We start from the raw sequence: 57,671 nt of genomic DNA on the forward strand, positions 1-57,671 counted from the left end.
TGCTGCGCCAGCAGATTACGCATCAACACCCAGGCGACAGGCAGGGTGACGGCCGTGATCAGCGCCATCAGCGTATATTTTGCCAGATTCCCCGCCAGTTCAGGATGCCATTGCGGACGCAGCCAGCTCAGCGGCAGCGGCACGCGGCGTTTCAGCATCATCAGCGCCGGCAGCAGCAGTAAGGCCGGAACCAGCGCCAGCCCGATCAGTGCGCCCTGATAGTCACCGGCCCACCAGCAGACCAGATAGCCTGCCACACCGATCAGACTGCCGAAGATCAGCGCCAGCGCATTGCCGCGCGCATCGCGATACCCCTTCAGCAGCGCCAGGGTAAAGTTGGCCCAGGCGATGCCGAGCTGCAGAAAGGCCACCACGCGGATGACCCCCTGATAGCGGTCGTGACCAAACAGCGCGGTGCTGATGGGGCCCGCCGCCAGCAGAAACAGCAGCGCCAGCACCCCGGAAAAGCCCATCACCAGGGTCGATGCCGTTCCCACCATCGCCCGCAGCCGGTCGGGCTGCTGCTGATACTGCGCGACATAGGTGGTGACGCCGTTGAAGATACCCGCGCCCGCCAGCACGCCCAGCACGGTAATCAGCTGACGGAAGTTCCCCGCCTGGCCGACGCCCTCCGGTCCGAAGCTGACCGCCAGCAGTTTAACGACCAGCAGACCGGCCACAATTTTTACCAGCGTGGACGACGCGGTCCACACTGAGGCTCTGGCAAGTGACATCAGGAGAAGAAGCTCAGCAGCGAGCTGATGACAGTGCTCTGGTTGTTATCTGACAGGTTATAGAACAGCGGCAGGCGCAGCAGGCGTTCACTTTCGCGGGTGGTGAAGCGATCGTCGCCGGCAAAGTGCGAGAATCGCGCACCGGCAGGCGAACTGTGCAGCGGAATATAGTGGAATACCGTCAGAATCTCGGCCTCTTTCATCCAGTTGATCAGCGCCTGACGATCGTCCTGATCGCGCAGTTTGATATAGAACATATGCGCATTGTGCTCACAGCTGGCCGGGATGACCGGCAGGCTGATGCGGCCCTGAGCCGCCAGCGGCTGGAGGGCGTCGTAATAGCGCTGCCAGACACGCAACCGCTGCTGATTAATTCGCTCAGCGGCCTCCAGCTGCGCCCAGAGCCAGGCGGCCTGCAGGTCGGACATCAGATAGCTTGAGCCCATATCGCGCCAGGTATATTTATCGACCTGTCCGCGAAAGAACTGGCTGCGGTTGGTGCCTTTTTCGCGCACGATTTCGGCGCGCTCAATCAGGCTGGCGTCGTTGATCAGCGTCGCCCCACCCTCGCCACCGGCGGTGTAATTTTTCGTTTCATGGAAGCTGAAGCAGCCGATATGGCCGATGGTGCCCAGCGCGCGGCCTTTGTAGCGTGACATCACGCCCTGCGCCGCATCTTCAATCACAAACAGCTTATGTTTTGCCGCCAGCGCCATGATGGTGTCCATCTCACAGGCCACGCCCGCATAATGCACCGGCACAATGGCGCGGGTTTTTTCCGTGATGGCCGCTTCGATCAGCGTTTCATCGATGTTCATGGTGTCCGGGCGCACATCGACAAACACAATCCGCGCACCGCGCAGCACAAACGCGTTGGCGGTAGAGACGAAGGTGTAGCTCGGCATGATCACTTCATCGCCAGGCTGCACATCGATCAGCAGCGCCGCCATCTCCAGTGATGCGGTGCAGGAAGGCGTCAGCAGCACTTTTTTGCTGTCAAAACGCTGCTCCATCCACTGCTGACAGCGACGGGTAAATCCGCCGTCGCCGCAGAGCTTGCCGCTGTTTATTGCCGACTGCATATACTCGATTTCGGTGCCCACAACCGGAGGCGCATTAAATGGAATCATGACCTTTCCTGTAAAACCAGTAGGCGGTGCTGTCGAGCCGGGCACCGCTGCGTAAATAGAGGCGCATTGCCGTGAGATTGCTGAGCTGGGTGGCAATCCGCAGCTGATTCAGCTGCCGTACCCGCGCCCAGTCAGCCGCCGCCAGCAGCAGCCGCTGACCCAGCCCCTGGCCCTGCGCAGCAGGCAGCACGCCCAGCAGGCCCACTCGGGCATCGCCGTCGACCGCGCGGAGCGAAACAAAGCCCTGAAGCTGCCCTGCGGCATCGCTCGCCACCAGGCACTGATCGTCAAACGAGCCGCGCACCGCATTTTCAATCCACTGCGCGTAAAAGCGACCGCTGGCGTCCGGCGCGTACCAGGGCGCACGGAAACGGCTCTGGCTGAACAGCGCAGACGCCGCCTCACGCAACAGCGGGATCTGCGACTCGCGGGCAATACGAATGTCCGGCTGTCGTTCCGTCTGCGTGACCGCCAGCGTCAGATCCGCCTCCCCTTCTGCCAGCTGAAACTGATGCTGCTGCAGCGTGTCGATCAGCGCGGTTTCGCTGGCCGCCACTTTCATCTGCATCAGCGCACAGGGATGACGCAGCGCCTCTTCCAGTGGGATCTCACCTTCCGCTTCCAGCCGCACGGTCTCAACACCGAAGAACGCGCTCTCCCAGCTAAGGGGATGAATATTGACGTGGACGGGCATGTAATAAATCCAGCAGATATTGGCCGTAGCCGGTTTTTGTCAGCGCTTCGCCTGCGGCGCGTAGCTGCTCGTCGCTCAGCCAGTGATTACGCCAGGCGATCTCTTCCAGGCAGGCAATTTTAAAACCCTGCCGCTTTTCTACCGTCTGCACAAACATGCTGGCTTCGACAAGACTGTCATGGGTGCCGGTATCCAGCCAGGCAAAGCCACGACCCAGCAGTTCAACCGTCAGCTCACCACGGTCAAGATACATCTGGTTGATAGCGGTGATTTCCAGTTCGCCACGCGACGAAGGCTTTACCTGTTTCGCGAATTCGATAACCTGATTGTCATAAAAATAGAGACCGGTTACTGCCCAGCGCGATTTCGGCTGCTGTGGCTTCTCTTCAATTGAGATCGCTCTGAAGTTGTCGTCAAACTCCACCACGCCAAAACGCTCAGGATCCATGACCTGATAGCCGAATACTGTTGCGCCGCGATGCTGCTCGACCACTTTACGCAGCTTAGGGCTGAAGCCCTGGCCAAAGTAGAGATTGTCACCCAGCACCAGGCAGCAGCTGTCATCACCGATAAACGACTCACCGATGATAAAGGCCTGCGCCAGTCCATCGGGACTGGGCTGCGTCGCGTAGCTCAGGCGTATTCCAAATTCACGGCCATCGCCTAAGAGACGTTCGAACTGTGCCTGATCTTCCGGCGTGGTGATCAACAGAATGTCTCGAATACCCGCCAGCATGAGTACTGAGAGCGGATAGTAGATCATCGGTTTGTCGTAGACAGGCAGAAGCTGCTTCGAGACTGCACGGGTTATCGGGTGTAACCGCGTACCCGAGCCGCCCGCTAAAATAATGCCTTTCATCGCTGTTCCTTACGCAGGGTTATTGCGATAAGCCGAGGCGTTCGCCCTGATAGCGACCATCCAGAATGGCCTGCCACCAGGCAGGATTGGCCAGATACCATGCCACCGTTTTCCGCAGGCCACTTTCAAAGGTTTCCTGCGGCACCCAACCCAGTTCCTGCGCAATTTTACTGGCATCAATGGCATAGCGCTGATCGTGACCGGGGCGGTCCGTGACATAGGTAATCAGGTCGCGATAATGTGCCAGCCCGGCAGGTTTCTGCTCTGATGCCAGCTCCTCAAGCAGAGTACAGATAGTTTCGACCACCTCAATATTACGGCGCTCGTTATGACCGCCAATATTATAGGTTTCACCCGCTCGGCCATGGCTGACCACCTGATAAAGCGCGCGGGCATGATCTTCAACGTAAAGCCAGTCACGAATCTGCTGACCGTTGCCATATACCGGTAAGGCTCTGCCAGCCAGCGCGTTGATGATGGTCAGCGGGATTAACTTTTCCGGAAAGTGGCATGGGCCATAATTGTTTGAACAGTTGGTGACCAGCGTGGGTAGCCCGTAGGTGCGCAGCCAGGCACGCACCAGATGGTCGCTGCTGGCTTTACTGGCCGCATAGGGGCTACTTGGCGCATAAGGGGTTGTCTCTGTGAAGTAAGCATTGCTGTCATGCAGATCGCCAAAGACTTCATCGGTTGAGATATGGTGGAAAAGGAAAGCGGATTTGCGCGCATCCTGCAGCTTTTGCCAGTAAAAGCGCGCTGATTCCAGCAGCTGATAGGTACCGACAATATTGGTCTCGATAAAAGCCGCGGGTCCGTCAATTGAACGATCCACATGACTTTCAGCGGCGAGATGCATCACACAATCGGGCTGATAGCGGGCAAAAACCTGATCGATCGCCGGGCGATCACAGATGTCGATCCGTTCAAAATGCAGACGTGACGAGTCGGCAACACTGGCGAGGGAGGCCAGATTGCCGGCATAGCTGAGTTTATCGACGACGACGACCTGATGTTCGGTTTCTGCGATCAAAAAGCGCACCAGCGCCGAACCGATAAAACCGGCACCGCCGGTGATCAGAAAGCACTTCATCGCCAGACACCTTTGGTGTCGACAATCCAGTTCTGCTGCACGCTGGCGGCGTCGATGGCGCGGAAGGCGCGATGGTCGACCAGCATCACCAGAATATCGGCCTGCGCCAGCGCCTGCTCAGCCGACACCAGTTCCGCATGACCGGCGAGTGCGTCTGTCAGCTGCGCAATGTGGGGTTCAACCACCCAGGTTGTGCCACTGTGCCACTCGGCGATGTTCTGCGCCACGCCAATAGCCGGGCTTTCGCGCAGGTCGTCAATATTGGGTTTAAAGGCCAGGCCAAAACAGGCGATGGTGATATCGCTGGCGCGCTTGCCGGTCTGCGTCAGGCAGTCTGCCAGCGCCGTTTTTACCTGGTCCAGCACCCACTGCGGCTTGGCGTCATTGACCTCACGCGCGGTGCGGATCAGACGGGCCAGTTCAGGATTCTGCGCCACGATAAACCAGGGATCGACCGCGATACAGTGGCCGCCGACGCCCGGCCCCGGCTGCAGAATGTTAACGCGCGGATGGCGATTCGCCAGCGCAATCAGCTCCCAGACGTTAATGCCCTGATCGGCGCAAATCAGCGATAGCTCATTGGCAAAGGCGATATTCACGTCACGGAAGCTGTTTTCAGTCAGTTTGCACATCTCGGCGGTGCGGGCGTTGGTCTCCACGCATTCGCCTTTTAAAAACAGCCGGTAGAGTTCGCTGGCACGGGCGGAACAGGCGGGCGTCATGCCGCCGATAACCCGGTCGTTGTTAATCAGCTCAACCATAACCTGACCCGGCAGCACCCGCTCCGGGCAGTAGGCAACAAATACGTCAGGCGCTTCGCCCTGTTGAGGAAAGCACAGATCGGGCCGTGCCGCAGCCAGCCAGTCGGCCATCTGTTCGGTACTGCCAACCGGCGACGTCGATTCCAGAATCACCAGATCGCCTTTTTTCAGTACCGGCGCAATCGACTCTGCCGCCGCTTTCACAAAGCGCAGGTCGGGCTGATATCCATCTTTAAAGGGTGTCGGTACGGCAATCAGAAAGGCGTCGGCGGCTTCCGGCTGAGTGGTGGCACGCAGATCGCCGCGTGTGACGGCGGCATGGACGACCTGATCCAGATCGGGCTCCACGATGTGGATCGCGCCACGGTTGATGGTTTCTACGGCACGGGCGTTGATATCCACCCCCACCACTTTTTTTCCCTTTGAAGCAAAAACGGCTGCCGTCGGCAGCCCAATGTATCCCAGTCCAATCACGGAGATGGTTTCAAAACTCATAATTCGGCTCGGTTATCTTTTAAGGCTTGTAAAATACGACCACAGGCTTTGCCATCGCCATAGGGATTATGAGCGTGGCTCATCGCCTGCCAGGCCTCGTCGTCGCGCAGTAATTCACCGACACTCGCCACGATTCTGGCGATATCGGTTCCCACCAGTCTGACCGTCCCCGCGTCGACCGCTTCGGGGCGTTCGGTGGTATCACGCATCACCAGGACCGGTTTACCCAGCGAAGGCGCCTCCTCCTGGATACCGCCGGAGTCAGTGAGGATCAGCCAGGCACGGTTCATCAGCCAGACAAACGGCAGATACTCCTGGGGTTCGATCAGGATGATATTCTCAATGCCGCTGAGGATGCGGTTCACCGGCTCGCTGACATTGGGATTGAGATGCACCGGATAGACGATCTGCGCCTGCGGATGCTGACGGGCGATCTGCGCCAGCGCGCTGCAGATACGTTCAAAACCGCCGCCAAAACTTTCACGCCGATGGCCCGTGACCAGCACCAGTTTCTTAGCGGGATCGAGGAACGGATAGCGCGCTGCCAGCTCCGCATTCAGGCTGGTGTCATCCAGCACCCGATCGCGCACCCACAGCAGCGCATCAATGACCGTGTTGCCGGTCACGATAATTCGCGCATCCGGCAGATTCTCCTGCAGCAGATTCTGACGCGATCGGGCAGTAGGCGTGAAGTGCAGACGGGCAAGATGGCCGGTGAGTTTGCGGTTCCCCTCTTCCGGCCACGGCGACGCGAGATCGCCGGTGCGCAGCCCCGCCTCCACATGGCCGACAGGGATCTGCTGATAAAAAGCCGCCAGGCTCGCCGCCAGCGTGGTGGTGGTATCACCATGTACCAGCACGATGTCCGGCTTAAAGTCGAGCAGGACGGTTTTCATCCCCTCCAGAATACGGCAGGTGATCTCGGTCAGTCCCTGCTCGGGACGCATGATATTGAGGTCGTAGTCCGGCTGCAGCCTGAACAGGCGCAGCACCTGGTCAAGCATTTCGCGATGCTGCGCCGTGACGCAGAGCCGCGACTCAAACGCAGGATCCTGCGCCAGCGCCTGAACCAGCGGGGCCATTTTAATGGCTTCCGGACGAGTACCAAATACGGTCAGAACTTTCACACTGTTTCTCTCAATCATGCGTGTCTGACATCAGACGCGGACGACGTGCCAGCGCCACACCGGCGCCTGTTAATGCGCCAACCGCACCCCACAGAATCATCATGAACAGACGTCGCGGGCTGTCACGGGAAACCGGCTCTTCCGGCGTACGCAGATAACGATAGGTCTGGAACTGGCTGTTCAGTTTTGGCCCGGCCTGCAGCGTTGCCAGCATTGCCCTGTTTTGATCATAGCTGATATCAAACGCCGGGCCGGTCGCGCGCAGGGTATCCAGTTGCCCCTGTAAAACCGGCTGCCCCAGCAGGAAGAGATCGCTGTCCGCCAGGTTTTCACCCGCTTCGCGCGTCTGTTTCTGACTGATGCCCTGCTGGCTGGCGATCTTCAGCGCCTGCTCAAGCCGATGCTGCTGGCGCTGGAAGACGGCATTCGCCACATCTTCCTGACGTTTTACCTGCGCCTGCAGCTGATTCGTGCGTGCCTGCCAGGCCCCTTTCAGCTCATCGTTCAGGTGACGCGCGGCGCGCTCACTGGCGTAGGCGATGTACTGACGCAGCAGATTATTGGCGTCGCCCGCAGTTTCGGCTTTAAGTCTGACGTTGTCGGGCAGATTATGCGCCGCGTCGGCGGGGGTGAAGAGAATATTGCCGATCATATCGTCGAGCAGGGCGGCATCGTTGTGCGCATTGCCCGTTTTCCGGCTTTTGTAGTAGTCGGTCTGCTGCCAGAACTCACGACGCGTATCCCAGGAGGCGAGCTGCATCGTGAACTCCTGATAGACCTCATCCATCACGGTCGGTGACGGTGCCGCCAGGGTCAAGGCGTTGTTGCGCGCATCCAGGTTGGTCAGGAACTGCTGTTGCGCATAGTACGATCCCAGCATGTTGACCGTGGGTCGATCGGTGATCGCCGTGGTGCTCCAGACCTGTTTCATCAGCAGCGTGGCGAGCCAGGCGACCAGCGCAAACAGCAGCGCCAGCCCGACAATCCAGCGCTTACCGCGCCATAAACGGCAGCCAAAGCTGCGTATATCCAGTTCGTTGTCCACAACGTCAGAAGGCATGCCAGCGTTATCCTTTATCAGCATCGGGTTCATTTATTTTTGGCTTCGCGGTAATGGCTCAGACGACGCTTGATGCGCCGCACACGTCGCGCCACACGCCACGCATGTTTCAGGCAGTAGCCGTAAACCATAAAAGCGCCCAGGAACAGCAGCAGCATTACCCATTCCGGGATGAACGCCAGATATTCACCCAGCACACCGATACCGGCCAGGATCGCCGCTGCCACGGTAATCAGTACAAAGGCCTGACGCGAGCTGAAACCGGCTCGCATAATCAGATGGTGGATGTGCTGGCGGTCAGCCGAAAACGGACTCATGCCTTTACGCAGGCGACGATACATAATCGCCACCATGTCCATCAGGGGAATGGCAATCAGCCACAGCGCGGTCACAGGGGTAATGGGATGGCTCAGACCCTGGGTGGTTTCCAGCAGAATCCAGATAATGGTGAAACCGATCATGGTGCTGCCGGCATCGCCCATAAAGACCTTGAAGCGGCGTCCCAGGAAGCCGAGATTCAGCAGGATATAGGGCAGCGTGGCGGCGATCATCGCAAAACACCACATCGCGAGGCTGGTCTGGCCGTCGAAGTAGAGGATGATCCCCATCGCGGCAAATGTCACCGACGAGAGTCCGCCCAGCAGACCGTCAATGCCGTCTACCATGTTAAAGGCGTTAATTGCGGCCCAGACGGCAAACAGCGTCAGCACATAGCCGAAGGGCCCGACGATCAGCTCGATTGGCCCAACGATAAATCCCAGGCTGAGCAGGTAGAGCTTGGCACCAAACATCATCACCAGCGCGACAATGGCCTGCACGACCGCACGGATTTTAACGCTGATGTCGAAACGGTCATCCAGCGCCCCGACCAGCACCAGCACACCGGCACAGCCCAGATAGAGCAGCGCGTGGGGCAGATAGTAGTTGGTAATGGCGAACGTGAAGCAGATACCTGCGAACACAGAAATGCCGCCGACCAACGGAATCGCGCCATGGTGGCGTTTACGTGAGTTAGGCTTATCCACTAAACCAATTTTTTTAGCTGCTTTTCGAGCAAAAAAGAGGAAAGCCAAAGAAAAGAGAAAAATTAATCCAAGCTCAGTACTCATAGTGAGTAAATTCACGTTAAACGCTCTCAGCTAACATCCCGCACAACAATACGCGAAAAAGCTCGCCTGTCGCTGTGTCGGATTCCGAATTCTGCGTAAAGAGACAGACGAACGATTAAACCTTCGCCATCGCTACCACAGTCATTATAAATGCTCCTGCCAGTGTTCAATCCTATAGCTCATAAATGAAAAACGCCACGTTGAGACGTGGCGTCAGGTCGATTTTCTGCGCATCCGGACTAAAAAAGCCGAATCAAAGGTTCGGCCTGGCAGTTTCGGATTAAGAACGCTTCATCATGTCGAAGAATTCATCGTTGGTTTTGGTCATCGCCAGCTTGTTGATGAGGAACTCCATCGCGTCGATTTCGCCCATCGGGTGAATAATCTTGCGCAGGATCCACATCTTCTGCAGCTCTTCCTGAGAAGTCAGCAGCTCTTCTTTACGGGTACCGGAACGGTTGTAATCGATCGCCGGGAAGACACGTTTTTCAGCAATTTTACGCGCAAGGTGCAGTTCCATGTTACCTGTACCTTTAAACTCTTCGTAAATCACTTCATCCATCTTCGAACCGGTATCAACCAGCGCCGTTGCAATGATGGTCAGGCTGCCGCCCTCTTCCACGTTACGTGCCGCACCAAAGAAGCGCTTTGGACGATGCAGGGCGTTGGCATCCACACCACCTGTCAGAACTTTACCTGAAGCCGGTACGACGGTGTTGTAGGCGCGCGCCAGACGGGTAATGGAGTCAAGCAGGATGATAACGTCTTTCTTGTGCTCAACCAGACGCTTGGCCTTCTCGATCACCATTTCAGCAACCTGAACGTGGCGTGATGCAGGCTCATCAAAGGTCGAGGCGATGACTTCGCCTTTAACCAGACGCTGCATCTCGGTCACTTCTTCCGGACGTTCGTCAATCAGCAGCACCATCAGCACGCAGTCCGGGTAGTTGTACGCCAGGCTCTGCGCAATGTTCTGCAGCAGCATGGTTTTACCGGCTTTCGGCGGTGCCACGATCAGACCGCGCTGACCACGACCGATTGGCGAAGCCAGATCCAGTACGCGGGCGGTTAAATCTTCCGTTGAGCCATTACCCCGCTCCATACGCAGACGCTTGTTGGCGTGCAGCGGTGTGAGGTTTTCGAACAGAATCTTATTACGCGCATTCTCCGGCTTGTCATAGTTAACTTCGTTAACTTTCAGCAGTGCAAAATAACGCTCACCTTCTTTCGGTGGACGGATTTTGCCAGAGATGGTGTCACCAGTGCGGAGGTTGAAGCGGCGGATTTGGCTGGGGGAAACGTAGATATCATCAGGGCCGGCGAGGTAGGAGCTGTCTCCTGAACGGAGGAATCCAAATCCATCCTGAAGGATCTCCAGCACGCCATCACCGAAGATGTCTTCGCCGCTTTTCGCGTGCTGCTTCAGGATTGAAAAGATAATGTCCTGCTTGCGCATGCGAGCCTGATTTTCCAGCCCCATATTTTCGCCGAGAGTAATCAGCTCAGCAACCGGCGTATTCTTTAATTCGGTAAGATTCATAGTGATGGGTTCTTAAACTCGGGGTAATACTCGGAATGTTTGTCGTGAATGGTATGGCAATTAATCCATGCCGTTAATGGCTCTTTTCGGCGCTTCCCGACGATCATCGTATGAAATGGCGATCGGTATGCAGAAAGATGTCCGAATGTGATGCCAGAGTTGGAGCTAACCGTAAGATTGCTGAACCGTTCTCTCTTTAAAAGGTACAGTGCGACAGGGTTCAACAAGGGAAAACTTTTAGATGCTAACTACAGGGTAAGTGCGTAATGCAGTATGGGTAAATTAGCACGCCTGAAAGCGAACGTCCAGCAGCAGGAGATAAATTCACCACTGCCAGACGTTCAGCCCTGAATTACGCCAGATTAGCGTTCAGGAACTCTTTCAGCTGGCCTTTAGACAGCGCGCCCACTTTGGTCGCGGCGACTTCGCCATTTTTGAACAGCAGCAGCGTCGGGATACCACGAATGCCATACTTCGGTGCCGTGCCTGGGTTATCGTCAATATTCAGCTTAGCGATGGTCAGCTTGCCATCATACTCTTCTGCAACTTCATCAAGGATTGGCGCGATCATTTTGCAAGGACCACACCATTCAGCCCAGAAATCTACCAGTGTAACGCCGTCGGCTTTCAGCACGTCGGTGTCGAAACTGTCATCGGTCAGATGAACGATTTTATCGCTGCTCATGTTTTACTCCACAAGATTATGCCTGGCGAATTGGCGTAATATATACCAATGTAGGTTGACTTTATTTCATCGGATACGCTTTCGTAAAGCGATAGTAAGCTGATATTCTACCACACTATGAGCAAAACACACTTAACTGAACAGAAGTTTTCCGACTTCGCCCTGCACCCGAAAGTGGTGGAAGCCCTTGATAGTAAAGGCTTTCAGTACTGCACGCCGATTCAGGCGTTAGCTCTGCCTTTTACGCTTTCAGGGCGTGATGTCGCAGGCCAGGCGCAAACCGGTACCGGCAAAACGATGGCGTTTCTGACGTCAACGTTTCATCATCTTCTTTCTCATCCTGCGGCTGAAGGCCGGCAGGTAAACCAGCCACGGGCATTAATTCTTGCGCCGACGCGTGAACTTGCTGTGCAGATTCATGCGGATGCCGAACCCCTCACCGCCTCAACCGGCCTGAAACTGGGTCTCGCCTATGGCGGAGACGGTTACGACAAACAGCTGAAAGTGCTGGAACAGGGCGTTGATATTCTGGTCGCCACCACCGGTCGCCTGATCGATTATGCGAAGCAGAATCACGTCAATCTCAGCGCCATTCAGGTCATGGTGCTGGATGAAGCCGACCGCATGTTCGATCTCGGCTTTATCAAAGATATCCGCTGGCTGTTCCGTCGCATGCCGCCGGCCACTCAGCGTCTGAGCATGCTCTTCTCAGCTACGCTCTCTTATCGCGTCCGTGAGCTGGCATTCGAGCACATGAACAGTGCGGAATATGTGGAAGTGGAACCGGAGCAAAAAACCGGTCATCGCATTCAGGAAGAGCTTTTCTATCCGTCTAACGAAGAGAAAATGCGCCTGCTGCAGACGCTGCTCGAAGAAGAGTGGCCCGACCGTGCCATTGTTTTTGCTAACACCAAACACCGCTGTGAAGATATCTGGGGCCATCTGGCCGCCGATGGACATCGTGTTGGCCTGCTGACCGGCGACGTGGCTCAGAAGAAGCGTCTGCGCATTCTGGATGACTTCACCAAAGGTGATGTGGATATTCTGGTTGCCACCGACGTGGCTGCCCGTGGTCTGCACATTCCGGCGGTGACGCACGTCTTTAACTACGACCTGCCTGACGACTGTGAAGATTACGTTCACCGCATTGGCCGTACGGGTCGTGCCGGTGCCAGCGGACACTCAATTAGCCTGGCCTGTGAAGAGTACGCGCTGAATCTGCCGTCGATCGAAGAGTATATCGGTCACAGTATTCCGGTCAGCAAGTACAGCAGCGAAGCGCTGTTAACCGATTTACCGCCGCCTAAACGTCTGCAACGCAGCCGTTCCGGTAATGGCCCGCGTCGCGGGGGCAACAACGGCAATCGTCGCGGTGCACCACGCAACAACAACCGTAAACGTTCAGGTTAGGCCATCATGCTAAGCGCGTCGTCACTCTATGCAGCGATTGATTTAGGATCTAACAGCTTTCATATGTTGGTGGTGCGCGAGGTCTCTGGCAGTATCCAGACCGTTGCGAAAATTAAGCGCAAGGTTCGCCTTGCAGCCGGACTGGATAAAAATAACCTGTTGTCAGCCGAGGCGATGTCGCGCGGCTGGCAGTGCCTGAGACTCTTCTCTGAACAACTGCAGGATATTCCCCTCGATCAGATTCGCGTGGTGGCGACCGCCACGCTGCGTCTGGCGGCCAACGCGCAGACGTTCCTCGACACGGCTCAGCAGATCCTCGGCTGCCCCATCAACGTCATCAGCGGTGAGGAAGAGGCGCGCCTGATTTATCAGGGTGTGGCCCACACCACTGGCGGTTCCGATCAGCGTTTAGTGGTCGACATCGGCGGCGGCAGCACCGAGCTGGCGACCGGCGACGGCTCCCATGCTTCGGTGCTGTTCAGTCTGCCGATGGGCTGCGTCACCTGGCTGGAACGCTTCTTCAGCGACCGCCATCTGGCAAAAGAGAACTTTGATCAGGCAGAGCGCGCCGCACGGGCGATGATCCAGCCCATTGCCGCCCAATTGCGTGAGCAGGGCTGGCAGGCGTGCGTCGGTGCCTCCGGCACGGTTCAGGCGCTGCAGGAGATCATGGTCGCTCAGGGCATGGATGAGCGCATCACGCTGAATAAACTTCAGCAGCTGAAACAGCGCGCCATTCAGTGCGGCAAACTGGAAGAGCTGGAAATCGAAGGGCTGACGCTGGAGCGGGCACTGGTGTTCCCCAGCGGTCTGTCGATTCTGATCGCCATCTTCCAGGAGCTGAGTATCGACAGCATGACGCTGGCGGGCGGCGCCCTGCGCGAAGGGCTGGTCTACGGCATGCTGCATCTGCCCATCGATCGCGATATTCGCACCCGCACCCTGCACAACGTCCAGCGCCGTTTCAGCATTGATGTTGAACAGGCCGATCGCGTGCGTCAGCTGGCAGAGAGCTTTTTCCGCCAGGTTTCCACGCCGTGGAAGCTGGATCAACGCTGTCGTGAGCTGCTGATCAGCGCCTGCACGATCCACGAAATCGGCCTGAGCGTCGATTTCCGCCATGCACCACAGCATGCGGCCTACCTGGTGCGTCATCTCGACCTGCCCGGCTTCACCCCGGCGCAGAAGAAGCTGCTGGCCTGTTTACTGCAGAATCAGAGCGGCAGCATCGATCTGGCGCTGCTGACCCAGCAGAACGCCCTGCCGCCGCGCCTGGCGGAACGGATGTGCCGTCTGCTGCGGCTGGCGATCATCTTCTCCACGCGTCGTCGCGATGACACCCTGCCTGCGGTCCGGCTTCAGGCGGACGATGATGCCCTGCATCTGACCCTGCCTGCGGGCTGGCTGGAGGCGCATCCGCTGCGCAGTGAACTGCTTGAGCAGGAAAGCCATTATCAGTCTTATGTCCACTGGCTGTTAACGCTGTCGTAAGTCCGGCCCGGTGAGGCGAATGTCTATCGCCTCCCCGTTTTCCCGCCTTACCCCTTCTTCGCCTTATCCAGCATTGCTCTCAGCCCGGCGACCCGGCTCTGACCGGTTTTCATCCGCTCCTCGGCACTGACCACCTTGCGCTCGGTCTCCCACTGCAGATCGTCCTGCGGCAGCTCCAGCAGAAAACGGCTCGGTTCAGGCCGGACCAGCTCGCCATACTGCCGGCGTTCGCGGCACAGGGTAAAGGTCAGCTCTTTCTGCGCCCGGGTGATGCCCACGTAAGCCAGACGGCGCTCCTCTTCGATGTTGTTCTCATCGATGCTGCTCTGATGCGGCAGCAGCCCCTCTTCCATCCCGACGAGGAACACATAGGGGAACTCCAGCCCTTTTGAGGCGTGCAGCGTCATCAGCTGCACCTGATCCAGCTCCTCATCGCTTTCGCCGCGCTCCATCATGTCGCGCAGGGTAAAGCGGGTGACGACCTGCGCCAGCGTCATCGGCTCGTCGATATCGCTGCCCTCCAGCATTTCGGTCATCCACTGAAACAGCGTATTGACGTTCTTCATCCGCATCTCGGCGGCTTTCGGACTGCCGGAGGTTTCGAACAGCCAGCTCTCGTAGTCGATGCCGCGGATCAGATCGCGGACGGCATTGACCGGTTCGCGTTCGGCCAGCTGGATAATCTCATTCAGCCAGTGGGTAAACCGCTGCAGGTGCTCCAGACCGCGCCCGGTAAGCGTCTGCCCCAGCCCGACATCAAAGCTGGCGTTAAACAGGCTTTTACTGCGCAGGCTGGCCCACTCACCGAGCTTCTGCAGCGTGGCCGGGCCAATCTCGCGGCGCGGCGTGTTCACGATGCGCAGAAACGCGCTGTCATCCTCGGGATTGGTCAGCACGCGCAGATAGGCGAGCAGATCTTTGATCTCCGGTCGTGAGAAGAACGAGGTACCGCCCGAGATGCGATAGGGGATGCGGTTCTGCATCAGGAACTTTTCAAAGGTTCGCGACTGATGATTGCCCCGGTAAAGGATCGCGTAATCTTTATACTGCGTCCGGTTGATAAAGTGGTGCGCGATCAGTTCGCCGGTCACCCGTTCGGCTTCGTGCTCCTCGCTGTTGGCGGTCAGCACCTTGAGTTCGCTGCCCTGCCCCAGCTCCGAAAAGAGACGCTTTTCAAAGACGTGCGGATTATTGGCGATCAGGATGTTTGCCGCTTTCAGAATGCGCTGCGATGAGCGGTAGTTCTGCTCCAGCTTCACCACCTCCAGCGCCGGGAAATCCTGACTCAGCAGCACCAGATTCTGCGGCCGTGCGCCGCGCCAGGAGTAGATCGACTGGTCATCGTCGCCCACCACCGTGAAGCGGGCCCGCGCGCCGACCAGCAGCTTTACCAGCTCATACTGGCTGGTGTTGGTATCCTGATACTCATCCACCAGCAGGTAACGGATACGCTGCTGCCAGCGTTCACGCACCTCCGGATTACGCTGCAGCAGCAGCGTTGGCAGCAGAATCAGGTCGTCAAAGTCCAGCACGTTGCACGATTTGAGATGCTGGCTGTAGAGGGCGTAACAGTGGGCAAAGATATGATCCTGCTGCGATCGCGCCTGCGCGGTGGCGGTTGGCGGATCGACCAGATCGTTCTTCCAGTTTGAGATGGTGGAGATCAGCTGCTGTAACAGCGTCTTATCCTCTTCCAGCCACTCTTTCGTCAGCTCTTTCAGCAGCGCGAGCTGATCCTGATCGTCGAACAGCGAGAAGTTGGACTTCATGCCCAGCGCCGCCGTTTCGCGCTTGATGATCTCAAGACCCAGCGTATGGAACGTCGAGATCAGCAGGCCGCGCGCCTCTTTGCGGCCCAGGGTCTGCGCCACACGCTCTTTCATTTCGCGCGACGCCTTGTTGGTAAAGGTCACCGCCGCGATATGGCGCGCCTGATAGCCGCACTCACGAATCAGATGGGCAATTTTATTGGTAATCACGCGGGTTTTACCTGACCCCGCGCCCGCCAGCACCAGACAGGGACCGGTAACAAATTCGACGGCACGTTGTTGGCTGGGGTTTAAACGCATAGAAGAAATCGCCTGATTGAATCAAAAGAAAGGGGTTTATACTGGGCGGCAATTATACACAACCGAGATAACAACATGGCGAAAACCGCGGCGGCTTTACACATCCTGGTCAAAGAGGAAGCGCTGGCAAAAGAGATTCTGGCGAAACTGGCGAAAGGCGGCAATTTCCAGCAGCTGGCAAAGAAACACTCAACCTGCCCTTCCGGCCGCAAAGGGGGCGATCTGGGGGAGTTCCGTCAGGGACAGATGGTTCCGGCCTTTGATAAAGCGGTCTTTACCTGCCCGCTGCTGACGCCTTACGGGCCGGTAAAAACCAGCTTTGGTTACCACATTATCAAAGTGCTCTACCGCAACTGATCACTTCTTCTGCTTCATCTGCTGCAGTACGGTGCTGCACTGGTTATCTTCGTTGTCGCTGGGGGAGATCAGTGCCAGCAGCGCGGCGGCCGGACCGACCACTGCGCCCAGCGCCACGGCTGCGGCACCGCGCGCCAGCAGCGGCCCCGTTTTAACGCCCGCGTCAGGATTTTTAAACGTGCCGCGCACATAGAGCGGCGAACGCAGCGTCACGATACGGATGCCTTTACTCTCGGGATTGACCGAGAGATCCAGCCGCTCACTGGCAAAGTTCGCGTTGCCTGACACGTTGATGATCGCGTTCTCGGTATCGAACACAAACAGGCTGGGCGTCGCCAGACCGTTCTGCAGCCGGATATCTGTGGCGGCGCAGTTGATACGCACCTGATCATCGCCAAACAGTTTGCCCACCAGATAGTTACCGACGTTCAGGCCGGCGATCTCCATCAGGCTGCGGCTGATCAGGCCATCGTTCATCAGCAGCTTAAGCTGGCCGTTGCTGGTCGCCAGCAGGTCGGCTACCGAGTTCCCTGTGCCGGTGAAGCTGGCGTCGCCATTAAGCTGGCCGAGGCTGTTCTGCATCGCCTGCACATCCGGGAACATCTGACGCAGGCGCAGCTTACGCGCATGCAGATCCACGCGCCCGCGCATCGGTGAGCGACTGCCCTCAAGACGGATAGTGCTGTTCAGGTTGCCGCCTGCCACGCCAAAGCGCAGCGGATCCAGCAGCAGGTCACCGTTTTTCATCTGCAGATGGGTATAGAGATCGCTTAACGGCAGCGAATTGCTGTGTTCGATACGTTTGCCGCTGAACTTCACGTCGGCATCCATCACGTCCCAGCTTTTAGTCTCAAACTTATCGTGCGGCAGTACGCGGTCGGCAGGCTGATTCGATTTCTCACCGCGCCGGGCCTTTGCCTGCGCCGTTTTCTCGCTGCCTTTGCCAGAGTCCACACCAATCAACGGCCCCAGATCGGCTATCCGCAGCTGCTCAGAGGTCAGCTCGCCACTGAGGGTCGGGCGGGGTTTGACCTGACTGTAGACCAGCGAACCGTGAATATCGCTGTCACCAATGTGGCCGTTGAATTTTTCATAACGGTAGACCGCGCCCTTTTTGCCGTTGAATTTTGCGATCAGATGACCATCGGTTTCATACGGCGGGGTGTCCGGCAACAGCACGCCGGTCAGACCGTACAGGTTCGCCAGCGTATCGCCAGAGAAACGCAGCCGCACGTTCAGGCCGCCGAGGTTCATCGGATCCTGCAGGCCACCGGTCACCTGAACGCGGGTGGTGCCATTGCGGACATCGGCCTGAATCGGGAACGGGGTGTTCTGGCTGCGCAGCGACAGCATGCCGCCGATCTTCCCTTCGCCACTGAGCTTCTCGTTGTTGTAGCTGCCACTGGCCTTCCAGCCAAAGACGAAGTCGCCCGCGCCTTTTTGCTGATCATCGCCGCCGGCAATCTGCGCGTAAGGCACCGGTTTACCCAGCGGATTGATCTGAACGGTGACGTCCGCGCGGTTAACTGCATCGCGATAGCGAATCTGCCCCTGGTCAAACAGAATGTTATCCAGGCGGAATGACCAGGCGGAGGGCGGTTTCGCCTTCTCATCGCTGTCACTGCTGGCGAGGTCGAACGTCCAGTTGTTCTTCTTATCGGCCGTCTGGATCAGCCGGGCATCAGGCCGCTGCAGTTTAATCCAGGGGATAAACAGCTCTTTGTGCAGCAACGACAGCGGGGCCAGCGTCGCATCGGCCCGCTGCAGATGCACCATGGTCACGTCAGGAATGCCGGGCGGGTTGCCCAGCATGATATCTTCCGCATGCAGCTGCGGCCACGGCACCCAGCGCCGCCAGCCTGACTCGTCACGATGACGCACCCAGTCGACACCCAGATCTCCGCGAATCGCAAAGGGCCGGTTTAACTCGGTCGAGACTTTCTGATTGATAGTGGGTTTCAGGCGGTTCCAGTCAAAGGTGGCGATGATGACGATGATCACCACAATCAACAGCACCAGAATTCCCACGACCCAGCTGACTATTTTCCCGGTACGCGACATTACGCTTTCTCCTTGCACATTCACGGTCTGGGTTAAAGATAGTCGAGACCACGGCTAACGGCATCAGGGAAGCTGGAGAGTAAGGTAATTCAGTTCGGGAAATGGAACCGGCCGCGAAAAGTAGTAGCCCTGCGCCGCAATCGCTGACGAGGCTTTAACCTGCTGCCACTGCGCTTCAGTTTCGACACCCTCCACGATGACACCATTGCAGTAGCGATTGATCAGCGCCAGCAGCATCGGATACATGCCCCGCCCTTCATCACTGCTGTCCAGCAGCATAAACAGGTCGCGCGATAACTTAATGTAATCATACTGCAGCTCCGTCAGCGCCGAAAAATTGGCCATCCCCGAGCCAAAATCATCCAGCCACAGCGGGCCCAGCTCCGTAATCTTCGCCACTTTTTCCGGCTGCGGCAGCGCCTGATGCTCGGTCAGCTCAAAGCGCAGCCAGGGCAGGCGGGCGATCAGGCGGCGAATCGCGGGTCGGTGCTGAATGGCGAGCAGAGAAGGCCCGTCGATGTTGACCGAGGCCATCACCGCATGGCGCTCAAAAAAGGATGACCACTGCGTGAGCAGATCCAGCTGCTCATGCACCACGTTCAGGCGCTGCGCGACATCGAGCCCGGCAAACCAGGCTTCGGGAGAGAGCGGCTGGTCCGGCGCGGCGGGATGAGCCACGGCGGTCAGCAGCTCAATGGCGAGCAACCTGCCGCTTACCCGGTAGATAGGCTGAAAGCGATAGTGCCGCTGACATTGTTGCCAGAAGAGCGGGCTTCCGGGGCAGTGATTGAGGTCAGTTGAAGACGGCAGCCTCTGAAGAATACTCTCCATTACCATTTTTTTTCCTGGTGGGTAACTGGTCCCCAAAACGGGTGACGCTGCCGCGATTATCGGGGTTGCCTGTGATAATGCGATGAACAGCCCGGCCACATTAAACCGGGAGTTTATCAGCCATTTCGTTAAGATAATCGGCAAAACAGGCCGGAATTAGCCGCGCTTATCTGCCAGATCGGCACTATTCAGCACCTTAAGCTAAATTAAAACGCTGTTTTAAAAACGTTGACGTCTGCCATACCAGACGCGAGACTAGCGTGATATTTCACTGGGGGTTCCGAGCCATGACGCAAAAGAAAATCGCCATCATCGGCGAATGCATGATTGAGTTGTCTGAAAAGGGTGAGAACATTAAACGCGGTTTCGGCGGCGATACGCTTAACACCGCCGTCTATCTCGCCCGCCAGGTTGATACGCAGCAGCTGCGGGTCGATTATGTTACCGCACTGGGAACCGATTCGTTCAGCGACCAGATGATCGCCGCCTGGCAGCAGGAGCAGATCAACACCGACCTGATCCAGCGTCTCAGCAACAAAATGCCGGGACTCTATGTCATTGAAACGGATGCCGACGGTGAACGCACATTCTGGTACTGGCGCAGCGATGCGGCAGCGCGTTACTGGCTCGACAGCCCGCAGTCGGCGGCGATCGCCGAACAGCTTACCCACTACGATTACCTCTATCTCAGCGGCATCAGCCTGGCGATTCTGCCGTCAGCGAGTCGTGACCGGCTGATGGCGCTGCTGGCGCGCTGCCGGGCAAACGGCGGTCAGGTGATTTTCGATAACAACTACCGCCCGCGGCTCTGGACCGATCGGACCCACGCGCAGGCCGCCTATCGCGCAATGCTCAGTCACACCGATATCGCCTTCCTGACGCTGGATGATGAACATCTGCTGTGGGGCGAACAGCCGCTGGATGAGGTTATCGCCCGGACGCGCCAGGCGGGTGTCCGCGAGATCGTGATTAAGCGGGGCGCAGACGCCTGCCTGGTGGCGCTTGATGATGCGCCGCTGATCGAAGTTCCTGCGCTCCGCCTGGCGAAGGAGAAGGTAATCGACACCACCGCAGCCGGTGATTCGTTCAGCGCCGGTTATCTGGCGCGCCGTCTGACCGGTGCCGCCGCAGACGCCGCCGCACAGCGCGGACACCAGCTTGCCAGCACCGTAATTCAGCATCGCGGGGCGATTATCCCGGCGGAGGCGATGCCTGACTGACAGGCGGGCAGCCAGCGTTGTTGCACGAGGCTGGGACAGCCGCTATGCCAGAAAGATGCGCCTCCGGGCGCATTTTCGGGCTGACTGACGGGCTGTCAGAATCGGTTAAGGCACAGAGAGGTTTTACGCACAGCGCGGCTGACTGAACTGCATCTGATAGAGCCGCGCATACGCGCCGTTCTTCTGCAGTAGCTGCTGATGCGAGCCACGCTCAACGATCTCGCCCTCTTCAACCAGCAGGATCTCGTCGGCCTTTTCGATGGTGGAAAGCCGGTGAGCGATAATCAGCGTGGTCCGGTTCTGCTGCAGCGTCTCCAGTGCTGACTGGATCGCGCGTTCAGATTCGGTATCCAGAGCGGAGGTCGCCTCATCGAGGATCAGAATCGGACTGTCGCGCAGCAGCGCACGGGCAATGGCAATACGCTGACGCTGCCCACCCGACAGCAGGACACCATTTTCCCCGATCACGGTATCCAGTCCGTTCTCCATTTTATTGATGAACTCAAGAGCATGTGCCATCTGCGCCGCTTTCTCAATCGCCTCACGGCTGAAGACGTCCGTGCGGGCGTAGGCGATATTGTTGGCGACGGTGTCATTAAACAGGTGAACATGCTGAGAGACCAGCGCCACCTGCTCACGCAGTGAAGCCAGAGTGTACTCACGCAGATCGTGGCCATCCAGTAGAATCGCGCCGCTGTCGATGTCGTAAAACCGCGTCAGCAGGCTGGCAAGCGTGGATTTACCCGAACCGGATCGCCCCACCAGCGCCACGGTTTTACCGGCAGGCAGCGTCAGATTAATATGCCGCAGCGCCGCTCTTTCCGCGCCTGGGTAGGTAAAGGTGACATCCCTGAATTCAATCGAGCCGCTGGCGCGTTTAACGACCCGGCGGCCCTCATCTTTCTCCTGTTCAGTATCCAGAATGGTGAACAGGGTCTGACAGGCGGCCATGCCACGCTGAAACTGAGCGTTAACGTTGGTCAGCGACTTTAACGGCCGCATCAGCATCAGCATGGCGGAAAAGACTGCGCTGATGGTGCCCGCCGTCAGCGTAGCCATCACCGACGGAAAACTGGCTGCATAGAGCACAAAGGCGAGCGCCGACGAGGCGAGCAGCTGAATAATGGGATCGGAGAGCGAAGTCGCTGACACCATCTTCATTCCCTGACGACGCATGGTGTTGCTGACCTGTTCGAAGCGGGCGGTTTCAGCCTGCTGACCGCCAAACATCAGCACCTCTTTATGCCCTTTCAGCATCTGCTCGGCATGGGTGGTCACCTGCCCCATCGTGTTCTGCATGTTTTTGCTGATGCGACGAAAACGCCTGGAGACGATGCGGATCGCCAGCGACACGACAGGTGCCAGCACCAGCAGGATCAGTGAAAGCTGCCAGCTATAGTAGAACATCATCACAAACAGGCCGATGATTGAAGCGCCTTCACGCACCACCGTCACCAGCGAGCTGGACGATGAAGAGGCAACCTGTTCGCAATCGTAGCTGATGCGGGAAAGCAGCGTACCGGTCGACTGCTGATCAAAAAAGGAGACCGGCATTCCCATCATATGGCTGAAGAGGCGGCGACGCAGCGTCATCACCACTTTGCCCGACACCCAGGCAATACAGTAACTGGAAATATAACCGCTGACACCGCGGATCAGGATAAGCCCGATAATCACCAGCGGCATCCAGAGCAGAACGGTGTGGTTATTTTTGCCAATCACGTCGTCCAGCAGCGTCTTCAGTAAAGTCAGCATAAACGGATCGATGGCGGCGTTGATAATCAGGGCAACACCCGCGACCAGCAGTCCGGCTTTGAAAGGAGAAATCGTCGGCCACAGGCGACAAAAGGTTTGTCGGGTAGAGAGATCGCTATCAGACATGATATGTATCTTACCGTTGTGAATGAACGGACGATCTTATGTTAAACCGTATCAACCAACAGGAAACTGCACGGGGGGTAAATGAGGCCAATCAGTCCCAAATGAGACTGGTACGTTAGCCTCTGCAGCGTGATCCAGATGACGCTGCTGCCGGAATCATAACCTCGCCTTCATCGCTGGCAGTGTGATATCTGGTTAATTTCGGCTAATAAAGCAACCTCTGCCAGCCATTTAGATTAGGCAGAAAAATTGTGATTTAAATCGGCTTCTGTGCGCACAACTGCTTAAACCCCTCTTATAATTTATCCATTAATATTAATCAGTTAACCGAATAAATCCGCCACCAGGCATAGTCCGAATCTGGTCCGTTTCGCCCTTTTCGGATGGACGACTGCCTGAAAAAAGACCATCTTTTAATCAAAAGACAGCAGGACGCTGTTCTCTCCGGCCGCGAACAACAATTAAAAGACTCTCCGCATCAGGATCTATTTATGCACACAGAAATCATTAATATCTGGCCACACGGTGATGCACCTGGCGCCAGCGATTCACGCGCACAGCCGCAGATTTTCGATATGGCAAAAGAGTATGAACCTTACGATCGCGCGGCCACTGGCGTGCGCTGCCCCGAGATCGCACTCTGGCATCCGGTCGAATCCAATGGTATCACCCTGCTGGTCGCACCGGGCGGGGGCTATCAGCGGGTAATGATCGATCGTGAAGGCAGCGCCCTGGCAACCTTCTTTACTTCGATGGGTTACACCCTGGCGGTCATGACCTATCGCCTGCCCTACGATGGTCATCATGAAGGCCCGGATGCGCCGCTGGCGGATGCGCAGCGCGCCGTGCGCGTCCTGCGTGAACGGGCGCAGCGCGGTCTTAATGGCAAATATATCGTTATGATGGGCTTTTCAGCGGGCGGGCATGTAGCCGCCAGTCTGGGTACGCGCTTTGCGGAGAAACTCTATCCGGTACAGGATGGGGCAGAAAACTTCTCGCCGCGCCCGGATGCCATGATCCTGGTCTATCCGGTGATCAGTATGCGTGACGGCATCGCGCATGAAGGTGCGCGAACCCGTCTGCTGGGTGCGTGGCCCGATCAGAAGACGATTGAAGCCTACTCACTGGAAACCCGCGTTCATCCACTGGTGCCGCCGACGCTGCTTATTCACGCTGCCGACGATGAAGCCGTGTCGGTGAACCACAGCATGGCGTTTTTTGGCGCACTGCGTGAACACAAGGTGCCGGCAGAGGTGCATTTTTATCAGAAAGGCGGACACGGCTTCGGAATCCGTGGCGTGGCCGATTTGCCCCTCGCCAGCTGGCCAATGTTAGTGACCGAGTGGCTCAGGGCTAAGACCTGACGTTACGCGGCAGGCGGAACGTCTTTGACGTTACTATCCGGCGAACTGGCTTCATTGCCGGTCGCCGGTGCTGCTGACGGCGCCATCACTTTATCCCAGCTGTTCTGCAGGCTCTTCACGTTAGTTTCCGCTTCGCCTTCCGGCTGGATCAGCACCATCATCAGTTCCTGCGTCAGCTGCTGGCGCAGCTCCTGGTTTAACTGCTCGCGGGTCAGGCCGGCCAGGAACGTCTGACGCAGCTTCTGATACTGCTCAGGGGCGATATCGACCACGGCGTTCTGCTGGGAACGCAGGCGCTGGCTCATCAGCACATCGGTGTCGGTGCGGGCGTAGGTGGTAAACAGCTTGTTCAGCTCCAGCAGCTTCTGCGCCATCAGCGCATCAAACTCCTCCTGCGGTAAGCCCTTATCGCGCACGTTTGCCAGCTCACGCGCCACCAGACTCATATTCTGCGCCAGACTCTCGTTGCGACCATCCATGTTGATAGAGCACTGCGCACGCTGATACAGCACGCGACAGTCGAAGCCTACCTGAATGCCCTGGGCCTTGCTGTCACTGAGAGCACGCTGGACGTGCCAGAACAGGGCTTCACGGGCCAGATCGCCCTGCCAGTAACGCTGCAGATTCTGGGAGTCGCGGATCGGCTGCCACGGCGTATCCCATACCAGCGAGAGGCGATCCTGCGTCATGTTGCCGCTGACCAGATTCACTGGCTCGTGCGGCAGCGGCGACAGGGTGGGCAGAGGCGCAGGCGTTTCACGTTTGCCGGTTAATGGCGAGAAGGTTTTATTGATCTGCTCAGAGAGGCTACGGCTGTCAACATTGCCAACCACATAGAGCGTCATCGCATCCGGGGTGTACCACTGATGATAAAATTCGTTGAGCTGCGTTAAATCCACCGGCGCACGCGGTTGTGCGGCGGGATCGTGGGCCAGCAGCGCAGAGCCTTTCAGGCGATAACGCCACCAGACATCCTGCGGATCTTTCGGCCAGGTGACGACCGGATCGGAGGCGCTGAGCGCGGTGTTAACGACGGCATCAGTGATAGCCATATTGCCCGCCGTGGCCGCCAGCCAGTTGAGGGCCTCTTTCAGCAGTTCGGGACGGTTGTTGGGCAGGCTCAGGTTATATTGCGTGTAATCATAGGAGGCGATCGCGGGTGGCAGCGGATGCTGAGGATCCATCGCCTGTTGCCATAGCGCGCGCTGCTGCTGCGTATCGAGCGCGGTGTTGTGCACCATCGCCAGACGCGGCAGCAGATGGCTGAAGCCGGTCTGTTGCGCACTTTCCACCAGCGACCCGGTGTTCACCACCAGCCGCAGTTCGATGCGATCGCTGGGGCGTTGCGGTGTGGCCAGTAACTGCCAGTTAAATCCATTATCCAGCTTGCCTTCCTGCCAGGCCGGATCCGGTTGCAGCGTTTCTGCCTGGAGACCATAGCTGGTCGCAGCCAGCATTAATCCACCAACCAAAAGCCGAATTCTGGTGCCCTGCATGTGAACCCCTACTCAAATAATTCAAATATTGTTATCACTGGCGCGTAGTGCCGCTGTTATTAACGAATCGGCGGGCGCCGAATCGCGCTGTTATCCAATAACAATGTGTTTGACCACAGGAAATTCAGGATGTCGCGCAGCGAAGTGAAAAACGTCAAAAAAACAAGTGGGGTTCATTATGCAAATGCCCGCTGTCAGGGCAAGCGACAGCGGGCATTTGTGGAGATTTAAATGAAATTCAATGATTAAATTGAAGATTCAGACGCTTTATTCTCCTTATTCCGCCCTGCCAGGGTGTCGTCGAGCTGTTTGTGGTCCAGCTGATCGACCCACTTCGCCACTACCACTGTCGCCACACCGTTACCGATCAGGTTCGTCAGGGCACGCGCTTCCGACATAAAGCGGTCAATCCCCAGGATCAGCGCCAGACCCGCCACCGGCAGATGGCCTACCGCCGAGAGCGTCGCCGCCAGCACGATAAAGCCGCTTCCGGTCACCCCGGCTGCCCCTTTGGAGGAGAGCAGCAGCACCACCAGCAGCGTAATCTGATGGAAGATGTCCATGTGCGCGTTGGTGGCCTGCGCGATAAACACTGCGGCCATGGTCAGGTAGATTGAGGTGCCATCCAGGTTAAAAGAGTAACCCGTAGGAATAACCAGCCCCACCACCGACTTCTTACAGCCCAGCCTTTCCATCTTATCCAGCATGCGCGGCAGCGCAGACTCCGACGAGGAGGTGCCCAGCACGATCAGCAGCTCTTCTTTGATATAGGCGATGAACTTAAAGATGCTGAAGCCGGCGAACAGGCGGGCAATCAGCCCCAGCACAATCACGACAAACAGCACACAGGTGATATAGAAGCAGATAATCAGCTGACCGAGCTGCACCAGCGATCCCACGCCATATTTGCCGATGGTAAAGGCCATCGCACCGAATGCCCCTATCGGTGCCAGACGCATGATCATGTTGATGATGCCGAAAATCACCTTAGAGAAGCTTTCGATCACGTTGAAAATCAGCGTGCCGGTGTTACCCAGACGATGCAGGGCAAAACCAAACAGAATGGCGAACAGCAATACCTGCAGAATGTTGCCGCTGGCAAAGGCACCAATCACGCTGTTAGGGATCACATCCAGCAGGAAAGCGACGATGCCCTGCTGCTCGGCCTGCTGCGCGTAAACCGCCACGGCTTTGGCATCCAGCGTGGCCGGATCGACGTTCATCCCGGCACCCGGCTGCACCACGTTAACCACAATCAGGCCGATAATCAGCGCAATGGTACTGACGATTTCAAAATAGAGCAGCGCAACCGCGCCGGTCCGGCCAACCGCTTTCATGCTTTCCATGCCCGCGATGCCGGTCACCACGGTACAGAAAATAACCGGGGCGATAATCATCTTGATTAATTTAACAAAGCCATCTCCCAGAGGCTTCATCTGGGTCCCTAACTCCGGGTAAAAATGGCCTAACAAAACGCCGATGCCAATCGCCATCAGCACCTGGAAATAAAGGCTTTTAAAAAGTGAGGTTTTCATAAACAGGTGTCCACTAACGCCATGAGGTGATGTTGTCGGATTTGTTATTGTGACTGCCGGGCAACAGAGGTGGCGCCTGACAGTAACCCGAAAATAACACTCTGTTTACGTGATTAATACAGGGTGACAAAGCCCCAGGAAACCCTGGGGTCGTATTTCTGAACTGAAACGCTTCAGCAAGGGGTTTTGTAACTAAAATTCTCGCAAAATCAATGAATCAGGCCGTTATTGCGCCGGTGAGGATTTTTCAATCCAGAGCGCGTTAAAGCGGCTGACCGGCAGGGCTTCCGCGTAAAAATAGCCCTGTCCGATGGCGATACCGCGTGCCAGCAGCCAGTCACGCTGCTCGGCGGTTTCCACGCCTTCGGCAATGACCTCAAGATGAATAATCTCGGCAATGGCCGCTACGATGCAGACCATCGTGTCATCATCCGGCAGCGCCGCCACGAAGCTGCGGTCCATCTTCAGCTTATTAACAGGCAACGCTTTCAGCTGATGCAGATAGTTAAGGTTGGAATAGCCCATACCGAAATCGTCCAGGGCTACCGCCACCCCGGTCTGCTGCAGCATACGCAGCATCGACATCGACTGCTGCGCATCTTCCAGCTGCGCCGTTTCTGTCACTTCCAGGACCAGCGTGCCGGGAGCAATACGGTGACGCGCCAGCAGCGACTGCAGATGAGAGACCACAGCGGTATCCCGCAGCTGCACCGCAGAGATATTGACGCTCAGCGGCAGCATGATGCCCTGTCGCTGCCAGCCTGCCAGAATGCGGCACGCCTCTTCAAATACCCAGCGGCCAATCGCGCTGATCACCCCAATCTCTTCGGCGCTGGCGATAAACTCTTCGCTCAGGCCGTAGCTGCCATCCGGCTGGCGCATCCGCAGCAGCGCCTCCGCGCCGGTTAAGGTGCCGGTACGCATATCAACCTGAGGCTGCAGATAGAGGGCGAACTGCTCATCGTGCAGCCCCTGCAGAATGTCATGCTCCTGGGTCAGGCGCTTCTGCGCGCGTTCGGTCAGCGCAGCGTCGAAGAACAGGATCTGATTTTTGCCCTGATGGCGGGCCGACATCATCGCCGAGGTGGCGCGATCGAGCAGCTCATTCGCGCTCAGCGGCTGATCGTCGCGCAGCGCCAGGCCGATGCTGACGTTGGGACGCAGCTGCAGCTGATGCAGATTGACCGGCTGATTCAGGCGGATCATCAGATTGCGGGCCAGACGCAGCGCACGGAACGGATTACTGGCGCGCTTCATCAACAGGACAAAATCGCTGACGCCGGTCTGCGCCAGCAGGGTATGGTCATCCAGCGTATGGCGGATCTTCTCCACCAGCGTCAGCATCAGGGTATCGCGCTGCTCGTCGCTCAGGACGCCGTTGGCTTCCTGCAGGGTTTCGATGCGGATCACCATCAGGCCCAGCGACCGTTCAGGATTGCACATAAACTGCTCGACCAGCGCCAGAAACAGCGTGCGGTTGGGCAGATCGGTGACGGCAAAATGGGTGGTCAGCCGGCTCATCTCATCGTGTATCGACTCCAGCACCTGCTGATTGCGGTTGTAACTGCGGATCAGCATGCCGATTTCGTCATCGCGGTGGCTCGGCGGCAGGGCGAGTTTATGCGTCAGAATCGACTGCGGGGGCAGCTCCTGCAGCTCGCGCGCGAGATTACGCAGCGGATGCACCACCAGGCGATTGATACACCAGCTGATCGACACCGACAGGATCAGCGCCAGCAGCAGATAGGTGATAATCATGGTCGAGAGCGTACTGAGGATAAACTGGTAGACGCGCGTGGAGTTCGCCTGCAGCACCAGGTAAGCCAGCGGTTTCGGCATGCCGGTATTCTCTACCGAGTAGAGCGGCAGGGTGATCTGCACCGGCAGTTCAAACAGCCGGGCCACCAGCCGCGGCACCGGTTTTTCCGTCTCGAAGTCGGCGTGCAGCGCCTGAAACGCATTCGGCAGCACCACATCGGCACGCGATAAAATCCCGGCCGGTTTCAGGGAGTGAAGAATGCGTTCGGCCTGCGGGATATCCGCGCGCAGCACCGCTTCCGACAGCGGCTGACGAACAGTATGGGCGATGTTCTCCATCTGCTGGGCGTAGTCAATCCTGCGCTGCTGCACAAAATGAAACAGTTGGATGACGATAAAGATACTGATGGCAATAACCGCAACCAGCGAAACTGTCGCCATCTGCTTTATCGTAAGTGACCGGCTTACGCGCAAAAATTCTCTCCCGAGGATGAAAAAGCCCAGATAGCAGACAGGTGAATGCGGGTCAGTATATCCCATAAACTGACTTTTTTACCGTCTGAAAAGTCCGGCTTTTTCCCGGCCGGGATTATTTAAAATCCGCGTAAGGGATCAGGGGCTGCGGCGGCATATCAAGATCCCCTTCCCAGCCTCCGGCCGCGTAGCGCACATAGATCAGGCCGTGGCTCGGCGTGTAATCCTTCGCCTGCTGGATGTCGACACCCGCGCCGATAAACCAGTCTGACGTCAGCCGCCGCTCCACGACCGCCTGCAGCGTATAGCCGACACCGCCGCCGGTGCTGCTGGCAGACGAGGGATTGCTGGCCAGAGCGAAGCCCGGATTGACCGGATAACGCTGCTGCGCATGGGTGGCGGAATGCGACCAGGAGAGTGAGCCGCCAAGATCAAACGACCAGTTCTCCGTTCGCTGCCGCCAGGTCACCGGCACAGAAAACGAGAGATACTGCTGCGGGCTGTAGTAGCCGCCCTGACCGAACGTGTAGTCGCTGAGATCCTTCTGATAGTGCCAGAGCATCGTGTTCAGTCCGACGGTGGCGCGGCGGTTATCGCTGTTGATCAGTTTGTAGTAGTAGCCCCCCATCAGGCGCTCGCGGCTGTTATCGGCGACGTTTTTGCCGCTGATCTGATGCGCGCTGATGTCACCCCAGACGCCGTGCGCGCCGCCCTGATCGTAACTCAGTCCGATACTGCCGCCGGTGGCCACCACGCCGCCCCAGCGTTTGCCGCCGCTGGCGGCCAGATCGCGCGTGCCGGCATAGGCCAGCAGTGAGCTGGTGATGGGCCGGCGTGAGGCAGTCAGCGTCACACCGAGATCGCGGATATCCGTTTTCCAGCTCAGGCCGCCGGTCCAGTTCGTGACCTCAAAACCCAGCGGCGTGGTGCCCAGGTCGGCCGACCAGACACCATTGTGCCAGCCTGCGCCCAGCGCCGTGCCGCTGTCGCGCTGGTGCGTCGGACCACGACATCCACCCGAACTGGCGTCGTCGCAGCTGCCAAAGCGTTCATCGATGCTGCCGTTGCGGGTGGCAAAAGTGCCGGCAGAGAGGTCCACCCGATCCACGCGCAGAAAGCCGCGCCCGTCGGCCAGCGGGCGCTCTGCCTGCAGCATCGTGGTGTGTGCCGTGAAATCTGAGATGCCGCCGGTGCCGCTGTTGCGTGAGTAGTCCTGCTGCAGCGTCAGCGTGGTCTGCTGCTGACGATAGAGATCGGCGGTGTCGCTGCGAAGGCCGCGCTCCAGCCACGTATCCCGGGGATCGTTGCGCGTGGCGCGACTGAGGTTGCCCCCACTATTAATACCGCTGGCCGTCATCGCCTCACGATAATCTGCCAGCGCCTGTTCGGGCTGCTGCTGAGCGCGTTCCAGCCGGGCCGCATCCCGGAACAGCAGCGCCTTAGCCTGGGAAGGTGGCAGCGACGCGGCACGCTGTTTCAGCCCGGCGAACAGCTCAGCGGCCCGCGCGGTCTCGCCCACTGCCTGCCACGCCAGCGCAACGCGGCGCGCCACATTCAGCCCCGGCGCTGCCGGCCGCAGCTGCGCCAGCGCCTGGCGTGCCTCAGCGTTGCGCTGCAGGGCAACCAGCGCCTCGATGCGTCCCAGCGCCGCATCACCATCCTCCGGCTGGCGCGACAGCACCTGCTGATAGCCCGTCAGCGCCTGTTGTGCGTCACCGCGCGCCAGCGCCCAGTCGGCCAGCGTCAGATCGCGTCGGCCGGAAACCGGCTGCTGTTCAAGCAGCGCGATGGCCGCCTGTTCATTGCCTGCGGCCCGCAGCCTGTCGGCCTGGGCAAAGATCTGGTTCTGCTTCAGGCGTTCAGCGAGCTGGCGCATATCACCGCTCCACTGCGACCCGGGCAGGCGCTGGAGCGTAGCCAGTGCCGTGCGCTCATCGTCGTTGCCTGAGAACCAGAGCGCGGTGGCGTAAAGCGCAGTGGGATCCTGCGGATGCTGCTGTGCCACGGCGCGCATGACCGCATTTGCCTGCTGCACGTCACCGCGATTGCGCAGCGCGCCAGCCAGCCGATAGCTGAGCCAGACATCATCCGGCGCCAGCGCCAGCGCCTCGCGATATTTTTCCGCCGCCTGCGGCCAGCGGGCCTGCTGCGCCAGGGTGTCGGCCTCCGCACGCAGGCTGTCGCTGCGCAGTGCGCGCAGCGTGTCGGCCAGAGCCCGCTGCTGCGCGGCCGGTAGTGAATTGATAAACGCCATTTCGCGGGCGGGTGAAACGGCCTGATAGAGTGCCGCCAGCCGACGTACCGCGGTAATGTTCGAGCCGTCCAGCTGGCGCGCACGCTGCCAGAGCTGCTCAGCACCGGCGCTGTTGTTGCGCGCCATCGCCACATCACCCAGCCCAATCAGGGCATAGCTGTCGCTGCTGTCGAACGTCTGAGCCGTGCGATAGTGCTGCTCGGCACTCTTAATATCGTGCTGCGCCAGCGCCTTATCGCCCTGCTCTATCGCCAGCCAGTAGCGGTTGGTCTGCAGCAGCGACTGCCATTTGCCGACCAGCGTACTCTGCTGACCCGCTTTAATGGCACGCTCCAGCCACAGAATGGCGACAGCGCGATGGCCCGCGCGGGCCTGCGTCTGCCCCATCGCGCCCATCAGTTCGGCATCATCAGGATTTGCCTTCAGCGCGCGATTCAGGGTGCTCATCGCCTGATTCACGTTGCCTGCTTCCACCAGCGCCAGCGCCCGCATCCGTTCACGGTAGGCGGGATCGGCCAGGGTCTTCTGCTGCCTGCTCAGCGCCTCCATGCCCTGCTGATGCGCATCGCCATCGGTGAACACCGCCAGATACGCTTTCAGCTGCGCCACGCTGCTGTCACTGATCGTCTGATCGTTGATGTGCTGCAGCCAGAGGTCAGCCGCGGCATCGCGGCCGCCGCTGCTCTCCGCCAGCCGCTTCAGCTGCGCGGTAGCCAGCTCCGGCTGCTGGCGATCAAATGCCATGCGGGCAATCTGCAATCCGACCCCGACATTGCCGGGATAACGCTGCTCCAGCTGCTGCAGCTGCTGCCAGGCCCGATCCTGCTGTCCGGGCAGTCGCGCCAGCAGCCGCCAGTACTCCAGCGCGATGTTCGGGTCGGGGAATACCCCGCTGAACAGCGCATCATAGGCATCTTTCGCCTCCGCCAGACGGCCCGAGGTGGCCAGCAGTCGTGCCTGCTGCAACTGCTGCCGTCCGTCAGGAGACATCATGCGCAGTCCTGCTGCCGACTCACGCGCTGCCGCCGAGCCGGGCGCCTGCCGGTTGAGCTGATCCAGCAGCGTCTGCGCCGCCGTGAGATCGCCCTGATGCAGCGCCAGCCGCAGACGCGCCGCCAGCACCTGAGGGTTATCCGGGTCTATCTTCTCCAGACGGTAGAGCGACTGCTGCACCAGCTCATATTTATTGGTTGATTCACCAATACGTACCTGGGTCAGCAGCCAGTCGACCGGTGAAACCTGAGGCCCGGCGACCGGCGCAGCCTGTCCCGACAGCGCACCCAGCACGCCGATCAGGACACCTGCCCGCAGCAGAGGCGCCTTATTCATCTTCATCGTCAAGCAGGCGGCGGTGCGCGACAAGACGCATCAGACGCCAGACCAGCAGGGCGAACAGCACCACAACCAGCACGGCGCACAGCGCCAGCCAGAACGGATGGTTCGCAAGCGTGGCCCAGAGCCGTTCCCACCACGGCAGATGGCCCACAAAGTAGGTCTCTCCCACGCGAAGGCTGTTGACGCCCGATTCGCGGATAATTGCGGTGGAGCCGGAGATCGCGCTGCGCTTGCCGCTGTCTTCCAGAGCTTCATCAAGCAGCTGCCAGCTTCGCGGACTGCCATCGGCCAGCAGCGCCACCACACTGCGCTGATCGTAGAAAGGAGACTGGAAACCGATTACGGTCGCCAGCGGCCCTCGGGAACCTATCGCGGTACGGCTTTCTGCCGTTCGTTCCGCCGCGCTGAGCGACTGCGTCTGCTGAGCGGTCTGGCGCACCGGTTTTTTCAGCCAGCTGGCGGTAGCCTTCACCAGCGCGCTGATCCGCTGGTCATCCTGAAGATCGGCAGGGATGCCGCCGATCATCAGCAGATCCGCATCCTGTTTTTTCGCGCTGCTCCAGTCATCGGTGAGCTGCACGCGCAGCGCCGGATAGCCGGTCTGCGCGCCGATATTACCCAGCGCGTTCAGCAGCGTGCTGACCTGCTGTGCATCCGGATCGGGCTGAACCAGCACCAGCGTCTGAGAGAGATCGGCCAGGCGGCTGAAGGGGAAACCGGCATTGGCCCAGGTCTGCAGCGACGGCATTTCGATGTAGTGGCGATAGCCGGAGAAGTCGATGCTGGAACTCTCATCCAGCACCACATGATGGCCGACCGGTGTGACGGTTTCACAGCGGCCGTCAGCCGTGCCGCCGACAAAGGTGTTGGCATAGTCAAAATCGAAGCGCAGCTGATTGACCACACCCAGACGTAACGCGGGGATGCGCAGTTCACGATTCTTATCCAGCATGCCCTGAATCAGCGGAATATGCAGCAGCTGCTGCCCGGCAGTATTTTTAGGCATCAGCGGGTAGTCCTGAATAAACTGGTTATTCAGGTTCACGGCCAGCCGCGAGCCATCCTGCTGGGGCGGCGAGGTGTAGCGATAGCTCAGATCCATATCAATTCCGCGCGCCCGCACCAGGAAGAGATCGGGCGGCAGATTCAGCGTCAGGCTGATCGGATTGGGCTGCAGACCGTCAGACTGCAGCTGGTTCTCATACTGCGACAGCTCGGCAAAGGTAGTGCGGCGATCGGTGCGCACCCAGTTGGGCGCATCGTAGGGCTGACGCGGGGCCAGTTGCGTAACCTGATCGATGGTGGAGGTATCACCGCGCAACAGCAACTCACCCTGTGCAATCCCCTGCACCGCCGTCAGCAGGTCATCGTCATTGCGTCCCAGGATCAGCAGCATCTTCTCATAGGGATTGTCAGGCTGACTGATTATCTCTACGGTCGGTTTCATCACCGGAGGCAGATCTTTCAGGAACGTCGGGCGGGTATCGTTGGTGGCAAAGACCACCGCATGTTGCTGCTGAGGCAACTGATCGTAGAGCACCGGAAAACGCTGTCCACGCCAGGCGGCCTTGCTGCCGAACCAGGAGGCAAGGATGGCGGCGGCACGCTGCTGCTTAATGTCCGGTTCGGCGGCAAACACCATCGGCAGCATTAATGGCCGCTTATCACGCGCGTCAAAGAAAGGCTCGGGGAAGTGGGAGAGATCGTTTTTCAGCGGCAGCTTCTGCAGCGTCAGATCCAGTCCGCTCTCTTTACCTATATCGAGCCAGATGGTGCTGTTAGCCGGATTTTCGCAGATGTTTGCGTAGTGCCCCACCAGCTCAAAGCGCAGGCGGTTAAAGTCGCTGATAAACCGGGGATCGATCGCCAGCTGCATCTGATTCTCTTTGCCCATCTGCTCCGGCGTCAGGGTAATCAGGCTCACCAGCTCATCATTGAGGTAGACTTTCAGCTGCGACAGCGTGGGCAGCAGCGCGGGCGACGGGCGGAAGCTGAGGTTGAGCAGCGCACGCGTCACCACCTCATCACTGCGCACCCCGAATTCGATCTGGCCAGTGCTGCGCGTCCCGCTCAGCGTCATGCTGCCTGGCGGCGGCGCCAGCGTCACAAAATTTAGCTGACTGCTGCGCAGCGGCGCACCCGCCTCCGGCGGCATCGTTTGCTGCGCGGGTTCCGCAGCGGCAGTGACCGGCGCCGTCTCCTGCGCCAGTGCGCAGCTTAGTGTTGCGGAGCCCAGCAGCAGCGCAGCGACCCACCTGTTTACTTTCGTTGTCGTCATATCATCAACTCAATGCAGAATTTTAAGCAGGCGCGCGACCGATGCCCTGCGGCAACAGCGAAGCCAGCCAGCTTACCCCAGCGGTAAGCAGGTTAAACAACCGACGTAACTGCGGCGGACCATATTCCGCCAGGCGCAGATACCCTTTGAAGCCGAGAATCGTAATATCGGCCAGGCTCTGCACCGGTTTATCCTCAGGAAAACCGTCCTGCCACAGCGCCCAGGTATCGGCGCGGGCGAAGGTGCACTGGATAAAATCGATATGCTGGCGGGTAGTCAGGGCGTCGAGACGCACGCCTGCCCGCAGGCCAAAGACGCGCTGCACCCTGCAGGGGAAACTGAACTCCTGCTGGCCGCGGCGCAGCAGCAACCAGACCTTCTCATCCTCCAGCAGCGCATCCGGCTCACGCAGTTCCAGGCCGACCCCGCCATCCGAATAGTCACGCAGCGTGCAGGGCAGCATGTGGCCGTTTTCGCGCGAAATCGCCGCAGGCATTGCAATTTCTACCCGATGCGCTTCGCGGATCTGTCGGGCTTCTACCGACACCGCCACCGCGCCCCCCAGAATCACCATGTTGTAGATCACCCAGACCAGGCTGACCCACACCGTTAACACTTCATTGGCCGGGCCGTGCTGCAGCCGCCAGAAGGCCATCACCACGCCCGCCAGATTGAGCAGAACCAGCATCATATAAGGGCGGGTGATCACCCAGTCCAGATGCCGCTTCTCGACCAGTCCGCCCTTGGCGGTCACGTTGAATTTGCCCTTGTGCGGGTTGATCAGCGCGACGGTTGTCGGCAGGGCGATATACCACGCCAGCACCGTCTCGTAGACTTCGCTCCAGAACGAGTGTCGCCAGCGTCCCTGAATGCGCGAGTTGGTCAGGCTGGTGTGCAGCATATGCGGCAGCACATAGACGGCGATCGCCAGCGCGGGTGCATAGATGATGTAGGCATGACAGAGCAGAAACGCCAGCGGCGCCAGCAGGAACACCAGCCGCGGGATCCCGGAAAGAAAGTGGAGCATGGCATTGGCATAACAGAGGCGCTGCACCCACTTCAGCCCTTTGCCGAACAGTGGATTATCAAGACGGAAAATCTGCACCATGCCGCGCGCCCAGCGGATACGCTGGCCGATATGGGCTGACAGGCTCTCTGTCGCCAGCCCGGCCGCCTGGGGAATGCGGATGTAGGCGGAGGTGTAACCGAGGCGATGCAGGCGCAGCGAGGTATGCGCATCTTCTGTCACGGTCTCAACGGCGATACCGCCAATCTTCTCCAGCGCGTCACGGCGCAGAATGGCGCAGGAGCCGCAGAAAAAGGTGGCATCCCAGGTGTCGTTGCCATCCTGAACCAGCCCGTAAAACAGCGAGCCCTCATTTGGCGTGCGGCGAAAACGCCCCAGGTTGCGCTCAAACGGATCGGGTGAGAAAAAGTGATGCGGCGTCTGCAGCATCGCCAGTCGGGGATCTTTGATAAACCAGCCCATCGTCATCTGCAGAAAGGCGCGCGTCGGCACATGGTCGCAGTCAAAGATCGCCACGAAGTCGCTGCGGCAGTGCGTTTTCAGCGCGTGATTGATGTTGCCCGCCTTGGCGTGTGCATTATCCGGCCGGACCACATAGTGAATGCCAATGCTTTCGGCAAACTCACGAAATTCCGGGCGCTTACCGTCGTCGAGCAGATAGATGTTCAGGCGATCTTTCGGCCAGTCGACACCCAGCGCGGCGTAGAGCGTCGGCCTGACCACGCTCAGCGGTTCGTTGTAGGTGGGCACCAGCAGGTCCACCGAGGGCCATGTCGCGCGGTCGTCTGGCATCGACACCGGCTGCCGGTTAAGCGGCCACAGGGTCTGGAAATAGCCCAGCACCAGCACCACCCAGGCGTAGGTTTCTGCGGCAATCAGCAGCAGGCCCAGTACCAGGCTCACCGGATCGTCCCAGTTCAGCGTCGAGGTATAGCGCCACCAGAGATAACGGCAGGATACGGTCAGCGACAGCACAATCAGCATCATGGTGGATAAACGGCCGGGTACCCGCCTTATGCCCATCGCCAGCGCCCAGAGCAGCAGCACAAAGATAAACTGCGTCGTCAGATCGAAGGGCTGGCTGATGCAGAGCAGCGCCAGCAGCGAGGCGAAGAGCCCCATCCCGATAAAAAGCGCATAACGCAGCAGCGGCGGAAGACGCTTCAGCCGCTGTTCGGCGCGCGCACCGAGCGGGTTCGATTCGGCTCGTTTTGCGCGCCGTTCCAGCCAGCGGTAGACCTGCTGCCGCCAGCGAATCAGCGCAGCGAAGCCATTTGCCCGGCGGCGGGGCGCCTCTGCTGGCAGGACAATCACCAGCCAGAGCGTCTGAATCAGATAGCGCAGAAAATCGAGCGGCCGGGGGCGCTCTGGCGAAATATGCGGATAGAGACGGCGGCGCTGCCGGAGAATGCGCTGCCAGCCGGGTGTTTCGACGCGGAACAGCATCACCACCAGCCCGCACCAGAACAGATTAAAGGCGCTGGCGAAGCGCGAGGCGCCATGACGACGTGCGTCCGCATAGCGCCGTTGTACCCCCTGCCAGGCCGGGGCGGTCAGCAGCCAGCGTAACGGGTTCACGCGTGGTTCCCCTTCAGATGCAGCAGCAGCCAGTTAGCCAGGGTGGAGATCTCTTCGCTGACCAGCGCATGTGGCCGATATTCCCCGACCGGCTGCTTCATCATCAGGGCTTCGGCCAGCGCCTCATCGCGGTGGATCAGCAGCGGGATCAGCGGATTCAGCGATGCCATCCAGAGCTGATGCAGATCCTGCTGCAGGCGGCTGTTGGCATTAAACTGATTAATCAGAAACCGGGTCATTGCAGGAAACCGTCGCTGGCTCAGACGCAGATGGCAGTTGGCGTCCGGCGTGGTAATGCAGAGCAGACCATCCAGCTGCGGGAGAAGTCCCTCGTGCCACGGCGCGCTGTCGGCAGGCAGGTCGAAAAGAATCCAGCCGTAACGCCTGCGCAGCGCCGGAAGTGCGTCGAGAAGCGGCGCGGCGACAGACCTGTCCTGTGCCGGGTCAGAGGAGGAAAGCAGACCATACGGCAGCAGGTCTGGTCCCTGCGGGTAGCGCTGCGCACACTGCTGCCAGTCACCGCCGTCACACAGCGCCTGCATCCAGCCCTGCGTAACCTGTACGGGCAGATTAAAGTGCGCACCCAGCTGACTGACCGGCGAACCATCAATCAGCAGAACCCGCTCGCCCAGCGCGGTCAGCGCCCAGCCGAGAGCCGCGCAGAGCGAGGTGGTGCCGACGCCGCCCCGGATGCCCTGAAGCGCAATCTGCGGCATCAGCGGGTGGCCCCCGGCAGCGCAGACAGGGTTTCCGATAAAAGCGGCCAGCGAGCCACAATCTCTTTCAGCCGCTCTTCACGCGCAATATCGACATAACGAAACGCATGCAGAGAAAAAGCGTCGCGCAGCGCGCTGATATCATCCTGAGGTTCATGCTGAGCGGCGGCCAGCGTATAAACATTTGGGTTTTTCATTATTTCTCGCCACGAATAAAATGTCTGCAACAGGACAGTTACATTTGCCCTCAATCTGGAAAGTGGTTTCCAGAATCGGTACGATGGCCGGAAAGGGTAAATGATCGGTAATCAGTTATTTTTAATTAGTCAGGTTACAACCTATGCTGTCTATAATAAACTAGCCGGGGCTGGAAAAATAACGAATTCAATATGAAAAATTCTTTTTCGCTGGGGCTGCAACAGGTTCAGCCCGAAGTGTCGGCATTGCAAACGCCTGGCTGTTACTGGGTAAGCTGCACACGCCCGCAGGACGCCCATACTTTTATTCGTCAGGTTATATCGCATCAGCAGTCTGTCACACTCATTAGTGCCGGCCAGCCGCCTCAGGCGCTGCTGACGCCGGATCCTGTGGGTGGCCCCGATCGTATCCCGCTGTTTTCATTACCCGAAAATAAAAAAAGCCTGCTGCAGCTGGAGCGGGATTTTGCCCGCACGCTGGGCAGTAAAAATGGGCTGATAATCTTTAGCAGCTCGGCTGCGCAGTGGGATAAGTTAAATGCAGCGGAATTAAGCGACTGGATAATGCGCATGCGCAGGCTGCTGCATAAAAGAAAGATGACGCTTCTCATTGTCACGTCCGGAATCACGCAATTTAATCAGAGTAACAATCTGCAGCGTTATTTTCGTTATATGGACGGCTTGGCTTATTTAACCTTTCAGCAGGGTGGCTGGCAATATCAAATAAGCTGGTGGTACGCCGGTGAACGACTGCTGGCCGATCGCACGCTGCGTCTGGGCTGTGAAGATGAACATTTCTTTGCGTTAAAAGAAACGCTGGAACCACTGAGCCTGAATGATGAACAGCATTATCTGGCCGATAAAAGCGTGCTTGAAGGCGCACCACCGCTTTCACGTCAGTGGCGGCTGTTTGAAGATAATCAGCAGGTATGGGAAGAGGCACAGCAGGCTAATGCCGCCACCGTTATTTTCAGTCTGACGCACAGCGAACAGATCCGCGAACTGGCAAAAATGGTGCACAGTCTGCGCCGCGCCCGGGGCAACGGGCTGAAGATCGTGGTGCGTGAGATGGGCGTCAGCCTGCGTTACAGCGATGAGCGTCTGCTGCAGGCGTGCGGTGTGAACAGCATCGTGCCTACAACGGCCGCGATGTCGCAGTTCCTTACTCTGCTGGAAGGGATTCAGGGGCAGCGGTTCAGCCGTCTGGTGCCCGCCAGTCTGGACGCGCTGATCGCCTCGCTGCAGCCGCTGCATGAAAAGGGCTATCTGCCTCCTGAGGCATTCTGTCAGGCGGTCGGCCAGCTTATCAGTAATCCGCTGCTGCCGGAAAATGACAAAGGTCTGCTGGTCGCCCTGCGCCCGGTGCCGCAGCTTAGCCCGCAGCAAATCCTGACGCTCTGCAAGCCGCGTCGCTTTGGGGACCTGGTCACGGTGCTGGAGGATCGCGTTATCCTGTTTCTCTCCTCCTGCCGCTATAACGACCTGGATAAAGCCCTGACATTTATCTTTTCACTGCCGCACGACGAACTCTTTGCCAACCGGATTATCTGGTTTGAGGATAACCAGATTCAGGCCGAGATCGGCAATATCAAAAAAAGGAGACCGGTGGCGCTGCAGGCGCTGTCAGCGGAGACCGGACCGGCGCGCGACGCCCTCCCACGGCCCGCAGAAAAGCCTGAACGCGCGACACCGCAGCCCATTACTTTACTGCCGGAGAATGAGCCCCGATGAACCTGATGGACTGGGTACAGATTGCCCTGCTGGCGACAGGGATCGTGTTGCTTCTGAAACCGGTGTGGCAGCAGTGGCTGCCGCGTCGCTGGTATGGTCTGCTGAATCGCCTGTTACCTGCTCGTGCGCTGAAGTCTGAAGGGCACTGGCAGCGTCACTCTTCAAAAACGGATGCAAAAGTTAATGAAAAATGATCAACCCACTGCGGGTCATGCCGCCCGGCTGTGGTCCGGCTGGCGTGGATTAGGCGGCTGGAACTTCTACTTTTTAGTCAAGTTCGCTCTGCTGTGGTACGGCTATCTCAATTTTCACGCCCTGAGCAACCTGGTGTTTCTGGCCTGGCTGCTTTTCCCGCTGCCGTCGGTGCGTCTACATCGCCTGCGTCACTGGGTTTCCATTCCGATGGGTTTCGGGCTGTTCTGGCATGATACCTGGCTGCCCGGCATCAACAGCATTCTCAGTCAGGGCGATCAACTGATGGGATTCTCCGTTGATTATCTGCTCGATCTGGCTGACCGTTTCATTAACTGGCAGATGCTGGGGGCGCTGTTTGTGCTGCTGGTGCTCTACCTGTTTATCTCTCCGTGGATCCGCCTTACCGTGCTGGTGTCACTGATGCTGATCTGGCTCAACGTGCTGACTATCGCGGGTCCGGCGATGTCGCTGCTGCCGACACGCGCTGCCACGCCGCAGGTTGTCCTGAATCAGACGCCCGCCGCAACCCCGGCAGCAGCCGTACCGGATGGGCTCGATCAGTCGGCCGCGCCCACCAGCGCCAGCCTGACCGCCTGGCTCAGCCGTTTTTATGAGAGTGAGCGCAAGCGCGTCACCCACTTCCCGGAGAGCCTGCCAGCGGATTCACAGCCGTTCGACATCCTGGTGATCAACATCTGTTCGCTCGCCTGGTCCGATATGGATGCGGTCCAGCTGCGCAATCATCCACTGTGGCAGCACTTCGACATCATGCTGACCAACTACAACTCGGCCACCAGCTACAGCGGCCCGGCGGGGATTCGCCTGCTGCGCGCCAGCTGCGGTCAGACCTCGCACAGCGATCTCTACAAACCGGCCGATGCGCGCTGCTATCTGTTCGACAACCTGGCGAAGCTGGGCTTCAAAGAGCAGCTGATGATGGACCACACCGGCGTGTTTGGTAACTATCTCAAGGAGCTGCGCGAATCGGGCGACATTCAGGCTCCGCTAATGTCGCAGGCGGGCATCGCGCCAGAGCTGACCTCCTTCGACAGCTCACCGGTGTTTAATGATGCTCAGCTGATGCAGCGCTGGCTCGACGATCGTAATAAGAGCAGCGATGCGCGCAGCGCCACCTTCTACAACCTGATCCCGTTGCATGACGGCACCCGCGACCTCGGCAGCACCAAAACCGCTCCGTGGAAGCCGCGTGCGCAACAGCTGTTTGATCAGATCGATACCTTCCTCACCCAGCTGGAGAAGTCCGGCCGTCGGGTGATGGTTCTGGTGGTGCCGGAGCATGGCGCAGCACTGCAGGGCGATAAAATGCAGATGTCAGGCCTGCGCGATATTCCCAGCCCTGGCATTACGCATGTGCCGGTGGGGATTAAGTTTGTCGGTATGAAGGCGCCTCATCAGGGACAGCCGCTCAACATTGATACCCCGACCAGCCTGCTGGCGATCTCGGAACTGGTGTCGCGCGTGGTAGATGGGCAGGTCTTTAATGCGCCAAATGTGAATATGTCAGTGCTGGCGGATAAGCTGCCACAGACGCCGGTGGTGTCGGAAAACGACGGTGCGGTGGTGATGATGTATCAGGGTAAGCCCTGGATCCGGCTTAACGGTGGCGACTGGGTGCCCTATCCGGAGTAAGCCGTCAGCGGCGGGTCGGCGCTGTTAAGCCCTGACCCGCCCTGCTGTCAGCGTTTCTCCTGAAACGCCTGCCAGGTCAGCAGCTGCAGACTGGCCGAAAAGTAGTTCTGATCCGGCGCCAGCCGATCGCTGAGATAGCCGGTCTCATTCAGGGTCAGATCACGAACCGCCAGCAGTCCTCCCTCCAGATGATAAGGCGCCGGAGTATTGGCCAGCACGTCGAACCAGGCGGGAGTCAGCATCCGGCTGTAACCCTGCCAGACTCGCTGGAACGGCACCAGCGCCAGGCTGTGCGGGTCGTACCACCAGATGTTCAGCGGCACGCGAATCGCATCATAACTGAAACGGTTAGAGTAGCCGACCGCCGGGGCCACCGAGCCATCGGCATTCAGCGCGACCCAGTCCAGTGGCAGACCGGTTTTGCCAAAGCTCAGCTTACCCAGCAGGTCAAAGCCATCATTGATCAGCGCATCCCAGACCTGAAGATGGCTGTGCTCGCCAAACTCCCGCCAGGCCTGAAACAGGAAATAGGAGGGATTGAGCACCACATAGCTGGTCTTATTAAAACCCTGCGCGCCCGGCAGTAACACGGTGTGGCCGCCAAAACGGATCACATCGAGTTTAATGATGGCGCGCTGGATCCGGTCAGACGCCTGCTGATAGTCCGGCACCTGCCATTTCTGTGCGGCCCGCTGCAGGGCCCAGGCCAGCAGCACATCGCCATCTGCGGCGTTGTTTTTGTCGGCAACCGGATCGTCACTGCCCGGCACATAGCGCCAGTAGAACAGTTCGGTCTGCGGGTTACGCAGCTGGCTGCGGGTCCACTGCCACAGTCGATCAAAGGTGGCGCGGTCGTCATTGGCTACCGCCAGCAGCATGCCGTAGCCCTGCCCTTCGGTGTGACTGACATTGTTATTGGCGGTATCAGTGATCCGCCCTTCAGCCGTGACAAAGCGACTTTTAAAGGTCTCCCAGCCGCTGGCACTTGCCTGTGCGCTACAGGCCAGCAGTAATACAGAGCAAATCCAGCCCAGCCAGAATGGCTTACGTTTCATATCCCGTCCTATTGATATCGGTAGTGCAGCGTCGTGCCGTCGTTGCGTTCAGGTGTCACCGGCACGCGCTTACTGCCGCCCTGCCCCTGCAACCAGCCCGAAAGAAGGCCGGCCATCACCGCCCCAAAGGCGGCCTGCCACTCCGCCGCTGAATGGAGGCTGTCGCCTGCCGGTAAAGCATGATACGCAATCTGCAGCGCCGTCTCTTCCGGCTGCAACTGCACAAAGCCCCAGTTAAACCGTGCCAGCTGCAGATTACACTCGCGCTCCAGATCCTGCACGGTGCGCGCCTGTGGCAAAGGATAGCGGGTCGCCAGCGATTCACCCATCTGATAAAGAAAGGCTTCCGCCTCCTGCTGACCGCCATTGGCCATCATCCCGTCGATCAGCACGCTGACCAGGTCAAACCAGCCCGGCTGATAAGGATGCGATACCCCTGCATGTTCACTCATTACTTCTCTCCGAACAGATAGCGGACATAGAGCTGCGCACTGCTTTCGTTATAGTCACCAAAGGTGTCATAGCCCAGCTGGCCGCCAATCGTCACATCTTTGTTGAGTTTGTAGTCCGCCCCGGCGTGCAGGTTGTAGCCGATCCCGTTTTTGCTGTTGCCGGAGTAGTAAGCCTCTTTCACGCTGCCGCGGGCGGCAAGGGATTCCAGTTCTGACTGCAGACGGCCATCGGCCGGGAAGTAAGCGCTCTTATCCTGACTGTAGGACTGATAACCAGCGGACCCGCCGATGTTCACTTTCAGATCGTCAAACTTGCGGGAGAACTCGATCGGGAACGAAACCGACGCGTAGTTCTGCGGACTGAAGTAGCCCCCCTGTCCGTAGCTGAAATAGCTGAGGTTTTTAGAGAAGTCCATCCACGACAGGCTCATGCCCACCTTCAGCTCGCGATCGTCGGTGTGGAACGGACGGACATAGGCCCCGGCCGTCGCCTGCAGGTTATTGTTGCTGGCGACATTCTCACCCAGGTAGCTGTAAGCGCCTGCACCGGCATAGAATCCGGCATCGCCATTGTCGTAGCTCAGCAGCGCATTGGCCCCGTTTTTAGTCACGCGGCCCCAGCGTTTACCGCTGGTTTTATCCTCTGCGCCGACGTAAGAGAGCAGGCTGTCGGTAATCGCGCGGCGCTCACCGGTCAGGATCAGCGTCAGGAAGTCAGTGAGTTTCGGTGACCACTGCACACCGCCTACCAGAGTGCTGAGATCCTGGCCCAGCGGCGTACTGCCGAGATCCACCTTGTAGCTGTCGCCCTTCAGCGCCAGATTCAGCTCGACGCCAGAGGCGGTCTGTGAATCGGTGGTGGCGTTCGGCAGGTCATTCACCGTCGCACCGCCTGCGGCCACCACGTTGCCCTGACTCAGGGCATTGGTGCCGAAACGACGCCAGGCATCTGCTGCGCCACTGCCAGCCGTCAGGGAGACCGGCGTGGCGGTAAAGTCCAGGCGGGCCTTTTCAAATGGCACGGTCGAGAAGGTCAGCGGCGCTTTGGCTTCCGTCAGCTTGCTCAGGCCCGACTCGCCATCGCGTCCGCGCACCTGCACCATGCCCTGACTCCAGGTGCCGGTTTTCTCCTGCAGAGAATCCATCATGGTGTCGACATCGTGCAGAGTCTGCGCGCGCTGGGCCACGATTTCGCTGCCTGCGGCTGGTTCGCCCTGGGGTGCCGCCTCCGCCGGTGCCGCCTGCCACGGCAGGACGGTGCCGTACGCCGAAGGTGAACGTCCCACCGGCGAGGTGTTGCGGTTGATAAACGGATTATCCGCCAGCGCCAGTCCGCCGACCGTCGGCACGCTGCCGGGCTGCGCACCCTGCAGGCCAATCAGCTGTCCGCGAGCCGAACGCAGATAGGCCATCGCCTGCGAATGTTCGCCGTTGGCTTCCGCCACCCGCGCCAGCAGCAGCAGACGATCCGGCGACCGGGTCGTACTGTTCAGGCCACGGGTCAGCTCATTGGCGCGTGGCACATTGTTCTGCGCCAGCGCGACGTTAATGGCGCCGACGCGCGCATCCTGGGTCGGCGTATCCTGCGTCATCAGGTAGTCATACACCACGCCCGCGTCGCGGTTCATTTTGCCGTCCTGATAGAGTCGGGCCATGGCGAACATCAGGTCGCGGTTCTGCGGATCCTGCTGCAGCGCACCGATCAGCTTGTCGTAGGCTGCGGCGTACTGCCGCTGCTGCCGCAGGCGATCCACCTCGTTGATCAGATAGCCGTTGCGGATACCCGCCAGCTGCGTCGGAGTGCTGCGGGCCTGCAGCTCCGGATTGCTGAGGAAACGCTGCGCCTCGCTGCCGAGCCCGGCCTGATTCAGCACCGCCATCTGCGCAGCATAGTCACCCGCATTGCCCTGCACGCCACGCTGCAGGTTGGTACGTACCACCGACACGGCGCTGGTGAGATCGCCCGCCTGTGCCAGTTTCTGCGCCAGATTACCGGCATCCACCGGGTTAGCCGGTGGGCTGGTCGCCAGTGCTTTCAGGGTGTTGGCCGCCGCCGTCGTGGCGCCCTGCGCCAGATAGTGATCGGCGCTGCTCATCTGCAGATTGAAATTCACCCGCTGCGCCAGCTCACGCATCGCCGCCGTCTGCGACTGCGCAGGGATCCGCGCCAGCAGCGCGCTGGCCTGCTGCCAGCCGCCGCTTTCACTGGCGTTAAGCGCGCCCGCGTAGCGTTCGCTGATGCTGGCTCCGTTGCGCATCACCGGCTGCATCACGTTGGCGGCCAGCAGCGTGTCGCCCTGCTGACGATAGAGCCGCGCCAGATCGAGCCGCAGCCAGCCATCGGTGGGATAGCGCTGCACGCCCTGCTGCAGCGTTGTGATGGCCGCCGCGCTGTTACCGGCCGCCAGCTGACGTTTCGCCTGCTGACGCAGAACATCGGCTTCGTTAGCACGCGGCGTGACGCTCTGCCGCACGCTCTCCGGCAGGGCGCCCAGCAGGCTATTGGCCTCTGCCGTGCGGTTCTGCTGACGCAGCACGTAGAACAGTCCCTCTTTTGCGCTGCGGTTATCCGCATCACTTTGCAGAATGGTGCGATAGAGCTGCTCCGCCTGCTCTGGCTGATTAGTGCGACGCAGCACGTCAGCGCGGAACAGCCTGGCGGCCAGCCCCTTTTCGCCTTCCGCCTGGATCAGCGGTTCGCTTAACGTCAGCGCCTGGGCGCTGTCACCGCTCTTCAGCGCCTGCTGGGCACTCGCCAGCCGCGCATAGAAGCGGGCATCGTCCGCCTGCTGCTGACGTGATGACCCCTGGTCGCCGCCGAGCTGAGCCGCACGCTGCAGATAGTCCGCCGCCTCCTGATAGCGTCCGGCACGCTGAGCCACATAGCCCATGCCCGCCAGGGCATCCGCATCCTGAGGGTTGGCCCCCAGTACTTTTTCAAAACTGGCCTGCGCTCCACCGACATCACCGCTGTTCAGTGCGCTGAAGCCCGCGCCTTTCTCTGCGCCGCCAACGTTTTTACGGTAGTAGTCGATAACGGCGGAATCCTGCGGGTGACGCTGCTGCCAGGTCTGGTAGAGCGCCGCATCGGACGGCTGCGGGCCGAGCCACAGCAGCGCCTGCCGCAGCGAGCGGTCGGCATCCTGATTGCCGCTCGCCAGCGAACTCAGTACCTCAATGCCCTGGCGGCGGGTCGACTCCTGATAGGTCAACGCCTTACCCAGCGCCAGCTGCGCGCCGGTATCCTGCGGATGCTGGGCCGCGAACTGGCGCAGCGCCTCAACCGCCTGCGGCAGCAGCGTGCGATCGCCCGCCATGGTCAGATAATATTCCGCCGCGACGCTGGCGGGCGGCTCATTGCCGCTGAAGGTGTTGCGCCAGGTCTGCAACGCCGCCGGAATGTTGCCGCTGCGCGCCTGCTGACGCGCCAGCGAAAGCTGCGCCTGCGGAATGGTCTGCAGCTGACGCGCGTTATCCAGCTCGCTGAGATGCGGATCGTTGGGGGAAACCTGGCTCAGACGGGCGCGATACTGCGCCGCCGCCGCATTGTCGCCGCCCTGCTGTGAATAGAGCGCCAGCAGGTAGAGCGCCTGGGTGTTGCCTGGCTCCACCATCAGCACTTTCTGCAGCGAGGCTTTCGCCAGATCGTCGTGCGCTTTCTGATGCCAGTAGGAAGCCTGATCAAACAGCGCCTGCAACGCCGGGTTGGTGCTCTCCGCTGCCAGCAGCGGCTGCGACAGGGCCAGCGAGCTGCCGAGTAGCAGCGCATGGCGGATACCGGCACTTAACAGATTTTTTTTCATTGTTATTATCCTTACTTCCTGCCGGAATCACGGTTCTGACCGGGGTTCAGACGCCGCGACGCATGTCGCTTCAGCATCACCCAGGCACCACTGCCCACCAGAGCGGAAACCAGCAGCGCCGCCAGCGCCAGCAGCACCGAGTGCTGGTTGGCATACCACACCACCATCATGTACCAGGGCATCTCCCCGCTGGGGAACTGCGCGCCGACACGGAAACTGCGGATGCCGTTTTCATCGGTGATAATCGCCGTATCGCCCCGCACCGCGGCGTTGATCTGCGCGGAACTCAAATCGTTGTGCAGACGCAGCAGCTGTTCGTCGCTGGTCGCCACCGTCATCACCACCAGCCGATCGCGATTCCACGGCGAGCGATAGCTAAGGAAGCCGCGCCACGCCTCGTTGGAGGAGAAGTAACGATCGGCATCCAGTTGCTGACGACTCCAGTCGCCGGTCAGCCAGCCACGCACTTTTTCCAGCGCGTCCGGCTCTTTCACACCGAAGGTGTTGCCCGTGGCGTCGTAAGGTGAGGCCGCCAGCATCGCCTGATTAAAGGCGCTGTTGCCGGTGGTGCTGACCGCCAGCAGATCGCTCTGCGCCAGGCGCGCCAGATGGGTGCCGCCAGCGGGCAGACCGAACAGCACCTGATTCTGCGTCAGCGCAACGCCGGTGGCGTTACCCGCCCGCGCGGCCAGGTCCAGCAGGGTGGACAGCTCCGCATCGCTGGGCGTTTCCGGCAGCAGCAGCGTGGTCTGGCCAAAGTCAGCCAGCCGCGAGAACGGGAATGACGCCCCCACAAAGTAGGAGAGGTTTGGCAGCATGCTGAAGTGACGCGTATGGCTCAGATCGATCCACGAATCCTCTTCAATCCGGCTCTTGATATTGTTGTTCAGCAGCACGCCGCAGGGCGCATCCGCCCGCGGTTTAATATTGAAGTAGAGCGCCAGCTGGTTGTCGCCATAGATCAGATAGGGTTCGAGGTTAAGCTGATACTGCTCCTGACGCGCATCTCCGCCCAGGCGATGCCAGGCGCTCTCCAGCAGGCCGACCTTGTTCACCGTCAGGTTGCGCAGGAAGGTGCCGTTCAGCATGACGTTCAGGAACGAATTGTCCTCGTCGATCCAGCTTTCGGAGGGAAAGCGATAGTGCAGATTAACCGGCACCGTGTTGCCATCCCACAGAAACAGATCCGGCGCGGCGCGGAAGTTCACGCGCAGCGCATCATGCCAGATGCCGCTGCTGGTCAGGTTCTGATCTTTGCGCAGCAGCTCGCTCAGGCGCACCGGGCGGTCGGTGTTGATCCAGCGCGGCGCATCGTACGGCTTGCGGTTGCCGAGGGTCTGCGGGGAAACCAGCAGATGGTTCTCATCGGTATTCAGCGGCTGCGTCGTCAGCCGGTTGGCCGCCTGACGCAACTGATCGTCGTTATTGCCCACGACCAGCAGTAACTTGTAAACCGGATTGTTGGGGTTATCGACCAGCTGCAGCATCGGCCCGTTACTGGCCGGAAGCGTCAGGGTGCCGATGCGATCGCCGGGATGACCAAACAGGATGCCGTTATTTTCCGGCAGTTCGCCGCGCACCACCGGGAAACGGATGCCGCGATAGTCACTTTGAATGCCGAGCCAGGAGGCCACCAGCGCCGCTGCGCTGACGGCATCCGGCGAGACCTGACGGGCGAAGCCCATCGTCACTACGGAGGCCGTCATCCGCTGCGGATCCAGGAAGGGACGCGGGAAATTGCGCAGGCTGGTACCGATATTGAGCTGCTGTCCCTCAAGGTGCAGCGCGGTCTTCGGCAGAATCGTGACCTGATACTGCTGCGCGCTCTCTTTTTCGCACAGCAGTTTGTCCGCATCGTTGATCTTAAAACTGAGGTTATTGGACGACACCACCATCGCTGCCGGAATATCCAGCTCATAGTCACTGACGTCGCTGTCCGTGGCGCCCAGCGGCAGCGTCCCCAGCGGCTGACCATTCAGCATCAGCTGCAGTGACGTATTACGGGCGGCCAGCGCGGCGGACACGCGCAGCGTCAGATTCAGCCGCGCATTGGTGATCACCTCATCGCTGGGCAGGGTAAAGGTGATCCCCGACTGTAACTGCCCTCCGGTCAGCGTGATGCCGCGCGTCTGGCCCATCTGGGCCACCGAGAGGGTGCTGCTGATGGGCTGATTGATCGCCGCCGCGATCACCGGCTGCGGCACCGCTACCGGGGCGGTTGTCTGGCCAGGCGCATAGGGCACCGCGCTGGCGGCAGCCGCCAGCGCCGGATCGGCACCGCTCAGTCCCTGCGGCGGCGGTACGTCGGACAGCGCACTGCTGTCCTGAGTGACGGATCCGCTGCTCTCCTCCGGCGCAGCGACAGACGCTGCCTCACCGCTGACCTGCGGCGTGGAGGTCGCCTCACCCGCCGGGGCATAAGCTGGATTTGCCGATGCCGGCGTGGTTTCCGCCACGGCACGCTGTGGCGCTGAAGCTGGTGCAGATTCTGCAGCCTGCGCAGCCGGGGCTGCTGAAGAGAGTGACGGCGCGGCCGTCCTGCCACCGCTGACCGTCGGCGCGGCCTGCGCTGGATCTGCGGCCAATGTGGCCGCACTGTTAACCGGCGTCAACGCAGGCGTCGCACTGGCCGGTGCCTGATTTTCTGCGGGCGCACTGACGGCGGTATCGGCTGGCGGCGTGGTGGCCGCGGCCCCGGACGGCAGCGGTGCCGGGCTGTTGACCGGCTCGCGGGCGGCTGCACTGTCAGCGTGCGCTGTGGCGGTGCTATCCGGGGGCATCGGGGCCGGGCTGTTTACCGGTGCGGCGCTGCTGCTCTCACCGGCAACCGGCGTCTCCGCGACCGCAGGCGTCAGCCACAGCGCGGCGCTCAGCGAACTCGCCAGTAAAGTTTGCGTCAGGATCTTCATGCCGCGCCATCCTCTTTCGCCGCCGCGGCAACCGGGTCGACTTTTTTACGTTTATCGTGGCGCCCCTTCCAGGTCAGCCAGAACAGCTCAAATACGGTACGGACAATGGTGCCCAGCGAAATCAGCGGGTTATCCTGCTTATACTCCGGCTGGATCCAGGCATCGGCGCGCGCCAGCACCACCCGCACCAGTTCACGACGGCGCGTCAGCGGCATCGCCTCAAAGCGCAGGCGGATGCTCTCCCTGTCGCCGGAGATCTTGCTGACCGGAATGGTGATCGCGCCAGATTTCAGCAGCAGATCAATCTCTTCAATCTCGTCCGACTCATGGCGGCTGTCCGGTGCATCGAGCTGCGCGCCCCCCATCGAAAGGTTGCTGGTCAGGGTGCGTGATGAGATGCCGCTGGCGTAATGGATAATCGCCGGGATCTGCACCTCTACGCGGATGGTTTTACGCACCTGCTTGGTTTCACGGGCCACGGCAATGGCCGCCATCAGGATAATCAGGCTGAAGATCGCCCAGCCGACGTTGAGCGCAATAACATAAGGATCGACGCCAAAATAGTCATGCATCGTGGCACGGACGATGCCCGCCACGATCCCGATGCTCAGCAGCAGCGCCACAATGACGTGCGGACGCACGATGTGGAAATCGAAGAAGCCCTGGTCCAGCACGCCGCCTTTGTCCGTCACGTTGAACTTGCCATGTTTCGGCGACAGCAGGGTCAGCAGAGTCGGGATCACCAGATGGAAGCACATCACCGTCTCATAGATCTCCCCCCAGAAGGTGTAACGGAAACGGCCATTCATACGGGAGTTCACGTAGAGCGACATCACCAGGTGCGGCAGCACATAGGCAAAGATCAGCGACGCCGAGGAGTGAATAATATTCAGGTTAAACAGCAGATAAGCCAGCGGCGCCGTCAGGAAGGCGACGCGAGGCAGGCCGAACTGAAAATGCAGCATGGCGTTGAGATAGCAGAGACGCTGCTGCCACTTCAGACCCCGGCCAAACAGCGGGTTATCGACGCGGAAAATCTGCGTCATGCCGCGCGCCCAGCGGGTACGCTGAATGATGTGCAGACCCAGACGCTCGGTCGCCAGACCGGCCGCCAGCGGGATCGATAAAAAGGCGGAGCCCCAGCCCAGACGCTGCATTTTCAGAGCGGTGTGCGCATCTTCGGTGACGGTTTCGACCGCAAAGCCGCCAATCTCCTCCAGTGCTGAACGGCGGATGACCGCACAGGAGCCACAGAAGAAGGTGGCGTTCCAGTTATCATTGCCCTGCTGCACCGGACCATAGAACAGCGCGCCCTCATTCGGAATGCTGCGCGCCGCGCGCAGGTTGCGCTCAAAGGGATCGGGCGAATAGAAGTAGTGCGGCGTCTGCAGCAGCGCCAGCTTCGGATCTTTCAGGAACGGCCCGACCGTCGCCTGCAGGAAGGTACGGGTCGCAACGTGGTCGCAGTCAAAGATGCAGATCAGCTCACCTTTGGTGATCTTCATCGCATGGTTGAGGTTGCCGGCCTTGGCGTGTTTATTATCGTCGCGGGTGATGTAGCCGACCCCGACATCCGCCGCGAAGCGGGCAAATTCGCTGCGCTTGCCATCATCCAGCAGATAGACTTTCAGTTTGTCACGCGGATAATCAATACACTGCGCCGCCAGCACGGTGTCGCGTACCACATCCAGACTTTCGTTATAAGAGGGCACATAAATATCGACCGTCGGCCACAGCGTGATGTCATCGGGTAAGGGTTCGATGGTGCGTTTTAATGGCCAGGTGGTCTGCAGGAAGCCGAGAATTAAGATCAGCCAGACGTAAAGTTCCGCCAGATATAAGCCGATTCCCAGGAGTGCTTCGACCTCGGAATTAAAATGCAGCGTCTCCGTTGTCCGCCACCAGATATAGCGGCTGGACATTAAGGCGGAGAGAATAACCATCACCACCGTTATTTTTCGGCTCTTGCTGAAGCCCAATAAAAACATCATGCCAATACTGATCAGGCCAAAAATATACTGCTTCTGGCTGTCCATTGGCGTAATGATGATCACCGCAGCGACAGGTGCAAGCACCAGCAGCAGCAGGTAAAACCCGATTTTACTCATGAGTCACCCTGAGAAGAGCTGTGTAAGTCAGCCACCTGGCCGAAGCCGGTTAATAGTGGCTGGTGCGGATAGAGGCCTGCACTTCACCATTACCGACGGTGATATTCAGAATGCTGCTGACGCGTCTGGCGATCAGTTCAATATCAAATGCGGCTGCCGACGCGGGGCTGAAATCATAAACCGACTGCTGAGAGGCATTGGCTTCACCCACACTTTCATCACGGTGAACCACGCCCAGTAAATTATCGCCCAGCCGCTGCTGCATAAATGCGGTGACATCGCGGTTAATATTCCGCCGGTTATCGCACTGATTCAGAATAAAGTGGTGCCCCTGCTTATTATTAAGCGGTTTACCAATCATCCGGTTCTCTTCAATCTGCGGTAATAACGACACAGAGGCGGTATCCGCTAACATCACCACTAAATGCATATCGGCAAGCGCCGTCATCGCTTTAAGGGCGGGACCCGGGCCAGGCGGAAAATCGGCCACAATCACCAGACCCGGATAGTTCAGCACCGTGTCCAGGCCGCGCTTAATGAAGTGGGGATCTTTCATCAGGTTCTCTTCAAACCGTTCGCGCTGCGGCTCCGTGACGTCGCCATAAGGCAGAACAAAGATATTGCCGCCGGTGGTGAGAATCGACTGACTCCAGTCCGCCTGCTCTTCTGAACGCGCCACAAAGCCGCGGCCATCATTAAGCGGCACACCAAAGTGAAGACGCAGTGCATTCTGCACATCAAAATCGATGGCCAGCACTTTGCTACCGGATCGCGCCAGGCTCCAGGCCAGATTCGCCGCCAGCGTCGTTTTTCCCACGCCTCCCTTCGGCGAGCACACACAAACTAACGGCATAGCGCAATCTTCTCCAGTAACGGTTTGAGTAAGGTTTCTTTTGGCAACTGAGTCTCACGCGGGCGGAACAGCGCACCAAAGCGCCCCGGTTCAGAAGCGGATGCGGCCGGTGGCAGTGCGGGCTGCGCTGCAGCGACCGTCGCGGGCTGAGGCGCGATGAGCGTGGCGGCACGGACCGGCGCAACGCGCGCTGCCTCCTGCGGCGGAGCCACAGGGTGTGACGGCGGCGGCGGCGGAAAGAGCGACGCCGCGTGATTTTCCGCTCTGGCGGGCGCGGGCATCGCGCTGCCTGAAAGGCTCTCAAGGATCGACGTGCCAGCCGCCAGGGCCGGTTGCGCGCTGAGCGAGGCGTGGCGAGGCGGCGCCTCCGGTGGCGGTGCCGTAAACTCATCACCGCGCAGCGGTTGAGGTTGCGGCAGGTCAATACGCTGGCCGCCGCTAAAAGGGGTCTGATTTTCCTCTTTCGCCAGCTGACGAATCAGCGCCCACTTGCTGTGTTCTGCCGCTTCCTGCGCCTGGCCAGACATATCTTTAAAATCGATGTCGAGCGTCTGCGTTTTCTCTTTAAAACGCTGCAAATCATCGTAATTATTCTTCATGAGTCATGGCCTGCCACAAAGGGGAAATTTTCCCGGAATATAGCATATCCGTTTAATAATGGTCAGAAAAATCTGATTACAAAAAAAGCAAATTCAATAAAATTGTTTAATCATAAAGATTCTTATTCAACCAGACATAGCCATTATCGGCATATTAATCCTGACAATTAATAATTATTTCTTAAGTTAAATCTGTCAGTACTATTTTAATAATTTTTAAGAATTGTCTGTTCTGTTAACGGCTGGCACAGCCAGACAGACCGACAGAAATCTCTTCAGAAAAAGAAATAAGCCTGCGGCAGACCGCAATTAAAGCGAAGCGTGTTGCTGAGGGATTGAAAGTATTTATCTTTTTTCTGGTTAAGCCTCAGCCGAAAAAAAATCAGGTGAGCCGTGTTAAAGAAAAGAGTGAGCGGCATCGTTACAGCGCCACCGCCGATCCGCCTGTGATGCGGCCTGCCGCTGAGTTGAGATAAAAAAAGGCTCCAGAATGGAGCCTCAGGCCGGGGGAACCGCGTCAGTATCGCCGCTGGCCTGTGCGCTAAAAGCGTTCTGCGCACAGGCCGCACACCTTTAGCTGACCTTCTCTGCCACACCCACTGGCTGATTCTCATCCTGATCCACAGCAAAGCAGGCAATCTCCTGTCCGCCATAGTTTTTCAGCTTCGGCTGCAGCTGGACGCAGGTGCCAAAACGACGATGACAGCGCGCATTGAAGGCGCAGCCCGGCGGCGGATTGAGCGGGCTGGGCAGTTCGCCGGTCAGCTTGATACGCTCACGGCGGTCGTCCGGGTTCAGGCGCGGTGTCGCGGAGAGCAGGGCCTGGGTGTAAGGATGGCGGGGATTAGAGAAGATCGCCTCTTTACTCCCCTTCTCGACGCAGCGGCCGAGATACATCACCATCACCTCATCGGCAATGTGCTCCACCACCGACAGATCGTGCGAAATGAAGACGTAAGAGAGCCCCATATCCTGTTGCAGATCCATCATCAGGTTAAGCACCTGAGCACGTACCGAGACATCAAGCGCGGAAACCGGCTCATCGGCGATCAGGACATCCGGGTCAAGCATCAGCCCGCGCGCGATAGCAATACGCTGACGCTGACCGCCGGAGAACATGTGCGGATAGCGATCGTAATGCTCGGTCTTCAGGCCCACTTTCGCCATCATCTCCAGCGTCTTCTCGCGGCGTTCCGCTTTGGTCAGCTGCGTGTTGATCACCAGCGGCTCTTCCAGAATCTGGCTTACTTTCTTACGCGGATTGAGCGAGCCGTACGGGTTCTGGAACACGATCTGGATTTTCTGTCGACGCAGCTTCTGCGCCTGCGGATCGTGCTTCAGCAGATCCTGACCGTGCCAGTAGAGCTGCCCTTCGGTTGGCGTTTCGATCATGGTCAGCAGGCGGCCCAGGGTCGATTTGCCACAGCCGGACTCCCCTACCACCGCCAGGGTTTTGCCCCGCTCCAGATTAAATGAGACGCCATCCAGTGCTTTAACCAGGCGCTCCTGACCAAACAGCCCCTTCTTCACCGGGTAGTGTTTCTTCAGATCGATGGCCTGCAGCAGGAACTGATCTTTATTGGTTTCATGACTCATAGGTTGGTCTCCCGGCATCGTCCAGCGGATAGTGACACTTGGACTGGCGTCCTGGAATGGTGCGCAGTTCAGGTTCTTCCTGACGACAGCGGTCAGTCGCATAGGGGCAGCGTGGATTCAGCAGACAGCCAATCGGGCGATCATACTTGCCCGGCACCACGCCCGGCAGTGAGGCCAGACGCGCTTTGTCTGCCGCAAACTCCGGCAGCGCACGCAGCAGCGCCTGCGTATAGGGATGGCGCGGTGCTTTAAAGATATCGCCGGCTTTGCCGCTCTCCACCACCTGACCGGCATACATCACGATAATGTGGTGCGCCGCTTCGGCCACCAGCGCCAGATCGTGCGTAATCAGGATCAGCGCCATGTTCTCCTGACGCTGTAACTCCAGCAGCAGCTCAATGATCTGCGCCTGAATAGTCACGTCGAGCGCCGTGGTCGGCTCATCGGCGATTAACAGCTTAGGCCGACAGGCGATTGCCATGGCGATCATCACACGCTGACTCATCCCGCCCGACAGCTGATGCGGGTAGACATCAAGCCGCGACGCCGGATCGGGAATACCGACCTGATTGAGCAGGTCGATCGCCCGCTGACGGCGGGTGCGTTTGTTGCCGCCCTGATGCACCTTGATCGCTTCCATAATCTGGTAGCCCACGGTGTAGCAGGGGTTGAGGCTGGTCATCGGGTCCTGGAAAATCATCGCCACTTCTGCGCCCACTAACTGGCGGCGCTCTTTTTCGGAGATGCGTTTCAGGTCGCGCTGGTTGAACTCCAGCTTCTCCGCCATCACCTTGCCAGGGAAATCGATCAGCCCCATGATCGCCAGTGAGCTGACCGATTTGCCGGAGCCGGACTCGCCCACAATGCCCACGACCTGGCCCTGCTCAACCTGATAACTGATGCGGTCAACCGCGCGGAAAGGTGCTTTTTCGTCACCGAAATGCACCGATAGTTTGTCTACATTTAATAACGCCATCTCGGTGCCTCTTTACTGCTTGAGTTTCGGGTCGAGTGCATCACGCAAACCATCGCCCATCAGGTTAAATGCCAGCACGGTCAGCAGAATGACCAGTCCGGGGAAGGTCACCACCCACCAGGCACTTTGCGCATACTGCAGAACGTCGGAGAGCATGGTGCCCCACTCCGGCGTTGGCGGTTGCGCACCCATACCGAGAAAGCCCAACGCCGCCATGTCGAGAATGGCGTTGGAGAAGCCTAATGAAGCCTGCACGATCAGCGGTGCCAGGCAGTTAGGCAGAATATTCACGAACATCTGGCGCAGCATACCGGCGCCCGCGACGCCGGAGGCGGTCACGTAGTCGCGGTTGACTTCCACCAGCACCGCCGCGCGCGTCAGACGGATATAGTGCGGCAGCGCCACAAAGGTCAGTGCAATCGAAGCGTTAACGATGGACGGGCCGAAAATAGCGACCAGCACCAGGGCCAGCAGCAGGCTGGGCAGCGCCAGCATGATATCGACCAGACGCATGATGGTGGCATCGACCACGCCGCCGAGATAGCCCGCCAGCAGGCCGAATATCACGCCGAAAATCAGCGACAGCACCACCACCAGACAGCCCACCAGCAGCGACAGGCGCGCACCAAACATCAGGCGCGACAGCACGTCACGGCCGACATCGTCGGTGCCCAGAATGTAGCTCCAGCTTCCACCCTCCTGCCAGACCGGCGGATGCAACAGCGCATCGCGGAACTGCTCCGCAGGAGAGTGCGGGGCCAGCACATCGGCAAAGATGGCGCACAGCAGCACAATGATGATGTACACCAGGCCGATGACCGCGCCTTTGTTACGTTTAAAGTAGTGCCAGAATTCCTGAAATGGGGTCATCGGCTTGGGTGCAACGTTAACGCTGCCGGGTTCAACAACAGACATGATGCCCCCTTATTTCTTGTGACGTATGCGCGGGTTCACCACGCCATACAGCAGATCAACCAGCAGGTTGACCAGAATAATCAGAACGGCGGTCAGCAGCACCCCGCCCTGCACCACCGGGTAGTCGCGGCGCTGCAACGCTTCAATCAGCCAGCGGCCCAGACCCGGCCAGGAGAAGATGGTTTCGGTCAGAATCGCCCCGGCCAGCAGCGT

General features: G+C 59.1%; 42 protein-coding genes (2 of these 42 cut by a window edge). 8 read left to right on the forward strand and 34 right to left on the reverse strand.

The annotated features are described in order from the left end of the window. The 11 genes from wzxE to trxA form a co-directional block, all read right to left on the reverse strand. Positions 1–734 carry the 5' portion of a lipid III flippase WzxE gene (gene wzxE, locus ACNY69_RS17315; RefSeq protein ID WP_418799324.1) on the reverse strand. The gene continues 517 nt to the left of window position 1, outside the view, so the window shows 734 of its 1,251 coding nt (coding positions 1–734); the start codon lies at positions 732–734; the stop codon falls past the left edge of the window. Continuing rightward, positions 734–1,864, reverse strand: a complete 1,131-nt coding sequence (gene rffA / locus ACNY69_RS17320) for a dTDP-4-amino-4,6-dideoxygalactose transaminase (RefSeq protein ID WP_367395973.1) — start codon at positions 1,862–1,864, stop codon at positions 734–736. The genes wzxE and rffA overlap by 1 nt, the downstream gene beginning before the upstream one ends. Continuing rightward, positions 1,851–2,558, reverse strand: coding sequence for a dTDP-4-amino-4,6-dideoxy-D-galactose acyltransferase (gene rffC / locus ACNY69_RS17325; protein ID WP_418799326.1), 708 nt, complete (start codon positions 2,556–2,558; stop codon positions 1,851–1,853). The genes rffA and rffC overlap by 14 nt, the downstream gene beginning before the upstream one ends. Beyond that, the gene (rfbA, locus tag ACNY69_RS17330) at positions 2,527–3,417 is read right to left on the reverse strand and encodes a glucose-1-phosphate thymidylyltransferase RfbA (RefSeq protein WP_293770623.1); all 891 of its coding nucleotides are present in this window, start codon (positions 3,415–3,417) and stop codon (positions 2,527–2,529) included. Before rfbA ends, rffC begins: the two co-directional genes overlap by 32 nt. Before the next feature lie 19 nt (positions 3,418–3,436). Continuing rightward, complete coding sequence (gene rfbB, locus ACNY69_RS17335; RefSeq protein WP_367395972.1) at positions 3,437–4,507, reverse strand: dTDP-glucose 4,6-dehydratase; 1,071 nt, start codon at positions 4,505–4,507, stop codon at positions 3,437–3,439. After that, positions 4,504–5,763, reverse strand: a complete 1,260-nt coding sequence (gene wecC, locus ACNY69_RS17340) for a UDP-N-acetyl-D-mannosamine dehydrogenase (RefSeq protein ID WP_111139456.1) — start codon at positions 5,761–5,763, stop codon at positions 4,504–4,506. Before wecC ends, rfbB begins: the two co-directional genes overlap by 4 nt. Next, entirely contained in the window at positions 5,760–6,890 is a 1,131-nt protein-coding gene (gene wecB / locus ACNY69_RS17345; RefSeq protein ID WP_111139463.1) for a non-hydrolyzing UDP-N-acetylglucosamine 2-epimerase, read from the reverse strand. Before wecB ends, wecC begins: the two co-directional genes overlap by 4 nt. Before the next feature lie 10 nt (positions 6,891–6,900). After that, a complete protein-coding gene (gene wzzE / locus ACNY69_RS17350; RefSeq protein ID WP_418799330.1) occupies positions 6,901–7,950 on the reverse strand; it encodes an ECA polysaccharide chain length modulation protein in 1,050 nt (349 codons plus the stop codon). A gap of 29 nt (positions 7,951–7,979) precedes the next feature. Next, the gene (wecA, locus tag ACNY69_RS17355; protein ID WP_111139455.1) at positions 7,980–9,059 is read right to left on the reverse strand and encodes a UDP-N-acetylglucosamine--undecaprenyl-phosphate N-acetylglucosaminephosphotransferase; all 1,080 of its coding nucleotides are present in this window, start codon (positions 9,057–9,059) and stop codon (positions 7,980–7,982) included. A 280-nt stretch (positions 9,060–9,339) separates the two neighbouring features. After that, positions 9,340–10,599 (reverse strand): transcription termination factor Rho, encoded by a 1,260-nt coding sequence (gene rho / locus ACNY69_RS17360; RefSeq protein WP_003851960.1) that lies wholly within the window; start codon positions 10,597–10,599, stop codon positions 9,340–9,342. A gap of 352 nt (positions 10,600–10,951) precedes the next feature. After that, entirely contained in the window at positions 10,952–11,284 is a 333-nt protein-coding gene (gene trxA / locus ACNY69_RS17365; protein ID WP_003851963.1) for a thioredoxin TrxA, read from the reverse strand. Positions 11,285–11,401: 117 nt separating this feature from the next. Between trxA and rhlB the strand changes: the two genes are divergently transcribed. Continuing rightward, positions 11,402–12,694 carry an ATP-dependent RNA helicase RhlB gene (gene rhlB / locus ACNY69_RS17370; RefSeq protein ID WP_293770634.1) on the forward strand — a complete coding sequence of 431 codons (1,293 nt, stop codon included), beginning with the start codon at positions 11,402–11,404 and terminating at the stop codon, positions 12,692–12,694. 6 nt (positions 12,695–12,700) lie between these two features. Next, positions 12,701–14,185 (forward strand): exopolyphosphatase, encoded by a 1,485-nt coding sequence (ppx, locus tag ACNY69_RS17375; RefSeq protein ID WP_418799332.1) that lies wholly within the window; start codon positions 12,701–12,703, stop codon positions 14,183–14,185. 47 nt (positions 14,186–14,232) lie between these two features. Here ppx and rep read toward each other — a convergent pair whose 3' ends face one another. Beyond that, complete coding sequence (gene rep / locus ACNY69_RS17380) at positions 14,233–16,254, reverse strand: DNA helicase Rep (protein WP_418799334.1); 2,022 nt, start codon at positions 16,252–16,254, stop codon at positions 14,233–14,235. 75 nt (positions 16,255–16,329) lie between these two features. Between rep and ppiC the strand changes: the two genes are divergently transcribed. Continuing rightward, the gene (gene ppiC, locus ACNY69_RS17385; protein WP_111139451.1) at positions 16,330–16,611 is read left to right on the forward strand and encodes a peptidylprolyl isomerase PpiC; all 282 of its coding nucleotides are present in this window, start codon (positions 16,330–16,332) and stop codon (positions 16,609–16,611) included. Here ppiC and ACNY69_RS17390 read toward each other — a convergent pair whose 3' ends face one another. Then, complete coding sequence (locus tag ACNY69_RS17390) at positions 16,612–18,672, reverse strand: AsmA family protein (RefSeq protein WP_418799336.1); 2,061 nt, start codon at positions 18,670–18,672, stop codon at positions 16,612–16,614. It lies immediately after the preceding gene. 63 nt (positions 18,673–18,735) lie between these two features. After that, positions 18,736–19,509, reverse strand: coding sequence for a cyclic-guanylate-specific phosphodiesterase (gene pdeH, locus ACNY69_RS17395; RefSeq protein WP_418799338.1), 774 nt, complete (start codon positions 19,507–19,509; stop codon positions 18,736–18,738). A 281-nt stretch (positions 19,510–19,790) separates the two neighbouring features. Here pdeH and kdgK point away from each other — a divergent pair, with 281 nt between their 5' ends. Further along, positions 19,791–20,723, forward strand: coding sequence for a 2-dehydro-3-deoxygluconokinase (kdgK, locus tag ACNY69_RS17400; protein ID WP_418799340.1), 933 nt, complete (start codon positions 19,791–19,793; stop codon positions 20,721–20,723). Positions 20,724–20,846: 123 nt separating this feature from the next. Here the strand turns inward: kdgK and msbA are convergent, their stop codons facing one another. After that, positions 20,847–22,607 carry a lipid A ABC transporter ATP-binding protein/permease MsbA gene (msbA, locus tag ACNY69_RS17405; protein ID WP_111139447.1) on the reverse strand — a complete coding sequence of 587 codons (1,761 nt, stop codon included), beginning with the start codon at positions 22,605–22,607 and terminating at the stop codon, positions 20,847–20,849. A 488-nt stretch (positions 22,608–23,095) separates the two neighbouring features. Between msbA and ACNY69_RS17410 the strand changes: the two genes are divergently transcribed. Then, positions 23,096–23,968, forward strand: a complete 873-nt coding sequence (locus tag ACNY69_RS17410) for an alpha/beta hydrolase (RefSeq protein ID WP_418799342.1) — start codon at positions 23,096–23,098, stop codon at positions 23,966–23,968. A 2-nt stretch (positions 23,969–23,970) separates the two neighbouring features. On the opposite strand, the gene ACNY69_RS17415 is transcribed toward ACNY69_RS17410, so the two are convergent. The 8 genes from ACNY69_RS17415 to bcsR form a co-directional block, all read right to left on the reverse strand. Beyond that, positions 23,971–25,464, reverse strand: a complete 1,494-nt coding sequence (locus ACNY69_RS17415; protein ID WP_111139445.1) for a M16 family metallopeptidase — start codon at positions 25,462–25,464, stop codon at positions 23,971–23,973. Positions 25,465–25,709: 245 nt separating this feature from the next. Next, positions 25,710–26,999, reverse strand: a complete 1,290-nt coding sequence (locus tag ACNY69_RS17420; RefSeq protein WP_128086317.1) for a dicarboxylate/amino acid:cation symporter — start codon at positions 26,997–26,999, stop codon at positions 25,710–25,712. A gap of 225 nt (positions 27,000–27,224) precedes the next feature. Continuing rightward, the gene (hmsP, locus tag ACNY69_RS17425) at positions 27,225–29,231 is read right to left on the reverse strand and encodes a biofilm formation regulator HmsP (RefSeq protein ID WP_111139443.1); all 2,007 of its coding nucleotides are present in this window, start codon (positions 29,229–29,231) and stop codon (positions 27,225–27,227) included. 115 nt (positions 29,232–29,346) lie between these two features. Next, complete coding sequence (gene bcsC, locus ACNY69_RS17430) at positions 29,347–32,814, reverse strand: cellulose synthase complex outer membrane protein BcsC (RefSeq protein WP_293770648.1); 3,468 nt, start codon at positions 32,812–32,814, stop codon at positions 29,347–29,349. After that, a complete protein-coding gene (gene bcsB / locus ACNY69_RS17435) occupies positions 32,807–35,098 on the reverse strand; it encodes a cellulose biosynthesis cyclic di-GMP-binding regulatory protein BcsB (protein ID WP_418799345.1) in 2,292 nt (763 codons plus the stop codon). Before bcsB (ACNY69_RS17435) ends, bcsC begins: the two co-directional genes overlap by 8 nt. Before the next feature lie 22 nt (positions 35,099–35,120). Next, the gene (gene bcsA, locus ACNY69_RS17440) at positions 35,121–37,703 is read right to left on the reverse strand and encodes a UDP-forming cellulose synthase catalytic subunit (protein ID WP_111139440.1); all 2,583 of its coding nucleotides are present in this window, start codon (positions 37,701–37,703) and stop codon (positions 35,121–35,123) included. After that, positions 37,700–38,419, reverse strand: coding sequence for a cellulose biosynthesis protein BcsQ (gene bcsQ, locus ACNY69_RS17445; protein WP_418799347.1), 720 nt, complete (start codon positions 38,417–38,419; stop codon positions 37,700–37,702). The genes bcsA (ACNY69_RS17440) and bcsQ (ACNY69_RS17445) overlap by 4 nt, the downstream gene beginning before the upstream one ends. Then, positions 38,419–38,616 (reverse strand): cellulose biosynthesis protein BcsR, encoded by a 198-nt coding sequence (gene bcsR, locus ACNY69_RS17450; RefSeq protein WP_111139438.1) that lies wholly within the window; start codon positions 38,614–38,616, stop codon positions 38,419–38,421. The genes bcsQ (ACNY69_RS17445) and bcsR overlap by 1 nt, the downstream gene beginning before the upstream one ends. A 192-nt stretch (positions 38,617–38,808) precedes the next feature. Here bcsR and bcsE point away from each other — a divergent pair, with 192 nt between their 5' ends. The 3 genes from bcsE to bcsG are packed head-to-tail and all read left to right on the forward strand — an operon-like array spanning position 38,809 to position 42,192. Beyond that, on the forward strand, positions 38,809–40,347 hold the full coding sequence (gene bcsE / locus ACNY69_RS17455) for a cellulose biosynthesis protein BcsE (RefSeq protein ID WP_111139437.1): 1,539 nt from the start codon (positions 38,809–38,811) through the stop codon (positions 40,345–40,347). Then, positions 40,344–40,541 (forward strand): cellulose biosynthesis protein BcsF, encoded by a 198-nt coding sequence (gene bcsF, locus ACNY69_RS17460; protein WP_111139436.1) that lies wholly within the window; start codon positions 40,344–40,346, stop codon positions 40,539–40,541. The genes bcsE and bcsF overlap by 4 nt, the downstream gene beginning before the upstream one ends. Then, positions 40,531–42,192: a cellulose biosynthesis protein BcsG gene (bcsG, locus tag ACNY69_RS17465; protein ID WP_111139435.1), complete on the forward strand. Its 1,662-nt coding sequence runs from the start codon at positions 40,531–40,533 to the stop codon at positions 42,190–42,192. Before bcsF ends, bcsG begins: the two co-directional genes overlap by 11 nt. Before the next feature lie 47 nt (positions 42,193–42,239). Here bcsG and ACNY69_RS17470 read toward each other — a convergent pair whose 3' ends face one another. The 11 genes from ACNY69_RS17470 to dppB all read right to left on the reverse strand — a co-directional run. Then, a complete protein-coding gene (locus tag ACNY69_RS17470; protein WP_111139434.1) occupies positions 42,240–43,247 on the reverse strand; it encodes a family 8 glycosyl hydrolase in 1,008 nt (335 codons plus the stop codon). An 8-nt stretch (positions 43,248–43,255) separates the two neighbouring features. Further along, the gene (gene bcsD, locus ACNY69_RS17475; protein ID WP_111139433.1) at positions 43,256–43,699 is read right to left on the reverse strand and encodes a cellulose biosynthesis protein BcsD; all 444 of its coding nucleotides are present in this window, start codon (positions 43,697–43,699) and stop codon (positions 43,256–43,258) included. Beyond that, positions 43,699–47,502, reverse strand: coding sequence for a cellulose biosynthesis protein BcsC (locus ACNY69_RS17480; protein WP_111139432.1), 3,804 nt, complete (start codon positions 47,500–47,502; stop codon positions 43,699–43,701). The genes bcsD and ACNY69_RS17480 overlap by 1 nt, the downstream gene beginning before the upstream one ends. Positions 47,503–47,513: 11 nt before the next feature. Then, positions 47,514–50,411 carry a cellulose biosynthesis cyclic di-GMP-binding regulatory protein BcsB gene (gene bcsB, locus ACNY69_RS17485; protein WP_418799351.1) on the reverse strand — a complete coding sequence of 966 codons (2,898 nt, stop codon included), beginning with the start codon at positions 50,409–50,411 and terminating at the stop codon, positions 47,514–47,516. Continuing rightward, the gene (bcsA, locus tag ACNY69_RS17490; RefSeq protein WP_418799352.1) at positions 50,408–52,519 is read right to left on the reverse strand and encodes a UDP-forming cellulose synthase catalytic subunit; all 2,112 of its coding nucleotides are present in this window, start codon (positions 52,517–52,519) and stop codon (positions 50,408–50,410) included. The genes bcsB (ACNY69_RS17485) and bcsA (ACNY69_RS17490) overlap by 4 nt, the downstream gene beginning before the upstream one ends. A gap of 49 nt (positions 52,520–52,568) precedes the next feature. Continuing rightward, the gene (gene bcsQ, locus ACNY69_RS17495) at positions 52,569–53,372 is read right to left on the reverse strand and encodes a cellulose biosynthesis protein BcsQ (RefSeq protein ID WP_111142067.1); all 804 of its coding nucleotides are present in this window, start codon (positions 53,370–53,372) and stop codon (positions 52,569–52,571) included. After that, complete coding sequence (gene bcsO / locus ACNY69_RS17500; RefSeq protein WP_111142068.1) at positions 53,363–53,971, reverse strand: cellulose biosynthesis protein BcsO; 609 nt, start codon at positions 53,969–53,971, stop codon at positions 53,363–53,365. Before bcsO ends, bcsQ (ACNY69_RS17495) begins: the two co-directional genes overlap by 10 nt. 573 nt (positions 53,972–54,544) lie before the next feature. Continuing rightward, a complete protein-coding gene (gene dppF / locus ACNY69_RS17505) occupies positions 54,545–55,567 on the reverse strand; it encodes a dipeptide ABC transporter ATP-binding subunit DppF (protein ID WP_111142069.1) in 1,023 nt (340 codons plus the stop codon). Next, positions 55,557–56,543 carry a dipeptide ABC transporter ATP-binding protein gene (gene dppD / locus ACNY69_RS17510; RefSeq protein WP_111142070.1) on the reverse strand — a complete coding sequence of 329 codons (987 nt, stop codon included), beginning with the start codon at positions 56,541–56,543 and terminating at the stop codon, positions 55,557–55,559. The genes dppF and dppD overlap by 11 nt, the downstream gene beginning before the upstream one ends. A 12-nt stretch (positions 56,544–56,555) precedes the next feature. Continuing rightward, positions 56,556–57,458 carry a dipeptide ABC transporter permease DppC gene (gene dppC / locus ACNY69_RS17515; protein WP_293770676.1) on the reverse strand — a complete coding sequence of 301 codons (903 nt, stop codon included), beginning with the start codon at positions 57,456–57,458 and terminating at the stop codon, positions 56,556–56,558. A gap of 9 nt (positions 57,459–57,467) precedes the next feature. Continuing rightward, positions 57,468–57,671, reverse strand: the final stretch of a protein-coding gene (gene dppB, locus ACNY69_RS17520; protein ID WP_111141300.1) for a dipeptide ABC transporter permease DppB. The gene runs 816 nt beyond the window's last position; the window shows 204 of its 1,020 coding nt (coding positions 817–1,020); its start codon lies off the right edge, out of view — the gene reads right to left on this strand; its stop codon occupies positions 57,468–57,470.

Origin of the sequence: Pantoea graminicola, from assembly GCF_048452665.1 — a bacterium.
GTDB lineage: Bacteria > Pseudomonadota > Gammaproteobacteria > Enterobacterales > Enterobacteriaceae > Pantoea.

Excerpts from the sequence above, each read along its gene's own strand:
- rffA (WP_367395973.1), bottom strand. The coding sequence starts at position 1,864 with ATGATTCCATTTAATGCGCCTCCGGTTGTGGGCACCGAAATCGAGTAT.
- rffC (WP_418799326.1), bottom strand. The coding sequence starts at position 2,558 with ATGCCCGTCCACGTCAATATTCATCCCCTTAGCTGGGAGAGCGCGTTC.
- rfbA (WP_293770623.1), bottom strand. The coding sequence starts at position 3,417 with ATGAAAGGCATTATTTTAGCGGGCGGCTCGGGTACGCGGTTACACCCG.
- rfbB (WP_367395972.1), bottom strand. The coding sequence starts at position 4,507 with ATGAAGTGCTTTCTGATCACCGGCGGTGCCGGTTTTATCGGTTCGGCG.
- wecC (WP_111139456.1), bottom strand. The coding sequence starts at position 5,763 with ATGAGTTTTGAAACCATCTCCGTGATTGGACTGGGATACATTGGGCTG.
- wzzE (WP_418799330.1), bottom strand. The coding sequence starts at position 7,950 with ATGCCTTCTGACGTTGTGGACAACGAACTGGATATACGCAGCTTTGGC.
- wecA (WP_111139455.1), bottom strand. The coding sequence starts at position 9,059 with ATGAGTACTGAGCTTGGATTAATTTTTCTCTTTTCTTTGGCTTTCCTC.
- rho (WP_003851960.1), bottom strand. The coding sequence starts at position 10,599 with ATGAATCTTACCGAATTAAAGAATACGCCGGTTGCTGAGCTGATTACT.
- trxA (WP_003851963.1), bottom strand. The coding sequence starts at position 11,284 with ATGAGCAGCGATAAAATCGTTCATCTGACCGATGACAGTTTCGACACC.
- rhlB (WP_293770634.1), top strand. The coding sequence starts at position 11,402 with ATGAGCAAAACACACTTAACTGAACAGAAGTTTTCCGACTTCGCCCTG.
- ppx (WP_418799332.1), top strand. The coding sequence starts at position 12,701 with ATGCTAAGCGCGTCGTCACTCTATGCAGCGATTGATTTAGGATCTAAC.
- rep (WP_418799334.1), bottom strand. The coding sequence starts at position 16,254 with ATGCGTTTAAACCCCAGCCAACAACGTGCCGTCGAATTTGTTACCGGT.
- ppiC (WP_111139451.1), top strand. The coding sequence starts at position 16,330 with ATGGCGAAAACCGCGGCGGCTTTACACATCCTGGTCAAAGAGGAAGCG.
- ACNY69_RS17390 (WP_418799336.1), bottom strand. The coding sequence starts at position 18,672 with ATGTCGCGTACCGGGAAAATAGTCAGCTGGGTCGTGGGAATTCTGGTG.
- pdeH (WP_418799338.1), bottom strand. The coding sequence starts at position 19,509 with ATGGTAATGGAGAGTATTCTTCAGAGGCTGCCGTCTTCAACTGACCTC.
- kdgK (WP_418799340.1), top strand. The coding sequence starts at position 19,791 with ATGACGCAAAAGAAAATCGCCATCATCGGCGAATGCATGATTGAGTTG.
- ACNY69_RS17410 (WP_418799342.1), top strand. The coding sequence starts at position 23,096 with ATGCACACAGAAATCATTAATATCTGGCCACACGGTGATGCACCTGGC.
- ACNY69_RS17415 (WP_111139445.1), bottom strand. The coding sequence starts at position 25,464 with ATGCAGGGCACCAGAATTCGGCTTTTGGTTGGTGGATTAATGCTGGCT.
- ACNY69_RS17420 (WP_128086317.1), bottom strand. The coding sequence starts at position 26,999 with ATGAAAACCTCACTTTTTAAAAGCCTTTATTTCCAGGTGCTGATGGCG.
- bcsC (WP_293770648.1), bottom strand. The coding sequence starts at position 32,814 with ATGAATAAGGCGCCTCTGCTGCGGGCAGGTGTCCTGATCGGCGTGCTG.
- bcsB (WP_418799345.1), bottom strand. The coding sequence starts at position 35,098 with ATGACGACAACGAAAGTAAACAGGTGGGTCGCTGCGCTGCTGCTGGGC.
- bcsQ (WP_418799347.1), bottom strand. The coding sequence starts at position 38,419 with ATGCCGCAGATTGCGCTTCAGGGCATCCGGGGCGGCGTCGGCACCACC.
- bcsR (WP_111139438.1), bottom strand. The coding sequence starts at position 38,616 with ATGAAAAACCCAAATGTTTATACGCTGGCCGCCGCTCAGCATGAACCT.
- bcsE (WP_111139437.1), top strand. The coding sequence starts at position 38,809 with ATGAAAAATTCTTTTTCGCTGGGGCTGCAACAGGTTCAGCCCGAAGTG.
- bcsF (WP_111139436.1), top strand. The coding sequence starts at position 40,344 with ATGAACCTGATGGACTGGGTACAGATTGCCCTGCTGGCGACAGGGATC.
- bcsG (WP_111139435.1), top strand. The coding sequence starts at position 40,531 with ATGAAAAATGATCAACCCACTGCGGGTCATGCCGCCCGGCTGTGGTCC.
- ACNY69_RS17470 (WP_111139434.1), bottom strand. The coding sequence starts at position 43,247 with ATGAAACGTAAGCCATTCTGGCTGGGCTGGATTTGCTCTGTATTACTG.
- bcsD (WP_111139433.1), bottom strand. The coding sequence starts at position 43,699 with ATGAGTGAACATGCAGGGGTATCGCATCCTTATCAGCCGGGCTGGTTT.
- ACNY69_RS17480 (WP_111139432.1), bottom strand. The coding sequence starts at position 47,502 with ATGAAAAAAAATCTGTTAAGTGCCGGTATCCGCCATGCGCTGCTACTC.
- bcsB (WP_418799351.1), bottom strand. The coding sequence starts at position 50,411 with ATGAAGATCCTGACGCAAACTTTACTGGCGAGTTCGCTGAGCGCCGCG.
- bcsA (WP_418799352.1), bottom strand. The coding sequence starts at position 52,519 with ATGAGTAAAATCGGGTTTTACCTGCTGCTGCTGGTGCTTGCACCTGTC.
- bcsQ (WP_111142067.1), bottom strand. The coding sequence starts at position 53,372 with ATGCCGTTAGTTTGTGTGTGCTCGCCGAAGGGAGGCGTGGGAAAAACG.
- bcsO (WP_111142068.1), bottom strand. The coding sequence starts at position 53,971 with ATGAAGAATAATTACGATGATTTGCAGCGTTTTAAAGAGAAAACGCAG.
- dppF (WP_111142069.1), bottom strand. The coding sequence starts at position 55,567 with ATGAGTCATGAAACCAATAAAGATCAGTTCCTGCTGCAGGCCATCGAT.
- dppD (WP_111142070.1), bottom strand. The coding sequence starts at position 56,543 with ATGGCGTTATTAAATGTAGACAAACTATCGGTGCATTTCGGTGACGAA.
- dppC (WP_293770676.1), bottom strand. The coding sequence starts at position 57,458 with ATGTCTGTTGTTGAACCCGGCAGCGTTAACGTTGCACCCAAGCCGATG.